The following is a 49,144-nucleotide window of genomic DNA, read 5'->3' as shown; positions in this document are numbered from 1 at the left end:
AGCTAATGAAGAGATTCGATCAGGTGATTATTAACTAAGTTTTAGGGAGTCGGGAGTCGGGAGTCGGGAGTCGGGAGTCGGGAGTCGGGAGTCGAGAGTCGGGAGTCGGGAGTCGGGAGTCGGGAGTCGAGAGTCGGGAGTCGGGAGTCAGGAGTGTCGGAAGTGATAACAATCAATTTCAGTATTGAAAGCTATGCAGTCGTTCATGGGGTTTCCCCCATGAACGACTGCATCAAGAGAGAATCAAATATTATTGCTATTCCCTGTTCCGAGATCCGCTGTTCCCGATTCCCGATTCCCGATTCCCGATTCCCGATTCCCGATTCCCGATTCCCTGTATAGGTGTCAACCAGTAGGCTTAAAATAAATCCTCACTGCCCCATCCTGGTCCTTTCTGTGCGGCTCTGATCACAAATGCCGCTAATTTCTCGATTTCCTCCTGTGGTATCCAACTCTCTCGGACTTTGCGGCACGAGAAGCTATCATCTTTACCATCATAGGTCTTCGGTTGCCTCATAAAAGCAATGAAACCATTGAGATTATCTCGAGGTGGTGTTGCCTTAGCTAGTCTCTTCAGAGATAGAGACACGGTGGGATCAATAAGATTAGTTCCTCCCACATGACACATCTGGCAATTTTGGGAAAACAATTTTATACCAACAGACAAGTCTTCGCCATTAAACAGCTTAGTCTCTCCCTTGCCATCTACAGCAATCGCTACAGGTTCTGCCACATCTAGGTAGCGCCTGACATATTGGTTAACCGCAGCCTCAGCTGGTGAACTAACCGTCCATGTCCCTAGGCAGAACACCAGAACCACTAGCAAATAACGGATTGATACGAATAGACCTCTTGCGAAAGTAGTTTTTTGATACTTTTCCCGTGAATTGTTGTCCACTGTTCCCAACTTCTCAAAGAAGTCTAATAATCTACGGAGCATTGAGTATGTAAAGTGATATGTACTGATTGAGCAACAGGGCAGCGGCTTCTTCTATTAGCGAATCAGGTCTAGTTAAAGAAGCTAGGGTTATTGATTTTGGTTAACCCCTAAGCCCTAAGCCCTAACCCGTAACTGCCAAAAGAAAAAGCCTCTGCCCTTGCTGCTTAAATAAGCATAAAGCCTTTCGCTAGCTGCTTCCTAACCTCTGTACAAACAAACGTAATTAGTTACAGACCTTACCACAACCCCAGGTGTCGGGTCTCTGGTTGATCTCATAGAGAATATAACCAGCCATATTACGGAGGTCATCTTGGGAGACATTCCTCATATACGGAAAAACATCAGCACTCTTAGTGCTTGGATGAAATTCAGCGATCTCTATTTCCCCGTCGTAGGTAGTAGGATTGTTCAGATAGTCTATGATACCATCCAGGTTATCACGGGGTGGTGTTGCCAATTCTAAGTCCTCAGCACCAAGACTAACGTTAGGGTCAGTTTTAGTGTAACCCCCCTTGTGACATTGAGAACATTTAGCGTTAAACAGGCGTAAGCCTTTAACGATTTCTTCGTTACTCATCTCCACCATCTTACCTGCTTCATTGGAAGGTACGGTGCGGAGCTCTTTAGACAGGTCAAGGGCTGCTGAACTGCCCACTGCAATTTGAAAGGCAAAGAATAGGGTTGCCGTGATCAGCAATATAAATCGCTTCATTTTTGATTCTCCTCTAATAAAAATGTGGCTCATATGGGATTTTTTCATGCACAGCATTAACTGATTCCCTGCACATTCTCTCGCTGAGGGGGATCCGAGTCAACCAATCACGACTATCGAACTCAGGTATTACCGATTACCAATTAGCCATTGCCCTTTGTTTGAGACAAAATCTTTAATATAATAGCCTTCGCATCTTCTAGAGGCAGATGGGTGTCTTGATTTTTGTAAGCAATGCCCAACTGCTGGCATAGATCGAATACCTCTTCTACTCGAAGGTCATACTCGGCAGCAATTTCCACAATTGACAGGTCTGCAAAGCCCATGATAATTAAACGCGATCATAACTAAGGAACAGGGGGAGTGTGGGAGTTGTGGGGGCAAGAGGCAAGAGGCAATAGGCATGCTAGCAAGAGGCAAGACGGAATATTATCAAACCATCTGACTCCCCATCTCCCCATCTCCCCATCTCCCCATCTCCCCACACTTCCCACACTCCCTACTCCCTACTCCCTACTCCCAGCTCCGAAGTCACTACTGCTTCTGGCAGGGAAACCGCTACCGGTATAGTAGCCTGGGGTTGATGGAGGCGAATCAGCTGGGCTAGGGTTTTTTTCAACTGGGTGCGAGATACAATGGCATCAACAAAGCCATGCTCTAGCAAATATTCAGAGGTCTGGAAATTATCGGGTAGCTTTTCTCTTAGGGTCTGCTCAATCACTCGTCGTCCAGCAAATCCAATTAATGCCTTCGGTTCCGCTATAATAATATCCCCTAACATGGCAAAACTGGCGGTCACCCCACCAGTGGTAGGATGAGTAAGCACTGGAATGTAGAGTAGTCTGGCTTGACGATGGCGTTCCAAGGCACCAGAGATTTTGGCCATTTGCATCAGGCTTAACATCCCCTCCTGCATTCTGGCTCCACCAGATGCACAAACGATTATAACGGGTACCTGTTGCTTAGTTCCTTGTTCTATCAAACGAGTCAGTTTTTCCCCAACTACCGAACCCATACTACCGCCCATGAACCGGAAGTCCATCACTCCCAAAGCAATCGGCAAATTCTCTAGCTTACCGGTGCCGGTTTGTACGGCATCTGTGAGCTTAGTTTTTTCTTGGCTGTCTCGCAAACGATCACTATAGGATTTGCGATCGCAAAACTTCAGGGGATCCGTCGGATGTAGGTGTTCATCCAGTGAGATCCAGGTTTGGGGGTCAATCAGCTGGCGGATCCGCTCATCACTAGGGACTCGCATATGATGCTCACATTCAGTGCAAACCATTTGATTAGCTTGCAGGTCTCTGGCGTAGGAGAGCACTCCGCAAGCTTCACACTTTTTCCATAGCCCATCAGCAATCTCCCGTTCTTGGGGTTGTTTAGGGCTTGGTTCAATTTTTCGTCTATTTGCAAACCAATCGAATAGAGACATAAAAATTATTAAGTTAACGTACTATCTAAATTTTTTTAGCTATAGTCTGATTTTTATGATTGTCCTGCCTGCTCTTCTTCTGGGGAACTCAACAACAGTAAGGCTGTCCATTGATCTGGTGAGCGAACTTGTAAAGCCGCAGGGCTACCTGCACCTAAATAAGACATGATCCCAATATCAAGAATGCGACTTGGAATATCATGAGCGGCTAGCACCTGCTGCATCAGCTCGGCTTCCCAGCGAAGATTGGTAGTTCTGATTGTTATCCAAGACACAGGCTAATATAGCAAAGGGAACAGGGAACAGCGGATCTGGGAACTTCGGATCAATAATTATCAGAATTCCTACACGGATTGCTATACCAATAGGATTCCAAAGATTTTTCAGAGCCGTTCAATTTCATCTATCTATATAGCATTTATCAAGTGGGTGAGGGACTTTCGTCTTAGGTTTTAGGGAGTCAGGAGTCGGGAGTGGCGTTGATTAAAATTTAATTTACCTCATATAATTTACCTCATAATAATTATAAGTAACGCTATATAGTTCTATTTATATTTGTAGGTTATGCTTTATAATTGATAGTTAGTTATAGTTAAGATTAAGATAGTAAATTAACTGTTATAGGTTTACTGTTATAGGTTTACTGTTATAGGTTTACTGTTATAGGTTTACTGTTATATAGTGTTTCTCATAGCAATGAGGTACAAAGGATTTTTTCCCACTTCCGTTCCCCCCTTATTAAGGGGGGTTAGGGGGGATCCCTTTTCTGACTTCCCTACTCCCTACTCCCTACTCCCTACTCCCTAAAACCTAGATGGAGCATTCTTCAACCGATAATGTTTAACTCAATGGAAAAAATAGTTCTAGGTAAGTGGACACTATTAATTTACCCCACAGTAGAGTCAATCCTGCTCCCAAGGCTAGAAAAGGACCAAATGGCATTGGCTGTTTGCGATTCATCCAACCCAGGGCAATGGCTGCGCCACCAGCAAAAGCCCCTACACCACAAGCGATGAAACTAGCCAAGAGCAAATACTTCCAACCTAACCAAGCTCCCATCATCGCCGCTAGTTTAGCATCTCCTCCCCCCATAGCGGATTGACCAAAGGCAATCGAACCCCCAAAAGCAATCAGGTCAAACAACCAAATCCCTAGCACTGCACCTACCACCCCAGTCATTAATTGAGGAATTATTGCTATGGGTTGAGACCCCTGCAAAAAACCAGTAGTTCCTTGAAATACTAAACCAGCCACTAATCCAGACTGAGTTAGGGAATTCGGTAGGGTCATAGTATCGATATCAATCAGAGCTAGAGTCAACAGCCAGCTCAAAAACGCCCAATACCCTACGGTTTGCCAACCCCAACCATACATCCAGAAAACGAGTAAAAACAGTACACCGGTTATGGCCTCTACTAGGGGATAGCGGCTGGAAATCTTGGTATTACAGTGACGGCAACGTCCTTTTAAGCACAGCCAGCCCATTACCGGCACATTCTCTCCCTTGCCCAGCTTATGCAGACAATGGGGACAGCGGGAGGGGGGCCAAAGGATGGATAAACCAGCAGGTAGTCGGTAAACGACTACATTGAGAAAACTGCCAATAGATGCACCACTAGCGAAAACTATTGCGAAAACTATCGACCTTGTCAAGGCAGTGGATAATCCCACCATATCCTGTGTCACTTCCTAATTGCTATTGGTTCCTACCATAGAACTAAGACCAATGACCGATTTTCTTAATATTTATTAATAAAAGTCTCCTTCTAGTTGACTCAAAGGCACAAAGCATTCAGTTGGTAGAAGGATAGGTTTATCACTAAAGATTAACTTTCCTCTGAGGGTATATTTGTCAATGGCTACACCAGATGGCTGTTCATCTTGGTATGGATGAACTTCGTAGTAAACCTGGTATATATGCTTAGCTGCTCTCAAAACCGTAGGGTCTATCAGCTTCGGTAGCTCAATCCGAGTTTGGTAGTTTTCTTGTCTTTGCTGTGATGTATACACCACACTTTTTACCCTATTATTTCAGTTTGACTTTAATGCAATCACGCCCTTACGGCAAGGGAGTATTTCGGCAAAAGGGCACTGATTAACCAGAGGAAACCAACGGATTTTCCTGAGTTATTCTCACGCTTCAGCAGGTTTACCCGATAAAATCAAGAGTAAGCTATCAGCGGTCAGTAATCAGCGGTCAGTAATCAGCGGTTAGTAATCAGCGGTTAGTAATCAGCCTATGGGCTACCTCCCAGGGTCGAAGCCAAAGGCCAAGCGTGAGCCAAAGGCTCACGGCACCTCAAGCAGCACCTCAAGTAGCGCATAGGCTTACAATCAAGATTGCTCTAAGCACTCAATTAGGGAATCTCCCATAGCCCGACAACCTAAGAGATTCATGCCTTCTGAGATGATATCTCCTGTGCGATCGCCTTTATCTAAAACCTTGACAACTGCTTGTTCAATGCAATCTGCTGCTTCAGGCTGGTCTAAGCCATAACGTAACATCATCGCAGCACTGAGTACCATCGCTAGGGGATTGGCTTTATCTTGACCAGCAATATCTGGAGCTGAGCCATGAACGGGTTCAAAGACTCCAGGGTTAGATTCGCTTAAACTAGCAGAGGGTAACATGCCAATACTACCGGTAAGCATAGCAGCAGCATCGGATAAAATATCCCCGAACATATTACCAGTAACGATGGTATCAAATTGTTTCGGAGCTCTGACCAATTGCATAGCAGCATTATCCACATATAGGTGAGACAGTTCCACATCAGGATATTCCGCTGCTAGGGTTGTAATGCGATCGCGCCACAACTGGGAGACATCCAACACATTAGCTTTATCCACTGAACAAAGTTTACCACCGCGTTTTTTAGCCGTTTCAAACCCTACTCTAGCAATGCGGTCAATTTCGGCTTCGGTGTAAGCCATAGTATTGACTCCCCGTTTCTCGCCAGTTTCCTGAGAAAAAATCCCTTTAGGTTGTCCAAAGTAGATGCCACCAGTGAGTTCTCTAACCACCATAATATCCACCCCTTCAACCACGTTTCGTTTCAAGGTCGAGGCATCAATCAGTTGGGGGAATATTGTCGCTGGTCGTAGATTAGCAAACAACCCTAACCCTGCTCTTAATCCCAACAATCCCGTTTCTGGTCGTTGGTGGCGCGGCAGATTATCCCACTTGTAACCCCCAATGGCAGCGAGTAAAACGGCATCACTATTGCGACATAGTTCTAGCGTATCAGTAGGTAGGGGTTCATTAGTAGCATCAATAGCTACGCCACCGATTAGGGCTTCAGTAAATTTAAAATTAATATCGAATCGCTTGCCAACAAAGTTCAACACATCTACAGCTACTGCCATGATTTCTGGGCCAATCCCGTCACCAGGTAGCAGGGTAATGCGGTAGGAATAAGTCATAGTTAGTTTGGTCGATGCTCAAGTATGAGGTGTCGTGGGTATAAGTTATAGCGTTCGATACTATAGCATCTGGCCGGTATCTCAGGGTAATTTTTTGTTCAGCAGAGCTGGCAAGGGATAGGTTAAGGGATGTCACCGATGTAACTGATAGACTCAGACCTCGCAACAAGGTAACAGTCCGGAACGAATCCCTAAGCTAGCGATAACTGATAAAAATCAATAATTAAAATAATTCTACCCAAGCTCAACCGCCCTAGGTCAACCCATAGATCAACAAGAAAGCGCTAGGCTGGAGAAAAAACCAACATCAGGTGCGACCCGTAGCGAATTTAATTCTTAATGGGTTAAGCGAAACTATGAATTTCCCTTTGTGGTGCGACCCCGCCCTTTTTGAAAGCGCTAGGTAACGCCCACCAAGAGGAGGCTTTGGTCTTGTCCTTTATTGGCTTAGAAAGACCTTAGTCTTAGGCAAATTAAACAGCTAAAACCAGACTCTGATGGTAAAAGAACTGGCTATTGATATCCGTGGACTCACGAAGCAATTCGACCGCCATGTGGCTGTACATGAGGTAGATTTGCAAGTGGAAAGCGGTGAAGTTTACGGCTTAATTGGACCGAATGGTGCTGGGAAAACCACCCTGATCCGGATGTTAGCTGCAGCGGAAGAACCGACTACTGGTGAGATTTACATCAATGGTCAGCGTTTGCTAAGAGATCAAAGCAATCCTAGGCTAAAACAGCGTTTAGGTTATCTACCTGATGATTTTCCCCTCTATGAAGATTTGACGGTTTGGGACTACCTAGACTACTTCGCACGTCTATATAAATTACGAGGCTCAAAACGCCGACAACGCTTATACGATGTTCTGGAACTGATTGAATTAACCAACAAGCGTAATAGTTTGATTTCTACCCTCTCCCGGGGGATGAAACAGCGCCTTAGCCTGGCTCGCACTATCATTCATGAACCGATTTTACTGCTGCTGGATGAGCCAGTCTCTGGTCTTGACCCCATTGCTAGAATGAAGTTTCGGGAAATTATTAAGGTTCTCCAAGAAGCGGGGATGACCATTCTAATTTCCTCCCATGTCTTGAGTGATTTAGCCCAACTGTGTAGCTCAGTAGGCATCATGGAATTAGGGTATCTGGTAGAAAGCGCACCCCTAGATGAGTTTTACCAGCGTCTTGGTCGCCAGCAAATTTTGTTGTCAAGCCTAGGTCAGCTGGATGTAGTTAAAGGGGAATTGAAAAATAATCCCCTTGTAGAAGACTGGGAGATATTACCAGAACCAGGTCGGATGCGGATTCATTTTTCAGGAGGTCAAGAGGATTGTGCACAGCTATTGCGATCGCTGGTTAATGCTGGGATTCCCTTGACAGAATTCCAGTGCTCTCAAGAAGACTTAGAAACAATTTTCCTTAAATTAGGTCATCAGCAAGCATCATAGCTCGATCATAGCTGCCTCATCACATGGCGAGTAAAAGGAGACTAATAGCGATATGGCACTTAATAATTTAGTTAACCAACTTGGGGAATTGAATCCCCAGGTGTTTCGAGAACTCAAAGGGAGTTTCAAACAGCGGAATGTCCTGATTACAGTGGCAATATCCTTGGTTGGTCAGTTGGTGATGCTGATCGGTTTTGGAAGTCAGCTACCAGTGGCTGATGGTGATCGTACCATTTATAACCGATATTGCACTGGTGTCAAAGACTATTCCAACCTTACTTGCCTACCAGATGGCTTCGGAGGTTTTGAGATTAACTGGTCTCTGTGGTGGCAAGATGTATTTGTCTGGCTGAGTATTATCGGTATCTTCAGCTTGTTGGTGGTTGGCACCTATATGCTAATCAGTGACCTCTCTAAAGAAGAAAGTCGTGGCACCTTGAACTTTCTGCGGCTTACACCTCAGTCAAGCCGGAGCATCCTAGGTGGCAAACTACTGGGGGTACCAGCATTGCTTTATCTAGCAGTTGCTTTTGCCCTACCATTGCATTTTTGGGCAGCTGTTGCTGGTCAAATCCATTTGCTTGAGCTTTTAGGATTTTACACCGTTCTCGGTACCAGTTGCCTATTTTGCTATAGTATGGCGCTACTATTTGGCTTAGTTAGCAGATCTCTAGGAGGTTTCCAAGCTTGGTTAGGTTCTGGTGCTGTACTCATCTTTTTGTGGATCACGACCATGGTGATTCATGACAGTGGTGTCAGCCATTACCCAGCCGACTGGCTAACGTTGTTTAATCCCACCATTGTCTTACCGTACCTGATTGATTCTAATTCCTTTGATGGGAGTAGGATTTCTACTTATCACCGTAGTTTCCAAGATTTGCGCTGGTTTGGTATCCATATCGGTGCTAGTTTCTGGACTATGGCTGGTTTTATTATCCTCAACTACGGTGTTGGCAGCTACTGGCTTGGGCAAGGGCTAAATCGTTGCTTCCATAACCCTAAAGCTACCCTGATTAACAAGCAACAGAGTTACTGGCTGACCGCTAGCTTGCAAGCAGTGATTTTAGGATTTGCCCTCAACCCTCAAGTCAAAAACTGGCGTGGTTATACCCATGGCTTGGAGGAGAATTCACAGATGCTGCTGGTGTTCAACCTGGTGCTGTTTTTAGCTCTGATTGCTGCTTTGAGTCCCCATCGACAAAGCTTACAAGATTGGGCTCGTTACCGACATCAGGATCGGACTTTCCGCAAAAAAGGAGGGGTGATAGCTGACTTAATCTGGGGTGACAAAAGTCCAGCTGTGGTGGCAGTGGCAATAAATTGTGCGATCGCATCTGCCATGTTGCTGCCATGGATCCTACTTTGGCCTGCCAATGAGTACAAGATACCTGCCCTGTTCGCACTGTTGCTCAATAGCAGTATTATCATGATTTACGCCACAGTTGCTCAGTTGATGCTGTTGATGAAAGCAAAGAAGCGAGCCGCTGGTGCAGTGATCACAGTAGGAGGATTGATTCTCTTACCCCCCATCCTTTTCTCGATTGGGTCGATGGATCCCTATGAGACTCCTGCTTTATGGCTATTTTCCGCATTCCATTGGACTAGTTTGCAGCATGCTACTGCAAGTAGTGTTTTCTTGGCCATCATTGGTCAGTCCCTAGCCCTAACGTTATTGAACGTACAGCTAGGAAGACAATTGCGACAAGCAGGAGAATCAACCACCAAAGCCTTGCTTTCTGGAAAAACCCAATTACCAGTCACTGCTGATTAAGTTTTTTAGTGTACCTAAGGGTTGTTTCGACCCTTAGGTCGCGCGTCGATAAACTTTCCTACCCTAACCAATGACTGGATTATCAAAAGGTGCGACCCGTGGCGAATTTAATTCGCCAACGGAAAGCGCACCTAGGGGTTTTTTATTCTAATTATCGCGAAACATTTAAACAAAAAATCTAGCTTGGAGTGTTTAGCATTATCCCAATGCTTCGCTCCTATTTTTTTATAATTTAATTTTTTATAATTTAATTAGCGCTAAAATCGACAACAACCAATGGTAAATATTAAAGTCGAATCTCATCTATCCTACCAAAACATCCTGAAACGTGAGAGCCCTGTGTCTAATGACCGGGGGTGAAACGGAGAGACGGGGTTTACCCCCTTAAAGTGTTCCTTTAGTCTTTATTCATTTCAGATATAATCATATTTTATACGAACTCCCCAACGCTGGTATCTGGATCCTTAGCTGATAATTGAAGCCACTTCCACGCAGCCCCGGTCAGCCAAAATGTAGGTTTTTTTTAAGTTCATTATGATGTACGGGAAACCCCCGCATTCTTTTCTTAGTTTTTCGTTTATTTTTTGTTGACATATCTATAATCGGCGTCTATACTAGATATATTCTAAAAAAAGATTGAGTAGGCAACAAGTGTACAAGACTGTCCCAGTTAAAGCTAACTTTTCAGATGAAGAGGAAGTATTCTGGGAATTTCAGTGTCAACAAGCAAATAATCTGTTTAATTCTGCTGTTTACTACTCAAGACAAAAGCATTATGACTGGTTAAGACAGCAACCAGAAGCTTATACAACATATTGGAGAGATGATTTACTGCGACAAGGCTGGAAAACTTATAAATGCAGTATCAAGTATGCTGAACTTTGCAGGGAGTTAAAGGAAAGTCCTAACTATAAGGCAATGGCCGCTCAGTCAGCACAACAGACTCTCAAGACAGTGGCTGAGTCAATCACAAGCTATAACCAATTGGTGGGTTTGTACTACAAGGGTCAAGTTGATAAACCAAGACTTCTTAGGTACAGAAAGAAAGGTGGTCTAGCCGCTGTTACTTTTCCAAGACAAGCTCTTAATTACAAGAATGGATTATTTTATCCGTCAATAAGTAAAGAGAGTAAACCTGAGTTGCTCACTGAAATCACTTTGGAGGCTCCCGAGTTTATAGATCCAGACTGGGTAAAAGAAGTAACAATTCGGCCATGTTATGGACAGCTATGGATTGACTGGGTTATTGAGGATGGTAAGCAGCCAGTCAAAAACAATCCCAACCTAGATTACTCTCAGGCTTGGAGTTTCGATCATGGTGGAACTAATTGGTTGACCGGAGTTTCAACTAAAGGTAAAAGCCTGATAATTGATGGTCGCAAGCTCAAGTCCATGAACCAGGGATACGCCAGGTTAGTATCAAAGCACAAAACAGGAAAGCCTGATTTTTACTGGGATACAAACCTTGATAGAGTTCAACGGAAGCGTAATAATCAAATGCGGGATAGCATCAATAAAGCAGCTAGATTTATTATTAATCGCTGTCTTACTGATGGAATCGGCAATATAGTAATTGGTTGGAATGAAAGACAGAAAAATGGCTCAATAATGGGGAAACGGGGTAACCAAAACTTTGTGGTTATACCCACAAAAAGATTAATCAACAGACTCGAACAACTATGCCCTGAGTACGGCATAAAATTAACGGTAACAGAGGAATCTTATACTAGCAAAGCGTCTTTCTTGGATGAGGATTCATTACCTAAACACGGTGAAAAACCCAGTGGATGGAAACCTTCCGGCAAAAGAGTAAGGCGTGGTTTGTACAAGTCTTCTAAAGGATACCTGGTGAATGCTGATTGTAATGGTGCTGGAAACATTGCCAGGAAAGTAGCTGTACAGTTAGGTCTTGATCTAACCAAGGCAGGTAGGGGAGCTTTGACACTTCCACATCGATATGATATTTTTAATTCTCTTAAAAAATCATATCGAACAAGAAGCGTTCGCGTAGCGTCGGCGAAAGCCGATAGTGGCACGGGAAAACCGCTGCCACGTAGCAACATTGTAGAATCCCCCGTGCTTCAGCCGGGGGAGATGTCAAGAGCAGTTACTTAGAGCTGTTGAACAACTCAGTTTATCTGAACTCGAGAACGTTGGAGCATACATCATATCTCTCCAGGCACAACGCAAAGCCCCCAGTCTTTCTTCAGATCAGGCTAGGTTGCTAATTACTATTAATCAAGGTATACCAGCAAACATTCAAAACCGCTACGATGAACTGATTCAAAAACGAAGAATGGAGATGCTGACACCTGATCAGTATAGCGAACTTTTGGCTTTAAGTGATCAAGTGGAAACCATCGAAGCTAAACGTGTCGAAGCCATGGCAGAATTAGCTCGTTTGCGCCAAATATCCTTAAGCACCTTGATGACAGATTTGGATATTCATCTCCCTGGCAATGTCTGATAAATCAATATCAAAGGGAACAGGGAACAGGGAACAGGGAACAGGGAACAATTCTTATCACAATTTATTTAGGAGTGGTAAAGTATATTCTATTTTTTTTACTATAAAAAAAATTAACTAATGCAATAAACAAGAGGCAATAGTAAAGACAAACAATTTTGATTTTTTTTAGGTTTTTTTGTTTTTAATATGTCATTTTTCAACGAGGTTTACCTGAAACATATTAACATTAAAAAAAATATCGTAATTTATATAAATTAATTTTAAGTGTATTCAAATAATCAAATAGTATTACTATTCCCGATTCCCGATTCCCGATTCCCGATTCCCGATTCCCGATTCCCGATTCCCGATTCCCTCAAATATAAATTTGAAACTTGATGCCAGTTGGAATTATTTAGCACTAAAAAAAAATAATACGATAAATTATAAATTTTTCCTAAAGCATAACTAGTTAGAGTTACCACTGGCCTACAATCGTAGACTGATTTATCTATTTTATTCTTCTAGCTGATAAATAGACCCAGAGTGCTCAAAGGGAAAATCCTGCCAAGTTGTCTGGACACTTCCATATATTAAGAGTAAACTGAAACACAAAACCCATAGTGTAGTACAATTAACAGTTATTCTAAAATTCTGCTCAGCTATTATCAGCAATCTAACACCATTAACAGCATAGGTGTTCTTGACCTTGGCGAATTTAATTGGCCACAGGTCGCACCAAAGGACCTGATCTACCACTAGAGGTGATAAGCGTGCAATCCCAAGTAATCTCAACAACCCCAGCCTCATCAACTACCCCCACTCGCCGCACAGGAGCATTTGCTCTAATGGATAGTCTCCACCGTCACGGTGTGACCCATATCTTCGGCTATCCCGGTGGAGCAATTCTACCTATCTATGACGAACTATACCACTGGGAAGATGCTGGTAAAATACAGCACATCCTAGTCCGACACGAGCAAGGAGCATCCCACGCTGCTGATGGTTATGCCCGTGCTACTGGCAAAGTAGGTGTGTGTTTTGCCACATCTGGTCCGGGAGCCACTAACCTAGTTACCGGTATAGCTACCGCTCACATGGACTCAATTCCCCTAATCTGTGTAACCGGTCAAGTCGCTCGTCCTGCTATTGGTTCTGATGCGTTCCAGGAAACCGACATCTTTGGGATTACCTTGCCGGTTGTCAAACACTCTTATGTGGTGCGTAACCCTGCTGATATGGCGCAGATTGTTGCCGAAGCCTTCCATATCGCTAGCACCGGACGTCCTGGGCCAGTCCTGATTGACGTACCCAAAGACGTGGGTTTAGAGGAATGTGACTATGTACCGGTGGAAGCTAATCAACTCAAGTTGGTGGGCTATCGTCCAACACTAAAGGGCAATCCCCGCCAAATTAACCAAGCCCTAAATTTAATTCGGCAAGCACGACGACCCCTGCTTTACGTTGGTGGCGGAACCATTGCTGCTGGTGCCCATGATGAACTGCGCCAACTAGCAGAAATCTTCCAAATTCCGGTAACTACGACGTTGATGGGTAAGGGAGCATTTGATGAATCCCATCCCCTATCGGTAAAAATGCTGGGGATGCATGGTACCGCCTATGCTAACTTTGCGGTTAGTGAGTGTGACTTACTGATTGCTGTAGGGACACGGTTTGATGACCGGGTGACCGGGAAACTAGATCAGTTTGCCTGTCACGCTCAAGTGATTCACATCGACATTGATCCCGCTGAGGTTGGGAAAAACCGCTCTCCCCAAGTACCGATTGTAGGGGATGTGCGCCGGGTTTTGCAAGATATGTTGCGCCGTTACCAGGAAATGAATATCTCAGCAGAACCTAATCAAACCCAGGAGTGGCTAGCACGGATTAACCGTTGGCGTCAGGACTATCCCTTGCAGGTGCCTCAATATCCCGATAGTCTATCTCCCCAAGAAGTGATTGTAGAGGTAGGACGTCAAGCACCTAAAGCTTACTACACCACGGATGTCGGTCAACATCAGATGTGGGCAGCTCAATTTCTTAATAATGGACCGCGCCAGTGGATTTCTAGTGGGGGATTGGGAACCATGGGCTATGGCATGCCAGCAGCCATGGGAGTCCAGGTAGCATTCCGGGATCAGCAAGTGATTTGTATTGCCGGTGATGCCAGTATTCAGATGAATATCCAGGAACTGGGTACCCTCGCCCAATATGGCATCAATGTTAAGACCGTGATTATTAACAACGGTTGGCAGGGAATGGTACGTCAGTGGCAACAAGCTTTCTATGGGAAGCGTTATTCCTCTTCAAATATGGAAGTTGGGATGCCGGATTTTGTGCAACTGGCTCAGGCCTACGGGGTTAAGGGCATGATAGTTACTAGTCGGGATGAACTACAGGATGCGATCGCACAAATGCTAGCCTACGATGGTCCTGTCTTGTTAGATGTTCATGTAACCAAAGACGAGAATTGTTACCCAATGGTAGCTCCTGGTAAGAGTAATGCCCAAATGATCGGTTTACCAGAAAAACCATTACTCAAGAAAGCTACAGAGCTAATCTATTGCAGTAACTGTGGTGCCAAGAATGTAGCAAGTAACAATTTTTGTCCTGAGTGCGGCACCAAGCTTTAATAGTTGGCCTTGCTGATTAATGGCATGATTTCGGTAAATCGGTAATCGATAATGGATAATTTGTAATTTACTATCCATGTCTAATTTCTATCATTTTTTAGTTCAGCAAAGCTGATAATTTCTCATTTAACCTTACTTACTTCGCTCACCAGCGGAGTATTTTTTTTTGGAAGTATCGTAAGTTAAATAGTAATTATTCTTAGTTAGTTTTATCACTTATATACCGTTTGGTTCTGGGTTGTGAACACACCTATTGCAGGAAAAGGCTTGCATACAAGAGGCATACATACCAGAGCTGTAAGATATCCGGAGTTTTATTGTCCAATAAAAAAAGACCATACAGGTTTACATCTCAAATACAAAAGCTATAGGTGATAGCTGTTCGCTTAGCGTGCGCGTAGCACATAAGCTGATAGCTAATCCTAAATTACTTGCCAGATTGGTAATACTTGAGGAGTAATCATACATAAGTTATACATTCGTATACCTTATCCCATACATTAGTCTCCGATAATCAGAACATAAGCAACCTATTATCAATTACCAAACGGTAAGATTTATTGCTTTCAGGCATTGCCATTGCTAAGAAGTGATCTAACTAAAAATTACTCTTAAGTCAACATTAATTAATTCAAGCGCTTATTGCTATTGTATATGATTAATACTAAGATAGTTCGGAATGGCCTAGCTCTCCTAGCTAGTAGCTTACTATTCACCCCCACTGCTGGTTTGGCTAGCTCTCCTCGTCAGGGGCAAGTTGAAAATAAATTAATCGCAGCAGCACAGTATTTAAGAAACAGCGAGTATATGCCAACTCATCGACCAGTAGTAAATAGACTTTCCCGGAACCAAGTCGATGCATTTACCCTGGAGCTAGAAGCTGGTAAATCTTATACCTTAGTAAGTTTTTGTGATGATGCTTGTCTCGATATTGACCTAGGTCTGTATGATAACAATGGCCAAACCGTTGACTATGATACTGACTATGGTCAATATCCGATTGTTCAAGTTACTCCTCGCGGCAGTGGGAAATTTATGGTTAAAGTGGGTATGCCCCACTGTATAAGCTCTTCATGCTATTACGGGGTGGGGATATTCGCGAAATAGATCAAGACGATTGATCTTCTTTCCCATTTTGAAAAATTCATGCTATTATAATATGTGGTTCGGATCGACGCGATCGCAACGCCCAAACCTTGTCAGGACCGGAAGGTAGCAGCAATAAGGGATGCTTACGATAGGCGTGGACTCCGAGCCATTCTCGTAGCCACCACAAATATCGACAACACATAGCCACAAAACCATACACTTCGCTCCAGTTGTCGGTAAATTCAGGTTTTTTAGCTTCTGGTATCACAAGAATTGAGAGAAGTAGTGGGAGAAAACACTACTCGAAAGCGATGCATCCCTCTTTTATCTTGTGTTACCCCTTCCCTGTTCTCTGCTCCCTGCTCCGAAGTCCCTGCTCCCTGTGCCAAACTTTTGATCTAGCATAACCAGTACGGAATATCCTCTAATTATTCGAGATCACCTCGATAATTTCAGTATCTGAAATCATTTCCCCATTATGAACTAAATCCTGATGGTTGTTGGAATTTAAGCTAACCGTGATTTCATTTATACCAGGTTCAAGCTTGCCAATATAATACCAATTGCTATAAATCCTGGTAATTTTTTTGCCATTGATGTATAGATGGCCATGTCCTTCTCCTGGTTGATGGGCTTTGCTAGCATTCTTGGGAGAAAATTGGAAGTTAGAAACCTTTATTTCTAAATTCCATCCTGTCATCGGATCTGGAGACACCACTATGTCAACATCTGGAACAGGTTGACCAGAAGGGATTTCCATTGTGCCATGATGATGACCCATTCCTTCACCATGGTCACTACTGCTGCCGACCTTGTGATTATGGTGATTATGCTCCATCTCTTTACTATGGTGATTACCGGTTTCGGTTTTATGACTATGGAGCTGAGCATGGGTCTTTTCAGAATCATGATCTTCATGGCTAGCCATTCCACAACCACTACCTAGTAAGCTAATAGTTAGTAAACTGGCTGATGCTAATCTAAAAATAGTTCTAAGTGCTGACAATAGTGCTAAGTGCTGACGGGTAAGTAGGATTTCTTTGGGTCGGTAACTTAATAATATCTTGCTCATCCGATCGACAATTGTTGTTTCTACCATGGACTTTTAGAAATTGCCCATGGTATCCTAAATCAGGTCAGGTAAATTGTCAAAAGACAAGCTGTCAAACCTAGTAATTAGTTAGGTAAGCTAATAGCGTTCAGCGGTTAGCGGTGAGCAGTCAGCTTAAAATAAACCTCTTTCCGGAGAATTTAATATTGATAGATTAATTAGAAGTGAAAGTATGGATAAAAGTTCTTGGCCTATGGCCACGCTAGGGCAACAGCGCTAATAGCTGATCGCTGATCGCTGATCGCTATTAGCTTACCATTACCAACCCACTTCTTGAGCTACTCCATACAATTCTTCTAAATGTCGGCAAAATTCACTGTAGGTTCCAAGTTGCCGTGCGTCTAATCCAGTTAAATCTAAATTTTCTTCAGTACTTTTCTGTTGGAGGTCTACTCCTTCCTGTTTGTTCCGCATATTTAATCGATAAGCATTTTGGTCTGGATAAATTTCAAAAATTATCTCGATCGCGTCTTCATAGGTGTCTAAGGAAAGACTGAGATCGAAGGGCTTCCCAGGTAAAACCAAGCTTATGCTGTCATAGCCTGTTACTTCTTCTGTGTAAAAAACTTGGGATTCGGACATGGTGACAATGATTTGAGTCCAGGCAGGAAAGCTAGTCATGTTTCTTCTCCTTTAGATAGTGATGGTAGGTAGTAATAGCAATGCCCTTGGGCTTAACCTGGAACTAGTATCGAACCGACTGAACACACGGATGCACTGAACACACGAATGCTACAGTTGAGCAATAGGTGATTCACCACGGCACTAGGGAGGCTATCCCAATAAACAATACTAAGAGCTAATTCGTAAAGTAAATCTTAAGAAGTATGAAAGCCTTGCTATGATTGTCTTTTAGCTATTAAATAGTTCAATTGTTCTATGTTGACGCAAGCCTTATCCTACAAGGTTTAGTACGAGTTGACGAATCAGCTCTAAAAATAAAAATAGTAGGGTAACCATGATACCAGTAATGACGAAGGATGTGATTGCCCAACCCCGTTGATGGCGCTTAAAGGCTTTGATACTCTTCCAACGGCGACTTTTCCATGCCCACTCATTGCCTTTAATGCCCAGAATAATCCCCATCACTGGCCAAGCCAGAAATCCAGTCACTAACGATAGATCACTCCAGGCAATCAGTCCAATCCATACTTGATTGGTGACACACCACAAACCTGGTAAACAAAAGGCACCCCAGTTCCAGCCTTGAATCTCTGCTGGCACTGGAACAGATTCGTCAAACACTTGCTTGCAACCGGAATTATTAATGGGAGTTGGTGGCGGGTAGGATTTAGACTGGGGAGTTACAGCTACAGTACCCTTGATTTCTGTTTCTCTAACCTTAGAATCATCAGACTCATCAGTTTGAATCAGCTCTAGAACCTCTTGAGCAGATTGGAATCGCTCAGAGGGTTGGGATGCTAGCAAACGAGAGAGGATAGGATTAAACTCTGGAGAGAGGGTTAGTTCTTCTTCAGTTCGCCAGTTGAGGGTATAAGGGTCAACCAGTTCCTGGGGCTGTTTACCAGTCATCAGTACTAGCGCTGTTACTCCCAAAGCATACAGGTCACTATGGGGAGCAGCAATCCCTAAGCGTAGCTGTTCATCAGGGGCATAGCCAACTTTACCTAGGCAAGTCCCACCAGCGTAAATGGCAGAGTTTTGCCCACTGGTTACAGGAGTATTGACTTCTAGAGCAATTTGTTTGACACCACCCAAGTCAATTAATACTGGCACTCCATCGGAACCCCGACGGATAATATTGTCTGGAGCAATATCCCGGTGAATTATGCCTAATTGGTGTAGGTAGCTTAAGACCGGGAGCAATTGCCGAAACAGTTGGAGAATCTCGGTTTCGCTGAACCGTTCCCCTTTGCTTACTCGTTCTTCGAGTAAGGTTTGATAGGTTTTTCCTTCAATGTAGTCTTGGACGAGAAACAACCGTTTGCCATCCCGAAAAAATTCCCAGAATCTCGGAATTTGGGGGGATGAAAGCTTGTGCAGCATGGTTGCTTCCCGTTGAAATAGTTCTTCGGCTTTTTCTAGGGTATGGGTGCCCTGGTTTCTTGGAGTCAGCTCTTTTAGGGTTACTAGTTCATTAAAGCGTCCAGTGTCTTTGGCTAGGTAGGTTTTGCCAAATCCCCCTTGTCCTAAGGTACGTTGAATAATGTAGCGATCGCGTAATCGGCTTCCAGTCTCTAATCTATGGTCTAGATTAGTATTGTCCAGATTAGTATGGTCTAGATTAGTATTATTTAGATTAGTTTCTAGGGGACTGCTACTGGGAGGAGATAGAGAGGCACCACAACGAGAGCAAAAACTTGCCCGACTGGGATTGGTTTGCTCACATATCATACAAGTGATTGAATTCATGGCTCCACTCTTTTGAATACCAGTTGGGTTCATGCCGTTGCTGCCTAGTTAATTGGTATTATATTTGGCACTATAATTGGCTCGATATGATCTATTTTAGCCACCATGAGAAAAATGATAGTTCATTCAAATGCGCGGCTTGGAGTAAGTATTGTGGACGGTTGATGGTGAATTGTCAACAAATTGTTAACCGAAGGCAGCAATCATAATCAGAAATATTTAATAAGAAATATTAATGTCGCAATTATTAACTATTTCAGGCTTAAAATTAAAATTTATAGCACTACGCATTCAGGTGTTTGACATTGATACAAGCAGCAAAAGCTGTCGCAGTTAACTTTTAGGTGCGACCCGTGGCGAATTTAATTCTTAATGGGTTAAGCGCACCTTTGCCTCTTGCCTTCCCCTCCTGGGAGGGGTTAGGGGTGGGTTCCTCTTGCCTCTTGCCTCTTGCCTCTTGCCAATGCCATGGGCGTAGCGCTTTATGTGCTCGAAGTAGGGTGATGGTGCAAATAACAGGAACAACAAAGTTACTGGGTGTGATTGGTGATCCAGTGGAACATTCGTTATCACCACTGATGCATAACCGAGCGATCGCATCCTTGGATGTGGATTATGTCTACCTAGCTTTACCGGTAAAATCAGCAGATTTGAAAAATGCGATCGCTGGTTTTGAGGCGATTGGTCTAGTGGGCTTCAGTATCACTATTCCTCACAAACAGAGTATCATCCCCTTGTTATCGGAAATTTCAACAGTGGCTCAAGGGGTGGGAGCAGTGAATACTGTTTATCGCACCGATCAGGGTTGGATTGGTACGAATACCGATATCGAAGGATTTATCTCCCCGTTGAAACGGTATAACCGGGATTGGAGTCAAACTACTGTAGTCATTTTGGGGTGTGGTGGTGCCGCACGAGCTGTAGTAGTGGGTTGTGCTCAACTCGGTTGTACTGAGATTCATGTGCTTGGTCGCAATCAGGACAAGTTAGGTCAATTTAAGCAAAGCTGGATCAAGTCTGACCTTGCTATTACTATTCATACTCATCCTTGGGAACAACTACCGGAACTCCTGCCCCAAGCCAATTTGTTGGTTAATGCTACTCCAGTGGGCATGTATCCCAAGGTCGAGCAGTCTCCTGTGGATGAGCTAGCTATGGCCAGGTTGCCGGAAAATGCGATCACTTATGACTTGATATATACTCCTAATCCCACTCAGTTTTTACGACAAGCCCAGGAACAGGGCGCGATCGCCATTGATGGATTGGAAATGCTGGTGCAACAGGGAGCAGCAGCTTTCAAAATTTGGTTAGGACAAACTCCACCAGTGGATATTATGCGTCACGCTCTGCAGGAGAAATTGGGATTATTGAAAAGTTAGTTACTTTTTGCGAAAATGCAGAATTCCCCAACTGAGGTAACCGTTCTTGCCAGCATCAATCCAATGATTAAGACCTACTTTCATGGCGTCAATGTAATCCTTGCCACTATCGGCAACGGCTTGCTGATAATTGGCATCTACCGTTTCGAGGACTCGCCGATAATGGTTCACCAGTTGCGCCGTTAGATCAATCACCTGGATTTCTTCTAAACCTGTAACCTTAGCAGCCTTGCGATAGAACTCAATAGAACCAAGGGAGTCGAGGTGAATGCGGTCTAAAACCGGTTGCAGCAATCCTTCGGGACAGTCATCACTCTGCATGGGATCAGTGAAGATGAATTCACCTCCCGGTTTCATCACCCGCTGAACCTCTTTAATCAACTGAATCCGGTTACCACTGTGCAAAATTGCATCCTGAGACCACACCACATCAAACTGTTCATCCTCGTAGGGAATGTCTTCAAAACTACCCTCGATTACTTCAATCAAAGACCCAAGTCCCTGTTCTTGGTTCATTTGAGAATTCCGTTGATTCTGAACTTTGCTTACATTCAAACAAGTGACATGACAACCGAAGGTTTTAGCCAAATAACGGGCTGCTCCACCATAGCCCGAGCCAATATCGAGAACGGAGCTATTTTCATTCAAGTTCAGTAATGAGGCGACCCGTTCAACCGTGCGGCGACTGGCATCAAAAACAGGTTCATCTTCCCGTTCATAGATACCAACATGAATATCTTCTCCGCCCCAAACAGTGGCATAGAATTGATCAGCACTATCACTGTTGTAATAAGTTCGAGCGGTATCAACGGTTGTGGAATAGTTCACTTGGTTTTGTCCTTTCAACTTCTTTTTGTATTCTTTTTCGGCAACATGAACAAAGAAATCTTGTTCATCATTATGATAGCTTTCTTGGAAATACCCATAAGTTTTAATTCCTTGAAACCCTACTTCTTGCATTAAATTTATGGTGTAATCCTTCCGCAGGGGAAACATATTAAGATGGTAAACCGATTGATCGGGGAATTCATATTTAAATCTAGCTAAACCTTCATCCAAATATTCAGGTTCGGCTTTGACATCTTCACCACAATAGTAGTAAATATGTTTTGAATAAAAGCCATGATCTAAAATGCTGTCATAATTCCGTTGATCTAGAATTAAAATGCCATCATAGCGAAGTGCAGCATAGAATTCTGCCAAAGCTTTACGGCGATCGCCCTCACTAAACAGATGAGTAAAGGAATTTACTAGACAAATTACAGCATCAAATTTACTATGAATATCGCGATTTAACCACCGCCAATCCGCTTGCACTGTTCGCAGAATTAAACCATGACGACGGCCATTTTCAAATGCTTTGGCGAGCATTTGCTGACTCCCATCTGCACTCACCACTTCAAATCCTGCTTTTAACAGACGAATGGAGTGAAATCCAGTTCCTGTTGCTACATCTAGGACTTTTTTGACACCGTGTTGTTTTAATATATCGATGAAAAAACTACCTTCACTTTTGGCACGGGTTTCCCAGCTAATCAACTCGTCCCATTTTTCTACAAAGCTTTGGATGTATTCTGCTTGATATTGAGATGTTTGTCGAACAGCAGTTGGATTTTCGCCGTAATCCTGTTGCTCCTTGTCAACTATAGATGTTGAATTTTTGCGGTTATTTTTCATCTTGCTGTTCTGTGTAACTAAATTTTTGGATATTTTCAATCAAAAGCCCATTAAGCACTGATCGCAGAATTAATTACCTATTCGCAATCTCTGTAACCTTGACATTGTCAGGTTTTTTTTTAATCTGTAATTAATTTTGTGCACTTGCTTATTCCTTAATATTGATTGATCAAAAATCTTGAAGTTGACCAAATTATTAAATTTGCCATTGGAGGCCGGATGCTGACTGCGTGACACATCTGTGTGAAAACTAGGCTGATCAGATTCTACACTGTAATCACCTTACCCTAAAAACAGCTTAATTTAAATCCCGACAAGACAAATAGTGATACCAAGGCTTGGGTGGGCTAGTGGTATCGGTAGGGAAAGAGGTCAGAATGATCGTACCATCGGGACCTGTCATCCAGCCTTGAGCTTCCACAATTCGTTTTGGCTTAGAATTCTTTTCGGTCGATGGCGCTAAGGTCTGATTGTTATCAAGATTGTGATCAGTTTCACTGAGAGTTTGATCATCTAGAGTCACCCAATCAGCAATGATGGTTTGACCAATAATCGGGTCGAGGGGACTAGCCGGAATGCCACCGCGTCCAGTAACAATAAATTCACCGAGTTCATCGACTGAGATTTTCCCACTTCTCGGACAGCTAGCAACAATGAGTGATGATGGGTCAGTTAAATTAATTGGTAGTTGATCTAATCCCCGAGATGGGTCAATATTGCCCGTATTGATGGTCACTATTCCTTGTGGACCAGAGTCAGAACTAGCATCGATATCATTAGTGCCATTGCCTCGGATGGCTCTGCGCTCCTCAATCAGACGGACATCTTCCGCATCAATGGTGATCTCACCGCCTTGACCCTGGTCAGCTTTGGCAATGATATCGCTACCATTAGGACCAGTTGGGGGAAAGGCAATTAAGAGGTTGGTATCAATAGTAATGTTGCCACCTGTAGCTTCATCTAAAGCCTCTGCGGAGATTAGGCTTTCGTTAAGCATCACTATCCAGTCTGATACGTCTAGTGTGATATTCGCTCCTGATTCCCCAGTCTCGGGAATGCCAGCAGTTTTAGCTTCTAGTCTTCCGTTGTTAAGCAGCAGGGAATTAGCCGTAATGTCCAGATTTCCTGCTATCCCGTTGTCACTGGTTACGGTTATTATTCCTCCATCTTCAACTTTCAGGGAATCAGTATTGATGGTGATATCCCTGGCTTGACCACTTAACTCGCCGGAGCTGTCAGAGAGTAAACCACTGGAAATATTATTATTAGTGGGACTAACTCCAGAGATAGTAATCGAATTAGCATGGATGTTAATTTTCCCAGCATTGGCTCCACTCTCACCAATGTCAATTGGTGCGCCGAGGCTACGCTGACCGATCAGGTAGTGCTGGGCAACAGTTTCAGGAGATAGGGCTGTGTTGTAGACTGCTACTTCATCAATTACACCATTGAAGGATTGGTCACCAATGTTTGGCCAAGTCCCGATCAAGATACGGGGGTCTTCCCCATTAAAAAACCCTTGATTATTGCGATTAATTTCTCTGCCATTGACAAAAATAGTGTTAGTATCTGAATCTTTGTCGTAACTAGCTACAACATGATACCAAGTATCTACTTCAATGATGTTATCTGGTGTTTCCAAATCATTGGGAAAATCACCGAAAGCAACAGAAGCGTTCTCGTTCAATCTGAAATATAGACTTTCACTTTTGTCATTGTCACTCTTTATCCGTTTATGTATCCCGAAATAGGCTTGCCTTTCTCCAATTTCGTTTGGCTTTATCCAAGCTTCTACAGTAAAGGATTGATTCGAGATATCTAAATCTGAACCTGATTGAACAGTACCTATATCCACAGCAGTATCATTATTGCCATTAAATTCTCCTGCTGTACCGGATATCCCTGGAACACCCTGAGTTACACCCCCTTCATAGGTACCGTTGAAGCCATTGCCAGTAGCATTAAAAGCGGTTGAGCCACTAGTTTCATCAAGACTCCAGTAGACGATTGGGTTATCACCCAGCACTGCTTGGTTATAGGTTGTGTTAGGCTCCTGCAACACTTGCTCCACTACCTTGACTGGGTTAAATCCTTGGGTACGGGTTGCAATAGTGCTACCGTTGGTGAGGGATAGGGAGTCAGTCCAAATCTCAATCTTGCCACCATTACCACTACTTGTAGGCTCTACTTTACTCAAGATATTACTGTCATTGGTGAGAACAACTGAGTCAGCTTCTGTCACAGATATGTTTCCAGCATTTCCTGGGCCGGAAGTAGCAGCAGAAATCTCACCCCGGTCTCGGAGGGTGAGCTGATTTGTTGAGATAGTTATCGGTCCCGCATTACCTACCCCAGCAGTACTCGAATCCAATTTTGCCCTATTGGTGATGGAAATAGAGTTAGCCTCAATCTCAACTTTACCGCCATTTCCTATAGCACCTTGCTTTACCTCACTTAAAACACCGCTGGCTATCGTCTGATCTTTATTATTTACCCCATCAAAAACTATGTCCTCTGCTACTTTAATTGTTACGTTACCTGCGTTTCCTTTTCCGAATGTAGAGGCAACTATTCGAGCACCGTTAGTTAGATAAAGTGACCGAGTTTCAATATCGACATTTCCACCACCGTTCTTGCCATCATCAGCTTTACCACTTCGATTAACCCGAGTCAGGATAGAGTTTTGGCCTCCATCCAAGATTACTGAATCACTAGCGCGAATGTTGACACTGCCACCACTTCCCCGTCCGATTAGGTTGGACTGTAGGGAGGTATTGGTTACAGAAACTGACCTAGCCTGGATATTAATATCACCAGCAGTACCAGTACCTTGTCCCTCGACACTAGTGACGGCACCACGACCCCTAAAGGAAACTGTATCCCTCGCAAAAATATTGATATCGCCCGAGTCCCCCTTAGACTTTTTTAACCTACCTGTCCCCTGTAGATCTATGTCTCCAACTCTGGCTTGCAGTTGAGCGCCACCGTTAACAAATAAAGAACCTGTGGTAATGGAAATGCCACCGCTATTACCGGTAGCCCTTTCTCTGATAATGTTGAGTATGCCAGTGCGATTATTTACTCTCTCCTTTTCGCCTTCAGATTTACCTTTAAACCCTTCAAAGGTGACTGTGTCATCAGCAACAATGGTAATTTTCCCGGCATCTGCTTTACCAAAGGTACTGGTTTCGATCTGAGCACCGTCAGTGGCCAAGAGTGAGCCAGTATCGATAGTGATATCCCCACCTTTTTCTGTGCCGAAGGTGTTGCTAATAATGAAACTTCCGTCAAGGGATAGTTGATCATTGGTAAGCACAGTAATATCCCCTGCTTTACCAGAAGCGGAAGAGGCATCAATGCGTTCCCTGATGTCAATCCCGCCTCGATAATCAATCAAGACCTCGCCACCATTTCCTGAAAACCTCTGGTTAGTCTTATCTACAGTACCGTTATCGTTGGCTATGGTGCCGTCACCAGTTAGAAGTGAACTAATTTTAAGGGTTTCACTCACTAACGATGGGTTAGCTTGATACTGATTGGTTAACAATACCAGTCCATTGGGAGCATTAATCTCAATTTCGCCAATTTCGATATCCGCACTAGTCGCAGCCGTCCCAAGGTTAGATCCTAAGTTACTACTATCGGTATTTCCTGGCAAACCCCCCAGTAATGTCCAATCTATGCCAGCACGGATATCTAAAGTAGGTTGACTACTACCATCAATTACGAAAGATGTTCGAGCTTGATCCGACAAGGTGACATTAGCCAGACTAGCCAAGAAGGGATTGGAGTTATTAGGACTAATGGCATTATCTGTTGTATCGGTAGAGTTAATCTCGATGTCTCCAACGGTAACACTCCCTCCTGCCAAAATATGTAGTGACGCTCCGGTATAGTTTCCTAAACTGACATCCCCATTAGTCAGAATAATCGGATCATCGGTACTAACTAAATTTCCCGGTAACCCATCCAACTGCTCGATGCTGATATTTCCGCCAGCGGTATAGTGAGCATCCCCTGCTATGGGATTAGCAGAGCGCAACCGTAAATCAGCACCAGCGAATAAACCACTATCGGTATGGTTATGAGCTGCAATATCAATGGACTGATTACCCTGAATTAGCAGCAAGCCACCAGAGTACGCTCTAAACGGTTGCGCTACACTATCTCTAATCGTGACTGTATCTTCTCCGAACAGAGTCAAATTCTTACCAGCATCCAGTTGACCCTGTAAATCCAGATTGCCAGCGGCTAGAGTTAAATCTTGTCCTACTGCTAAATTCCCAGCATTTTTAATTGTGCTCCTGGGGTCATATTTGCCATACTGCAATCCTGGGGTGATATTAATCGTTAACAGTGGCGGTGCTTGTGGGGATGTGGCACTAAACTCTTGCCCATCACCAAACACCAAACTATTAGCAGTAGAGGCGAAAAACGAACCAGCGACATCTAAGCTGGCATTTGGTCCAAACACAATACCATTGGGATTGAGCAAAAACAGATTTGCTGCACCATCTACTCCCAAAGTCCCTTGAATATTCGATAGATTACTGCCGGTTACCCGTGTTAAAATCCTCTGAATTCCAGAGGGATTAGCAAAATAAACCCGTTGTAGTTCTCCTACATTAAAGTCAGCAAAACTATGGAACAAATTCTCCCCGCGAGTTGCTCCCCCTTCAATTAAATCCGCCAGCGCCCCCTTGACCTCTACATTAGGAGTTACCTTTGACGCTTCATTTCGCAAACTTCCATCGGGGATAATCTCAGCTAAAACTGGAGCAGAAAAACCCCAAGCCAAACATGTGGTTAGGCAAATTATCAATTCACAAGATGCACCCATAGCCATAAGCATCCTAACCAATCAAATCCTATTTATTTAAAATTATATACCATATATTACTTTAGGCTCATCAAAACACTTTCTACTTAACTAATCTTAATTAGTAAGTGAATGATTAAGTAAATGATTAGGTGAATGATTAGCTAAATAATGATTAGGGTAATTATTAGATTTGAAGGCAACAGGACTTAAGCCGCCAAGCCGTTTTATTAAGGAATAAGATAAGTAAGTACTACCATTAGAGCACTACTAGAGCACGAACTATGGGCAATACCTTTGGACATCTGTTTCGCATCACTACATTTGGAGAATCCCACGGGGGTGGGGTTGGGGTAGTCATTGATGGCTGTCCACCGCGATTGGAAATTTCTGCGGCAGAAATTCAGGTAGATTTAGACCGCAGGCGTCCGGGTCAGAGTAAGATTACTACTCCTCGTAAAGAAACTGATACTTGTGAAATTGTTTCAGGAGTATTTCAGGGCAAAACCCTAGGCACACCAATTATGATTATGGTGCGCAATAAAGACACTAGGCCCCAAGACTATAGCGAGATGCAAAAGACGTATCGGCCTTCCCATGCTGATGCTACCTATGATGCTAAGTATGGCATTCGGAACTGGCAGGGGGGAGGACGTTCTTCAGCCCGGGAAACCATCGGGCGAGTGGCAGCGGGTGCGATCGCAAAAAAAATTCTCCAGCAAGCTGCTGGTGTAGAAATCATTGGCTACGTCAAGCGTATCAAAACCTTAGAAGGTATCGTAGACTCCAACACCGTTACTCAAGACCAGGTAGAAAGTAATATTGTTCGTTGCCCTGATTCAGAATGTGCTGAACGGATGATTGAACTGATTGAAGAAACTGGACGTAGCGGTGATTCCGTTGGGGGTGTAGTAGAATGTGTGGCTCGCCATATACCCAAAGGCTTGGGAGAGCCAGTCTTTGATAAGCTAGAAGCGGATTTAGCCAAAGGGGTGATGTCCCTACCAGCTAGTAAAGGTTTCGAGATTGGCTCTGGCTTTGGGGGCACTCTACTTACCGGCAGTGAGCATAATGATGAATTTTACACAGACGAAACCGGTGCAGTGCGCACTGTTACAAATCGCTCCGGTGGCATTCAAGGTGGCATTAGTAATGGCGAGACTATTATTATTAGAGTAGCGTTTAAACCCACTGCTACCATCCGCAAAGAACAACGTACTGTCACCACTACTGGTGAAGAAACCATTCTAGCTGCTAAAGGACGTCACGACCCTTGTGTTTTACCCAGGGCCGTACCTATGGTAGAAGCAATGGTTGCTTTGGTATTGTGCGATCACCTGTTGCGTCATCAGGGTCAGTGCGGTACTTTGAAGCATTAACTTACCAATGAAGATAAGCACTTCCTCCGAGTTTTCGGTTAAATTTTGGGGAGTCCGAGGCAGTATACCTAGCCCTGGACAGGACACAATTCAATATGGCGGCAATACGTCTTGTGTAGAGATGCAAGTGGCTGGGTTACGCCTGATTTTCGATGGTGGTACTGGCTTGCGGTTGCTGGGAAAAAGCCTTAAGCAGCAGTTACCCATTGAAGCTTATTGGTTTTTTACTCACTACCACTGGGATCATATTCAAGGCGTGCCATTTTTCATTCCAGTCTTTGTGGAAGGGAACATTTTACATATTTATGGCGCAGCTCCCCCAGGGGAGTGCATGGAGAAACACTTCAAGGAGCGGGTGTTACACTTGAATGCTCCAGTTCCTACTAGGAGAGTAGAGGCAGAATTGAAGTTTTATGACTTAGAATTAGGTCACAATACTGTCGCCATAGATGATATTACCATAGAAACTGCTCCTTTGAATCATCCTAATGGTGCTATTGGCTATCGCGTAAGCTGGCAAGGGCATTCCGTGTGCTACTGCACCGATACAGAACATTTTACCGACCGCCTTGATCAAAATGTGGTGTATCTAGCCCGTGATGCTGATATGTTAATCTACGATGCTATGTATACCGATGAAGAATACCACAACCCCAAATCTCCCAAAGTAGGTTGGGGCCATTCCACCTGGCAGGAAGGGGTCAAGCTGGTAAAAGCTGCTGGTGTTAAGAAACTGGCTATCTTCCACCACGAACCGAATCACTGTGATGATTTTCTCGATAACCTAGCGGTGGAAGTCAAAGAAGTGTTTGATGGCGCGTTTATAGTCAAAGAAGGGATGAGTGTTACGGTCAAGTAATGGTGAAGGGTGTAGGTTGAAGGTTGAAGTGTTGAAGGTTGTTCGCGTAGCGTGGCCTATTGGCCAAGGGTGAAGGGTGAAGGTTGTTCGCGTAGCGTGGCCTATTGGCCAAGGGTGAAAGTTGTTCGCCTTTGGCCTTCGGTGAAGGGTAGGTTGTTTCGGTAGCGTGGCCGAAAAGCCAAGGTTGAGTGTTGATAATATGTTCATAGTCAACATTATTGATGATTAAACCTCTCCACACCTAAATTCTTAACCCTTCACCCTGCGTCGATACCCTTTGACCTTAATTCAAGTCCAGACTTTCCAACTCCGACTGGAAGTCTGCTACAAAGGCTTCAGTATCATCCAATTTCATATCGTTCAAAGCTTCCCACTCTGCATCGGTATAGTTGGCATCGCTCCCAATAACATCCATGGTCCAAGAGTAAATGTTGCTAGGATCTTCGAGAAGTTCTACAGCAAATTCACGGGCACTTTTGCTGATACTCGGATCTGCCTTAGCTGGTGACAGCTCCTACACTGACCTTACAGGTTCAGTGTAGGCTTCCCAGTCAATCCAGCCATCGCTTCGGAGGCACTGGGCTTTAAGAACGGACTGCCCTGCCGCTCTGTTTTTGATATTTATGGCAGCATTGTGATCGCGGTCAAGATTGCATCCACAATGGGGACAATCATGCCAACGAACATGCAGCTTTTTAGGGACTTTTTTTCCACAACCGGAGCAATTCTGCGAAGTATTTTGGGCGCTTACTGGAACTGCCAACAAGCCAGCATTCTCGGCTTTGCTTGTCAGAATTGTCAGAAAGCTTGACCACCCAGCATCCAAAACAGATTTAGCCAATCGGGATTTAGCAAGCCCTTTGACGTTCAACTTCTCATGAGCGACTACGTCGTATTTTGACAATAAGTAATTGGCGGTTTTAAAGTGGAAATCTTTCCGTTTATCCGCCACTTTTTTATGTTGTCTCCCAAGTTGCTTGATAGCCTTGAGTCGGTTAACCCCTCCTTTCTTCCGCCGAGACACCCGTTTTTGGATGACTTTTAACCTTTTTTGAGCCTTTCGGTAATACTGCGGAACTTGAATGGTTTCCCCTTCTGAAGTGGTTAAAAACTCCTTAAGGCCAACGTCAATACCAATAATTGAGTCAGGATTAATGTCAGGTTTTACTTCAGGAACTGTTTTGTCTTCCAGAGATAAGATTAGATAATACTTATCGCATTTTTTAGTGATAGTAGCCGTCTTGATTTTGAACCCGTCAGGGATAGGACGATGCAAAACAACTTTTACTTTTCCTATTTTTGGAAGGGTAATCAGATTGTCTTCTAGGCAACCTTCCTTCATTTGAGGATAAGTGAAAGTACGGTAACGGTGAGTCTTTTTGAACCTCGGTCTGCCACTCCGCTTACCTTTGCTATCCCCTTTAATGAATTTATCAAAAGCTAATTTAACCCTTTTGACTACATCCTGAAGCACCTGGGAATGGATATCTTTGTACCAGGGATGAGTCTTCTTTAAGTTTGGTAAACTCTTTTTCTGACTGTAATAATTTGGATTATTCCTTAACTCTGGAAGGTAACAAACAAGTGGGCAAGCATTAACAGAACAACGATTTTGCTCATACCAGCGAAACCTATCTGCCAGCAAATAATTATATTGCGCGCAAAGCATTGATAGCCAATTGTCTATCTGTGCTTTCTGCTCTTTTGTTGGCTTTAATCGGTACTGGTAAGCAATGATCATCGTTTGTTGTCTCCCTGTTTTCGACCTGTTACTACAATAGCAAATTGTGTATCCAAGTGTCAATCCAAAATGAAAGACAAAAAACTGATAGTTAGAATCACCGATTTTGAAAAAAGGCAGTTACAACAAGAGGCTGAATGTCGTGGGATGACTCCATCCGAGTTGATAAGAAGTTTGATAAGCACCTAAACACAATTAATTTCCTACTATGAATCTCTGTAACCCTTACATTGTAAGGCTTTGAGTTTTGCAAAATGTGTAATTAATTTTGTGCACCTGCTTAGCACGTTTTTCTGAACCAAAAGACCCTGTCTACCATTCATCCCACACTTATACTTCGTATTAAGATGTGGGGCTTCTGGGGGGTTCCGCTAAAATCTTTTTTTTGTATACCATGCTTGAGTAATCGTGAGAGTTTATTTCCGAGTTAGATATTATAGTAATTTGCTGGAAAGCCGTTGATCAGGATAAACATTTTTTTTGTTTTGTTTATGCTACATCCACCTATTCCCTGTTCAACACATCTATCGGCAAAGCATAGATGCCCAAATGGTTAGCAATTGCCCGTTGGCGCGTAGGAATACGGGTCTGAATCGGTGAATTTAATACTCTTAGCTTATTTGTATTATTTGCTACTACCAGAGTGGTGGAACCACCCCCATCCAAATTGAGGGCGCTATCGGCTCCTAATTCTTGAATAATACTAGTTAATTCAGCCAAAGTAACCCCTTCACTGTAAAAGCGCTGGCGACCATCAACAATAATTAACCACAAAGTTTTGCCTGATTTATCAATAGCCACAGCAGTGCGGGGATACAATAGTTTTTCATCTGTACTATCTCCCAATACTGCTGGCTTCCCTTCCTTTAGTAAAATTTCTCTACCCGCCAATCCCTCAGATGTGCCTAGAGGGCAACGGTTTTGATAGATTTGAACTTGGAGAAGCTTTGAAATACACAGCACTGAATAATTTTTTGATTTTGGAGGAGCATAGGATTTCCCCTCAGAGATAACTTGCCCTTCTACTTTGACCGGATCACCAGGTTTAGGATAGGAGTCCGGTGGATACTCCCGAAAAGGATAAAAGAAACTACCGTTGATAGCTAACTGTAAGTTAAATTCCCGCACAAATTCCGAAGTAGTGCGGGCAGCAAATTCGTTTTTATTGATGGTATTTCCTGGTGTTACTAATAGTTTAATTCCTGGTGCGGTTAGGTCTATGGTAACAATATGTACCACCAGCGGACGGGGAGATTTGCGAGCATCTCTTTGATACACAATGCCTGGGAAAAGTTGTTGCTGCTTGTCGGTAGGAAGTGGACGCTTGAGCAGCAATGCGCCATAGATCAAAACTGGCACGCTCACAATGCTGACAATACTGATGCTGGTGGTAAGCAGAATTCGCTTAACTCTAGTTATATTTAATTTTTTCATGCTCTAAGCTATACCAAAGGGAACAGGGAACAGGGAACAGGGAACAAAAATTATCACAATTCCTACACGGATTGGTATATTGTGCATTTAAACTGTATTATATTAAGGGGGTTTATTAACTACTAGTTTTTGGTATAAAATAGCTATAATAATCATCAATTAATGGTGATATTTTTTACCCTAATCCCTACTCCCTACTCCCTATTCCCTAATCCCTACTCCCTACTCCCTGTTTTCTACCGGCAAAGCATAAATTCCCAGATGGTTAGCAATTGCCCGTTGGCGCGTTGGAATACGGGTCTGAATCGGTGAATTTAACACCCGTAACTTATTATTATTTGCTACTACCAGAGTGCTTGAACCACCCCCATCCAAATTGAGGGCGCTATCGGCTCCTAATTCTTGAATAATCTTAGTCAACTCAGCCAAGCTAACCCCCTCGCTGTAAAATTGCTGGCGACCATCAACAATAATTAACCACAAGGTTTTGCCTGATTTATCAATAGCGACAGCAGTGCGGGGAGAGAATAGGTTCTCACCTCCACGACCTCCCAATACTTCTGGCTTTCCTTCTTTTAGTAAAATTTCTCTACCGGCTAGTCCCTCAGATGTACCTATAGGACAACGGTTTTGATAAATTTGAGCGCGGAAAAACTTTGAAATACAAAGCACTGAGGAAGTTGCTTTTGGAGGAGCATAGGATTTCCCCTCAGAGATAACTTGCCCTTGTACTATTACCGGATCACCACGTCTAGGATAGGAGTTCGGTGGATACTGCCGAAAAGGATAAAAGAAACTACCATTAATAGCTAATTGTAAGTTAAACTCCCGCACAAATTCCGAAGTAGTCCGGGCAGCAAATTCATTTTTATCGACTTTATTTCCTGGTGTTACTAACAGTTTAATTCCTGGTGCGGTTAGGTCTATGGTAACAGTATGTACCATCAGCGGACGGGGTGAGTTGCGAGCATCTCTTTGATATACGATGCCTTGGAACAGTTGTTGCTGCTTGTCGGTGGGAAGCGGACGCTTGACCAGCAATCCGCCATAGATCAACAGTGGCACGCTCACAATACTGATGCTGGTGGTAAGCAGAATTCGCTTCAGTCTAGTTATAAATATTTTTTTCATGGTATAATTAAGGGTTAGCCATTATCTATAAAACCAATCCACCAACTTAACCTACTCCCCTGTCAATGGCAAATTGTCGTGACATTGGTTTAATTGCTGACTTACCTTGGTCGTGTAGGTATCTACCAGATCAGAAATCGACTATGACAGAATCAATTCGCTTCCTCATGTGTCCCCCTGACCACTACGATGTGGATTATGTGATTAATCCTTGGATGGAAGGAAATATTCACAAGTCATCAAGGGATCGCGCTGTAGAACAGTGGCAAAAACTGCACTATGTCATCAAAGAGCATGCCCTAGTCGATTTAGTTTCTCCTCAATCCGGTTGGCCAGATATGGTATTTGCAGCCAATGCCGGATTAGTCTTGGGCAAGAATGTAGTGCTTAGCCGCTTCCTCCACAAAGAGCGCCAGGGAGAAGAACCTTATTTCAAGCAATGGTTTAATGACAATGGCTACACTGTCTATGAACTTCCTCAAGACTTACCTTTTGAAGGAGCTGGGGATGCTCTGCTAGACCGGGAAGGGCGTTGGCTATGGGCTGGCTATGGCTTCCGCTCAGAACTTGATTCCCATCCATACCTTGCTAAATGGCTAGATATTGAAGTTGTGTCCCTGCGCCTAATGGATCAACGTTTCTATCACTTGGACACTTGCTTCTGTCCCCTGAGTGGTGGCTATTTACTTTACTATCCCCCAGCATTTGATGCCTATTCCAACCGCTTAATCGAAATGCGGGTAGCACCGGAAAAACGAATCGCCATAGAGGAAGCTGATGCAGTGAACTTTGCTTGCAATGCGGTCAATATTGATCAACTTGTAGTGATGAACAAAGTTAGCGATCGCTTGAAAGATCGGCTCGGTCAAGCTGGGTTTGAGGTGATTGAAACCCCCTTGACGGAATTTCTCAAAGCTGGTGGTGCTGCTAAATGCCTAACCTTACGGGTAACTGAACCAGTCCGCAGTGAAATCCATGGCAATCAACCGGTTGAAAGTCGCATTATTCGTTTGGAAGGTCATTTGCTTGATTCTGGTATCATCAGCCGTGCCTTGGATTTAATTGTAGGAGGTGGGGGTAGCTTCCAGGTACTTAACTTCGACCTAGGAACACAGCGGCAAAGCACCTCTAATGCTGAACTGAAAGTCTCTGCACCAGATCATGAGGTGATGGCAGAGATTATGACTAAGCTGATTGATCTAGGAGCTGTCACTCCTGCCCAAGAGGTGTGTGATGCTAACTTGGAACCTGTTACTCAAGCAGGGGTTGCTCCTGATGACTTTTATGTTACTACCATTTATCCGACGGAAGTACGGGTAAATTGTGAGTGGGTGAAGGTACAACATCAACGCATGGATGGTGCGATCGCAATAACTGAAACCCCAGACGGTGTAATCGCTCGTTGTAAAGTGCTGCGGGATTTGGAAGTTGGAGAGCAGGTGATCGTGGGAGTAGAAGGAATCCGCACGGTGCGCAAAACTCAATCCCGTGAACAACGCAATCAGCAAGAATTTAGTTTTATGGCATCTGGGGTCTCTAGTGAGCGCCGGGTAGAATTAGTAGTCGAACAAATTGCTTGGGAGCTGCGCCAAATTCGGGACCAAGGGGGCAGAGTTGTAGTGACAGCAGGACCTGTGGTAATTCACACTGGCGGTAGTGAACATTTATCCAGTTTGATTCGACTTGGGTATGTTCAGGCGCTGTTAGGGGGAAATGCGATCGCAGTTCATGACATCGAGCAATCCCTGATGGGAACCTCTTTGGGTGTGGATATGAAACGAGGAGTAGTTGTCCATGGTGGACACCGACACCATCTCAAGGTAATCAATACTATCCGTCGCTGCGGTAGTATTGCCCAAGCTGTAGAACAGGGTGTATTAACTAAAGGGGTGATGTATGAATGCGTCCGCAATAACGTACCATTTGTCCTAGCCGGTTCCATCCGAGATGATGGTCCTCTGCCAGATACCCAGATGGATTTGATTAAAGCACAGCAAGACTATGCCAAGTTATTGGAAGGGACAGATATGATCTTGATGCTGTCTACTATGCTCCATTCTATTGGCGTCGGCAATATGACTCCAGCCGGAGTGAAGATGGTCTGTGTGGATATTAACCCCGCCGTAGTGACAAAATTAAGCGATCGCGGTTCAGTAGAATCTGTTGGTGTTGTCACTGATGTCGGTTTATTCCTTAGCTTGTTAGTGCAACAGTTAGATAAGTTAACCAGTCCTTATCTAGTCAAGTAATTAGTTTAACTGTTTAAGGTTAAAGGTTATTGGGTTCAAGGTTGAAGGTTATTGGGTTGAAGGTTATAGCAGTCGAAGTAAAGCTTAAGACATATTTCTGCTCCAAAGCTTCCGATTCCCGATTCCCGATTCCCGATTCCCGATTCCCGATTGCCTGTTACCTTTGCTAAAGATTGACTGTTGACAATTATCCGTCAACAGTCAACCAATATTACTAAATTATTAACTTGCTTTATAATCCATATTTTCATTGTCACTAGGAACCAAAACCCAGTCTGAGAGTCTTAGTTTCTGATAGGTTGCCCAGCCTTTAGAACCGCCAGGTACTGGATAATCTGGGACAGCATATTGGGGAAAAGCTGTGTACGGACGCCAAGCCTCATAAGGGGAAGTCCGCAAGTGCAACATTTTTGGTTCATTGCTACCAAAGCTCGATAACCAGCACATTTGTTTTACCATGGGATACTCCTTGATTGTGAATTAAAGCTAGAGAGCCTTGGTTAACTGACCCTGTGAACAGTAAGTAGGTGATAAATTACTCTGAATTGCTGAGTTACTGAATTCATCGATAATTTAGCAATTCAGTTTAAATGTATTTATAGCTACCTACATGATGCACTTAATAATGTTATTCTGTCTCAGTCGCCTTGACTCTAATTGCTGTGTTTATTGTTTCTTCAGTAATTTAGCTGTGGATTCCGGAGAATTGGGTTAAGCTAATCAGAATTTAATTTGCAAATTTACCGTATTAGACAAAAGTAAGCATTTAGCCGTCAGTGGTCACCGGTCAGTGGTCAGCGGTCAGCTATCATGCTTAACATAAACCCAGGGTAGCTGCGCCTATTCGCAATAAATTAAACGAATGCTTAGCTATACAAGCTGATAGCTGATAGCTGAACGCGCACGGGTGTGCGTAGCACATAAGCTTATAGCTTACTTTCATCCCTTGCCCCCTGAGCTTACTCACTCCAAGGTGGAGGATCTCCGATTAAACTGTGCTTAACGAAATTCCTGAAATAAATTTCACGAATTGACATCTGTCTATAGAGCTCGCACAGAAGATTCTTGGCTTGGTCAAGGTCGATGTTTTGAATTTGCGTCTCAAACACCTTAAGATTGAATTCTTGTTCTAGGGAAAATTCTATTGGTTGATGTTTTTCCATGATGATTTGACTCCTATAAGTTTTCAGAAATTACCGATTCGTTAGAACCTTTTATCAAGTTAATTAGGAGTGGGTAACTTTACTCCTTAATTACTTATCACCTTGAGTTGGGATTTTTATGCAAGGATTACTCTAAATAGGCTTTATACTAGTTATGATGGCAAATTTTAGGAAACTTTACAGTACCCTTGCGGGTACTTTGTATCCGACCAAAACCCATCCTTAACTATCACATCGGCAAAGCAACCAGAAAACGCCTCCGCGCTTCAGGGGATATCCAGAGAAACCAGAGCCCCCAATCTGGTAGCGTAAGTAAAAATACTTATCTGTATCTAAGTTCTGATTGCTATATCGATAGTTTCAGAATAATTGGCAGACAAGACTAGAATGCCTCAGTATTTATCTCAGTTTTTTGTTCCAGTTGTTTCAGTTATATGATCTCAATAGATATATTCAAGGTAAATTGATCCCAGTTATAGAAGTTAAAACCTATGTAGAGTATCGGGACAATGGTTACTGGATTGCAGGCACACGAATTTCTCTCAACTCCGTTGTGTATACTTTCCGCAACGGATTATCACCGGAAAGTATTGTTCAATCTTTCCCACTGTTGACCCTTGAACAAGTTTACGGAGCGATCGCTTTCTACTTAGCTAATCGTGAGCAGATTGATACTTACCTCGCTTTGGAAGAGGAAGAGTTTAATGCCATGGCTCAACCATTACAAACCACTGATCCGTCTCTGTATAACAAACTTATCTCACGATTAGCCAAAAAACAGAGGCTAGGAGTATGTCACTTTTTCCTTAAGCATATGCGCTACGCGCACGCTGCGCGAACAGCAGTCAGCGGTCAGCCGTGAGCCAAGGCCAATGGCCTTGGCCATTGGCTGATAGCAGCTGAATGATTACTGATAGTTAGGTTTTGTTAAAAAAACTATCAGTAAACTGTCGCAACCCGAAATACCATTTAACGACCGGGTCCTTTAAGTAAGGCTGTAGAAGTCTCATCTTCGTAGATTCTTCGTAGTATGCGGTCGATGCAGCAGATTCAGAGGCAAGTAAACGCTCAATTACTTCTAGTATTTCTGGGGCTTGAGAATGCTCTGCCTGGAGATAATCGATAATATTGTAACGATACCAAGGAGCTACATTAGGTATTTGTCTAAGTTTCTCGCGAATACGATCCGCGACGACAAAATTATGCTTAGTGAATAAACGGTGCCAGTAATCTCTGGAATGAAGATTGATATGTCCATGGCCGCTCTGACTAGGAACTGCTGCTGAAAATACCACGATTGGCGCAACACTAGTCATCCAGCTGATTAGTATTGGAGATGTTTCAGGTTCTAGGTGTTCAGCAACTTCCAGAGAAATAGCAAGATCGAAATTCTGGTTGGAGAAACGATTAGCAATGGCTACTTCGTCATTTAGATCAAGTTTGTGAAATTCAATAGATGATTCTGAGAAATCAGGTTCCGAATAACCATCTACAGCTGTTACCTCTACACCCAATCTGGCCAGCTCTCTAGTAAGATGCCCAGGACCACACCCAAATTCTGCCACACGTTTTGGTTGATAAGTTTTAACGATTGTTGACGCTATAGCTTGATAATTGGTATCGAATATTTCACTAGTAAAATATTCTGAATTGTAATCAAATGCAGCCTGAGTCATAGAATTTATTTCAAAGTTATACGTGAGGTGAAACCGAGACATATCTTACATCAAACAAGTGATACTAGATAGCTCTGAAAATGGTTTTGAATTTACAGGCACTCAGTTGAGAAATTAAACAAGTTAGGGTAGCCCATATATCTATCAAGCAAATTGGCGAAGTTTATTTTACCATCAAAGCCAAAAGTCTTGAGTCCAGTAATAAAAGTTTACATTGTTATCCTATCGTTGTTGTCAACGGATGCAGTCGGCCAAAGGAGGTTTCCCTGATGAGCAACTACCAGTGCGGTCTTGGGGGTTTCCACGCCAGTAGCTCATCTGACTCCCCATCTCCCCATCTCCCCATCTCCCCTCTGTTTCCCTATTCCCTGTTACCTATTCAACAAAGCTTGCATTACTCCACAGTAGCTATCCATTCAGTAATCCCATCTGCGATCGCATTAGCCAATTGCCTTTGTTCTCGGGGATTGCTAATCCATTCAAACTCTACCGGATTAATCATAAATCCCAATTCCAATAGCACCGAAGGAGCTTTGTGAGGACGGGTTAGGGCGAGATTATTCCAAAATACTCCGTAGGATGGACGCCGGAGCTTTTGGACTAAATAATTATGCAAAAACACTGATAAATCGTGGGCTTGGGTATGATACCAAAACATTCCGATCCCAGCAGTATTAATAGCATCACCATAATCTGGTAGCGCATTGTAATGGATAGAAAGGGCAATCGTTGGTTCTAGTTCGTGAATCATATCCATCCGGTCTCGTAATGACACATCCTTGTCAGTTTCCCGTGTCATATATACCGTTGCTCCCCGTTGTACCAATTCCTTTTGCAACAGTTTCGAGACTACTAAATTAACATCCTTTTCTGGATACCCATTCGGTCCGCTAGCTCCTGTTTCGGCTCCCCCATGTCCGGGATCGAGCAGTATCTTAATTCCTGCTAACCGCTGAGTCGATAGACCCAGTATTCCTCTACTGCTCAAGTTTGGTGGATGTCTCAAAGACAGAATGAGAGTAGTGCCTTCATACCTCAAGTCATACCCCCACTGCTGCTCAGATTTGAGTCTAAAATTATACTCCACCCGGTCTGGAGTCACTTGGTACCAGTCTAGGCGCTTAATCACTGGGTCATCATTTAGGAAAATTGTATCCGTTTGAGCGGTTAGATTATGTAGCGTTAGGGTAAAGGTTTTATCGGACTGCTGCACACTCACTGGTACTGGTATCTCTAGGGGAAAGAGAATTTCTGTTGCTCCAGGTACCTGTCGGGAAGTAATACTGCGAATAATCGACTTCGGGGGAGTTGCACCAGGAATTACTTTGGTTTCCTTCTGGCGAATCCAAGCACCATAATCAAGACGTAACCAGTCTCCCTCTTTGCCCGTGACGGCTGCTCTAGTTCCCTTTGGTAAAGGCGTTAAGCGAGAATAGTTAGTACTCGGTCCAGTGCGGGCAACCCCAGCCTCTTCTATTACCTCTATTACCTCTAAGCGGTTACGAGAGAGAATTTCCACTGTACCTGTACCCCGCTGACTGACTCTCTCGCCATTGAGATTTAGTTGAAACACAGGGTTGCCAAAATTACCAGCTTGTGATACTTCAGCGCATCCCTGGTAGTTATTAATGACTGCACGAGGTGTAGGTTGGTTTTGACCAGTCAATACGGCAAAATTGGAGGGAAGTTGGGCATCTTGGGATTGAGGGAGTAAGGAAATCTGTTGATTGCCCAGGGTGACAGAAACCCTAGCACGAGGGGATGCGATCGCACCAAAACAAATCTGTTCTCCGGGTAATCTAGCAATATCTGCTGCTGGGGTCAGGGAATCTTTCGCAAATCCCAAACCTTGTGGTAACTGTGGTTCAGTAGACAGCCGGGTTACGGTAACTTGAATTTCCTGGTTTAGATAGCGCAAGGTAAACCGATTTTCTCCCAGCTGCAGAGGGAAACTAGGAGCAAAATTCCCACTTTGGCTACGGGGGATAGGTCTACCATTGACCAACACCTCTGAAGTAGGGGCTGCAGTACCAATCAAGAAAATTTTCTCTGCAGTAGTTTTATGCTCACGAGGGGGATAGGCCAGGAAAAGGGGTTGCTCAGCCGAAACAGGTAAAACAGGTAATGTAATCACAGAAGCTAGTATTGCCCAACTCAGGATTTTTTGCATGCTTTCTCGTCAACAGCAGGATAGGTTACCAGTAATTAGCCCAATCTTACCAGGAGTATCCCAATCTGATTTAACTGAGATCTTGCACCATTGTCATTAATCGTAGGGTGGGCAGTGCGTACCAAACCGCTTTGCAAGCTTCATTATCTGTCTGATGCACTGCCCACCCTACATGAACTGTCTAATCTCTAGTCTCTAATCTCTAGTGAGAGTAATTGATTTTCCCGGAATTTTTAACCAGAATTTGCGAAATAATCCACCAATCCTTCTGTGTACTCCCACTAACCTTGCTCAATTATTCTTTGGGGAGATGACTAGGGTAAACCTATGTTATTTTGAAGTGCCTAGTGGATATAATCTTGATAAGATAAGTATTTTTGCTTATTAATTGTTAAATTCTTATTAATTGTTAAATTCTTATTAATTCTTAAATCTTTGTTAGGTGCGCTTTCCGCATCTAATTATTAAATTCGCCACGGTTCGCACCTCTGCATCGCTTCTGAGTAAGGTTTCTATAATTTAGCTCCGTTTGCCCTGGGGGGATTAGAGTCTCTGGTGCTAGTCATCCATTGATTTAATGCTAAAACTCTATCGATTAACCAAAACTCTAAACAGTTTCACCTCTGGCAGTGTAAAATTCTAGTGTAAAATTCTATGGCATCTTATATAGCAATTATTGCTATAAGCAACTCTAGCTTCCATATACTTTAGTGTTGCCCAGGTAAATCTCGGTTTCTATATTTGGATGGCTCTACCCCTTAGATTTTCCTATACCATCATGGTAGGAATTCCAAGTGATATGGAAAGAATCAATTAGATGTGGGCCACTTTGCAAGTATTATTCTTTCACTAAATTACCCACTCATGCAATTTGTTAATGGTTTACATTTCCGTAATTTGCGCGGTGATGTCTTTGGCGGCCTGACTGCTGCCATTGTTGCACTACCATTAGCCCTAGCCTTTGGAGTATCCTCCGGTGCTGGGGCAATTCATGGTCTTTACGGCGCTATTTTTGTTGGTCTGTTTGCCGCTCTGTTTGGCGGTACTCCCTCTCAGATTTCTGGTCCCACTGGCCCGATGACCGTAGTGATGACAACGGTGTTTACGGCGCTAGTTGCTAAAAACCCAGAGAATGGTCTAGCGATGGCATTTACTGTTGTCATGCTAGGGGGGATATTTCAAATCTTATTTGGGGTGTTGCGGCTGGGTAAATATATTACCCTGATGCCCTACACAGTTATATCTGGCTTTATGTCAGGGATTGGTGTGATCATTCTGTTGTTACAGATTGGTCCATTTTTCGGGCATCCTAGTTCTGGGAATGTGGTGGAATCTGTCAGCAATTTTCCTACCTTTGTGGCTAATCCCCATTTTGCCGCTACCGGTCTAGCAATCCTGACTCTGGTGATTATGTTTGGATCACCTAGGAAGCTGAGTCGATTAATTCCATCCCCCTTGCTAGCACTGATAGTCTGTACGTTGATATCGGTTGTCTTTTTCCCAGACCTGCCAGACAGCGAGCTCAGACGGATTGGAGAAATCCCCACAGGCTTACCCAAGCTACAGTTGCCAGTGTTTGATTTCAGGCAGCTCAAAGAGATGCTTGGCTATGGTCTAATGTTAGCCACCTTGGGAGCTATCGACTCTCTGTTAACGTCCATGGTTGCTGATAATATTACCCGTACCCAGCACGACTCTGACCGAGAATTAATTGGTCAGGGTATCGGTAATACGATTGCTGGCTTGTTTGGTGGGCTACCTGGTGCTGGTGCTACCATGCGGACGGTAATCAATGTTAAGGCTGGTGGTCAAACCCCCCTTTCAGGCATGATTCATGCCCTAGTGCTGCTAGAAGTTGTTTTGGGGGCAGGAAGCCTGACTGAAAAAATTCCCCATGCTGTACTGGCGGGCATCTTGATTAAAGTAGGCATCGATATTATTGACTGGAGCTTCCTCAAACGAGCCCATCAAGTCTCCCTCAAGGCAGCAGCATTAATGTATTTAGTGTTATTCATGACTGTATTTGTTGACCTAATTACAGCCGTTGCCGTTGGGGTGTTCATTGCCAACCTGTTGACTGTCAAAAACCTCAGTGAGCTACAAATTAATCAAATCAAGGAAATTACTGCTCCTGATGATGCTGAAAAGAGTTTGAGCTATGAAGAAAAACAACTTCTGAAACAAGCTCGTGGTCGAATTTTCCTATTCCGTCTCGGCGGACCAATGAGCTTTGGTGCAGCCAAGGGTATCTCTCAGCGGATGGGGATGGTAGAAAAGTATGATGTCCTGATTTTAGATCTCAGTGATGTTCCCTTGTTGGGAGTGACCGCTTCTTTAGCGATAGAGACTATGGTTAAGGAGGCTCGTGGCAAACGTCGTGATGTGTTTATCGTAGGTGCGACTGGTAGGGTTAATCAAAGGCTGGAAAAGTTGAAAATCCTGCAACTATTACCAGAAAGAAACCGAGTTAGCGATCGCATCGAGGCATTAGAGCAAGCAACTGCCTTGATTACGGGAGAGCAATCACATATCAATAGTGCTTTAGCCCAGGAAAATCCCATAGAGGTCAATAGCGCTGCCGCTAGTCTAGACCAAACTAAAAGATAAGTGAGTTTGGTTCTTTGTCAGAATGGTGAAGGCAGAATTAATAATGTAGAATGTAGAATGGTGAAGGCAGAATTCTTAATTCTTAATTCTTAATTCTTAATTCTTAATTCTTAATTCTTAATTCTTAATTCTTAATTCTTAATTCTTAATTCTTAATTCACCATTCTGGTTAATCTTCTAAAAGATTAGTCGGTAACCCATCTATACTCTCAATATTTTTGGCTTGCCAATAGTCGTGAATTCCCTGTTTTCCCTTCTTATTCGCCCACTTGAGCAGAGTTTCCCTCTCTCCTTTTAAGTCATACAAAGGTACACCATAACCACAGGAGGTTTGGGCAGATTCTACATTTAATACAATAATCTGTCTTTCCCCTGGTAGGCTATTGAATAGGGAGTAGACTGTTTCCCATTCCTTATCCCTAGGTCGAATTACCTGACCATGACCATAAAGGCGGAGAATTAATGGCTTTTCAGTGAAGCTACAAAACATAATTGTCATTCTGCCATTTTCTAGCAAATGAGCAGATGTCTCGTTACCGCTACCGGTTAAATCTAGATAAGCCACTGTTTTACTATCAATACACCGAAAGGTGTTTATCCCTTTGGGGGATAGGTTAATACGACCTTGATGGGGAGCTGTGGCTGTAAAAAATATTTTTTGCTCCTCAATAAACTCTCTTAAATCTTGATTGATTTCTGAGTAAAACTTAGCCATAGATTACACCAGATTACTCTAGTAATATTATACCATAAAAATAACCAATATAATAGCAAAGGGAGTAGGGAATAGGGAGTAGGGAGTAGGGAATAGGGAGTAGGGAGTAGGGAATAGGGAGTAGGGAGTAGGGAATAGGGCATCAAAAATTATTACAATTCCTACACGAATTGCTCAATAACCAATACAATAACCTCAAAAAACACGTTCGCGTAGCGTGGCCTACGGCCAATCGCGTAGCGGCTCTGAAAGAGCATCGCAGTTATCTGATAGCTGATAGCTGTAAGATAACTGCTGAACTATCTATAATAAGTTATCTGCAAATAACTATAAATTAAATTTTATTACCCCGATTCCCGACTCCCGACTCCCGATTCCCGATTCCCGATTCCCGATTCCCGATTCCCGATTCCCGACTCCCGACTCCCTATTCCCTATTCCCTCTTCCCTTTGGTATATTAACCTTGACACCTTTGGACTCAAACTAGTGTCTAACGAAATAGAAGATATTCAGCCTGACCAGCACAACAGTTCTGAAGCTCAACTCTCCCGACAAGAACAGGGGCAACGACTCAAAGAATTAGCGCTAGTCTTTTTTAAATTGGGGACAATTGCCTTTGGTGGCCCAGCTGCTCACATTGCCATGATGGATGATGAAGTAGTAAAGCGACGACAGTGGATGAGTCATGAGAAGCTGCTGGATCTACTGGGCGTTACCAATCTTCTTCCAGGTCCTAACTCTACAGAATTAGCCATTCACATCGGTTATGAGCGAGCAGGATGGCGAGGACTGTTTGTTGCTGGTTCTTGTTTTATCTTGCCAGCAATGGTGATTGTCTGGATAATGGCAGCAATTTATGCCCGTTACCAGAGTGTGCCCCAGGTAGAGTGGCTCCTCTATGGTATCAAACCAGTTATCATCGCTATTGTTTTACAAGCGTTATGGAAGTTGGGGAAAAAAGCAGCAAAAGATATTCCCACTACAGTAGCAGGAGTTGCAGCTACTATCGCTTTCTTCTTAGGTACCCATGAAATTCTCTTACTGCTGTTGGTGGGAGCTGCGGTAATGCTAGTCAAAACCCTGTGGCGTAGAGGAAATAACATCACAGGTGCTTTACTTGTGCCTTTCTCTAGTCTTTTAGCCCAGACCGGTGTACCATCCGCCGCTTCTATATCTTCTGCTAGTGTCTTCCTATTCTTCCTAAAAATTGGCTCCGTTCTATATGGTAGTGGTTATGTGCTGCTGGCGTTTCTACAGCAAGATTTAGTAGAGCGTCACCAATGGCTTACTTCCCAACAACTGCTTGATGCGATCGCAATCGGTCAAGTCACTCCCGGTCCTGTGTTTACCACTGCTACCTTCATTGGCTATCTCCTGAATGGAAATGTTGGCGCAATCGCTGCCACCGTTGGAATCTTTTTGCCTGCCTTTGTGTTAGTCGGAATCCTCAATCCTTGGGTGCCTAAGCTACGCCAATCCCCCTGGGCAAGTGGATTCCTCGACGGTGTTAATGCCGCTTCCTTAGGACTGATGACAGGAGTAACTTATATTTTAGCACGTACTGCTTTAGTAGATTGGTTAACCGTTATGGTAGCAATAGCTAGTGCAGTGCTGGTATTTCGCTTTAAGGTAAATTCCCTATGGTTAGTGTTAATCGGCGGAATTATAGGATTAGTTTCACAATTATTGCAGTTGTCGATTGGGTTTTAGGGAGTAGGGAGTCGGGAGTAGGGAATCGGGAATCGGGAATCGGGAATCGGGAGTAGGGAATCGGGAATCGGGAATCGGGAATCGGGAGAATGAGGTAGACAGAATTTTTTCTATTTCTCCTGTTATATCATGTCAGGATAATTACCCTTAATAAAAATCTCCCCCATCTCCCCATCTCCCCATCTCCCCATCTCCCCATCTCCCCACACTTTTATTATGGGTATTCAACTATTATGGGTATTCAACCGAACTTGATATTACCTTTCCTAATAGTATTAGGCTTCTCCTTTAACCATGTTCACTAGAATCCCAATAATTTTATTAATGTTGTTAATATAATAGTTGTCATTATCTATATAAGCAACATTTTTTTCAAGCTTAATAAATCTCCATTCATCCCCTGTTGTTACTGCACCATATACACAGGGTAACTCATAACTTGCTTCTTGATTAAAGAGTTGAGCGGCATACATTTCCGCAATACATTGACCTAAGCCAGAAATAATATTTTCATTCTTAGCTTCAACTATTGTAATTACGGGTAACTCTAAATATAACTGTTCTTCTGAACCGCTAATGATATAATCGCAAAATCCAGTTAAGCCTTTTTCCTTATCGACATTAAAATCAATCCCTGAGAATAGACTAATTTTTTGATCATAGGATTTTTCTTTAACTTCCAGTAAAATATTAATAATGATGAGTTCTGATCTAGCTTTTTCCGTATTAATGGCTAACGCTAAAGGAACATTTCTTTTTAAGGTCTGTGCGAGATAATCACTGATTTTAATTTCTTCACTATTGGAAAATAGTGACTGATCCTCCACAGTCTGGATATTGAAGTCAAGCTTGACTTTCTTGAGAGTAAAGTCACTGTATGCCACGTAAGTCTCCTGATTTTGAGCCTAATGCTAAGGCGCTCGGGTGCATGGGTGTTGTTATGCGGCGGATTGGTGCTTTCGATTATACCAAGCATTAACGTCTGCGATTATCTGGCTAACCTGCTCCTGATCCAGGGAACGCCATTGATTGTTTTCAAGAGTATGAAGGCTCTGGTTGGATTCACTTGGATACTTCAACCATAGGTAATAGCCCCTGTCATCGTCCATAGTGAAAAACAATACACATACCGGGAAGGGCAAATCTTGAAAGTACTTCTTTTCTTGGTCAGATAAAACTAATGAAGCTTCTTGCTGTATGTCATTAAAAGCTTTGTCTCGACCTTTGATGTGAACACCAAAAACCCTTCCTGTCGGTAATTTATCCTGTAGTATTGTTACCAACATATCTAGCCCATAATCAGCCTTCATCCTTTCCACAACTAGATCTTGGCTACGTGTCAAATATACTATTGCCAGATGTTCAGCACGCTCACCAATGAAATAATCTAAATCTCGCTTCATTACTGCCTCCACTTCGGATCACAAAAGGCTGACCGGAATGCTGGGTAGGTGGGAGAAGTCCAGTAGGCTGCCACCTCATCCCATAGTAGCGCTAATGCATCTGGATTGAGAGGATAGTCAGTACATAGACTTGAAAGTCCTGTTTGACATTCCCCATTAGCTGACACAATGTAACCTCGCTCTCTTGATTCATCGATACCAACAATATAGGTTGGAGCAGGGTAAGCAGCAAGACGCTTGATATCAGTGGCTGTAACTTGAACTTTTAGCCGATGCTCTTTTACAGTGTAACCCTCATATGTTGACTTAACTTGCACAAAGAAAAAAGGTATCAAAGACTCATCATGAAAGAGTTCTACATAAAAGTCTATAGTCCGCTTCTTTTCCCCAAGAAATCGTGGATGATCGAATAGGTAACCGCGCGTTGGATGCTTACGTGTTATGATAACTATAAAAATCGATTCGCCTCGTTGTCCAATAACTTCTCTTTTGTCCACTAATCGTTGGCATCAGAATACTTCCCTAAAAGTATAACTCCAGAGCGTTTCTAAATTAAATGTAAACCTAGACTGTTTTTTGACTTCCAATAACACTTCATATATCTTTCCCCTTTTGCCTTTTTAAACAATTCGTGTATTTACAACCCGGAGACAAATACTATATAAGCCAATGACTCAACTTGAGCTATTTAATACTGCCTCTCTCACCAGTCATAAAAAAGTCATAAATGTAGCTAGTGTGCCGCAACGTAGCCCATTTCGCTATGCTGGTGGTAAAACTTGGCTAATACCCCAAATTCGCCAATGGTTGTATAATAAAGGTGGTACAGATAAGGAACTTTTTGAACCTTTTGCTGGTGGAGCTATAGTCAGTCTTACTGCTGCTTTCGAGAATTTAGTAGGTAGAGTGACTATGGTAGAAAAAGATGAAGGGGTTGCTGCTGTGTGGCAGGTCATTTTAGGTGGTGGTGCCGAATGGCTAGCCGAAACTATTGTCAATTTTCATCTAACTGCAAAGAGTGCTAAGCAAGCTATTGATTCTGCAAATGAATCTCTTGAATCTCTCGCTTTCGCAACAGTAGTTAAAAATCGCGTTAATCGTGGTGGAATTCTGGCTGATGGTGCTAGTTTTATGAAAAATGGGGAAAATGGCAAAGGAATCACGTCACGCTGGTATCCTCAAACCCTTAAAAAGCGCATACTTTCTATTGCTGAAATCAAGACAAAAATTAAATTTATTGCTGGGGATGGGTTTGAGGTTTGTGAGCAAAATTATCACCGCAACGATGCTATTTATTTTATTGATCCACCTTATTTAAAAGCTGGGCGCAGGCTCTATCGATATTCAGCAGTTGATCATGAAGCTCTATTTAAACTTGCTAGCAAATTAGAAGGCGATTTTCTGATGAGCTATGACAATACAGAAGAAACAAGGGATCTAGCAAGTCGCTATGAATTTGCTATACAACCTATTGCGATGAAAAACACTCACCATGCCAAGAAGACAGAATTGTTGATTAGCCGAAATTTCGATTGGTTTTCAGCTTAGTTATTCAGCTATCAGCCATTGGCGGTAGCTTCTTTCAATACAATTTGATACTCAGCTCTGAGTTCAGCACGATTGGTCTTAATGTAGGCCAGAGCAGCATTA

At 43.3% G+C, this 49,144-nt stretch carries 47 protein-coding genes and 1 other RNA gene (1 of these 48 running past the window's edge); 17 read left to right on the top strand and 31 right to left on the bottom strand.

Annotation, left to right across the window (positions count from 1 at the left end):
* Positions 1-34: 34 nt before the first annotated feature.
* A complete protein-coding gene (locus F6K46_RS13010; RefSeq protein ID WP_293052972.1) occupies positions 35-172 on the bottom strand; it encodes a hypothetical protein in 138 nt (45 codons plus the stop codon).
* Here F6K46_RS13010 and F6K46_RS13005 point away from each other — a divergent pair.
* Positions 163-342 (top strand): hypothetical protein, encoded by a 180-nt coding sequence (locus F6K46_RS13005; protein WP_293052969.1) that lies wholly within the window; start codon positions 163-165, stop codon positions 340-342. The genes F6K46_RS13010 and F6K46_RS13005 overlap by 10 nt on opposite strands.
* Before the next feature lie 16 nt (positions 343-358).
* Here F6K46_RS13005 and psbV2 read toward each other — a convergent pair whose 3' ends face one another.
* From psbV2 to leuB, 9 genes are all read right to left on the bottom strand, one after another.
* Positions 359-940 (bottom strand): photosystem II cytochrome PsbV2, encoded by a 582-nt coding sequence (gene psbV2, locus F6K46_RS13000; protein ID WP_293052966.1) that lies wholly within the window; start codon positions 938-940, stop codon positions 359-361.
* A 223-nt stretch (positions 941-1,163) separates the two neighbouring features.
* The gene (gene psbV, locus F6K46_RS12995) at positions 1,164-1,652 is read right to left on the bottom strand and encodes a photosystem II cytochrome c-550 (RefSeq protein WP_293052963.1); all 489 of its coding nucleotides are present in this window, start codon (positions 1,650-1,652) and stop codon (positions 1,164-1,166) included.
* A gap of 143 nt (positions 1,653-1,795) precedes the next feature.
* On the bottom strand, positions 1,796-1,978 hold the full coding sequence (locus F6K46_RS12990) for a translation initiation factor IF-2 (RefSeq protein ID WP_293052960.1): 183 nt from the start codon (positions 1,976-1,978) through the stop codon (positions 1,796-1,798).
* A 21-nt stretch (positions 1,979-1,999) separates the two neighbouring features.
* Positions 2,000-2,137, bottom strand: coding sequence for a hypothetical protein (locus F6K46_RS12985; protein WP_293052957.1), 138 nt, complete (start codon positions 2,135-2,137; stop codon positions 2,000-2,002).
* A 14-nt stretch (positions 2,138-2,151) separates the two neighbouring features.
* The gene (accD, locus tag F6K46_RS12980; RefSeq protein ID WP_293052954.1) at positions 2,152-3,084 is read right to left on the bottom strand and encodes an acetyl-CoA carboxylase, carboxyltransferase subunit beta; all 933 of its coding nucleotides are present in this window, start codon (positions 3,082-3,084) and stop codon (positions 2,152-2,154) included.
* Positions 3,085-3,137: 53 nt separating this feature from the next.
* On the bottom strand, positions 3,138-3,359 hold the full coding sequence (locus F6K46_RS12975) for a hypothetical protein (RefSeq protein WP_009149933.1): 222 nt from the start codon (positions 3,357-3,359) through the stop codon (positions 3,138-3,140).
* A 565-nt stretch (positions 3,360-3,924) separates the two neighbouring features.
* On the bottom strand, positions 3,925-4,758 hold the full coding sequence (locus F6K46_RS12970; RefSeq protein ID WP_293053107.1) for an A24 family peptidase: 834 nt from the start codon (positions 4,756-4,758) through the stop codon (positions 3,925-3,927).
* 75 nt (positions 4,759-4,833) lie between these two features.
* Positions 4,834-5,097, bottom strand: coding sequence for a hypothetical protein (locus F6K46_RS12965; RefSeq protein ID WP_365974096.1), 264 nt, complete (start codon positions 5,095-5,097; stop codon positions 4,834-4,836).
* Positions 5,098-5,418: 321 nt separating this feature from the next.
* Entirely contained in the window at positions 5,419-6,507 is a 1,089-nt protein-coding gene (gene leuB, locus F6K46_RS12960; protein WP_293019303.1) for a 3-isopropylmalate dehydrogenase, read from the bottom strand.
* A 497-nt stretch (positions 6,508-7,004) separates the two neighbouring features.
* On the opposite strand from leuB, the gene F6K46_RS12955 reads away from it, so the two are divergent.
* The 7 genes from F6K46_RS12955 (at position 7,005) to ffs (ending at position 16,068) form a co-directional block, all read left to right on the top strand.
* Positions 7,005-7,955: an ABC transporter ATP-binding protein gene (locus F6K46_RS12955; RefSeq protein WP_293052946.1), complete on the top strand. Its 951-nt coding sequence runs from the start codon at positions 7,005-7,007 to the stop codon at positions 7,953-7,955.
* 52 nt (positions 7,956-8,007) lie between these two features.
* Positions 8,008-9,726 carry an ABC transporter permease subunit gene (locus F6K46_RS12950; protein ID WP_293052944.1) on the top strand — a complete coding sequence of 573 codons (1,719 nt, stop codon included), beginning with the start codon at positions 8,008-8,010 and terminating at the stop codon, positions 9,724-9,726.
* A gap of 651 nt (positions 9,727-10,377) precedes the next feature.
* A complete protein-coding gene (locus F6K46_RS12945) occupies positions 10,378-11,841 on the top strand; it encodes a transposase (RefSeq protein ID WP_293052941.1) in 1,464 nt (487 codons plus the stop codon).
* Between the two features lie 106 nt (positions 11,842-11,947).
* Positions 11,948-12,193 carry a hypothetical protein gene (locus F6K46_RS12940; RefSeq protein ID WP_293052938.1) on the top strand — a complete coding sequence of 82 codons (246 nt, stop codon included), beginning with the start codon at positions 11,948-11,950 and terminating at the stop codon, positions 12,191-12,193.
* Between the two features lie 755 nt (positions 12,194-12,948).
* Positions 12,949-14,808: a biosynthetic-type acetolactate synthase large subunit gene (ilvB, locus tag F6K46_RS12935; protein ID WP_293052935.1), complete on the top strand. Its 1,860-nt coding sequence runs from the start codon at positions 12,949-12,951 to the stop codon at positions 14,806-14,808.
* Positions 14,809-15,462: 654 nt separating this feature from the next.
* Entirely contained in the window at positions 15,463-15,915 is a 453-nt protein-coding gene (locus F6K46_RS12930; RefSeq protein WP_293052932.1) for a hypothetical protein, read from the top strand.
* 56 nt (positions 15,916-15,971) lie between these two features.
* Positions 15,972-16,068, top strand: an RNA gene (gene ffs / locus F6K46_RS12925) — signal recognition particle sRNA small type.
* Positions 16,069-16,321: 253 nt separating this feature from the next.
* Here ffs and F6K46_RS12920 read toward each other — a convergent pair.
* The 3 genes from F6K46_RS12920 to F6K46_RS12910 form a co-directional block, all read right to left on the bottom strand.
* Entirely contained in the window at positions 16,322-16,996 is a 675-nt protein-coding gene (locus F6K46_RS12920; protein ID WP_293052928.1) for a hypothetical protein, read from the bottom strand.
* Between the two features lie 270 nt (positions 16,997-17,266).
* On the bottom strand, positions 17,267-17,629 hold the full coding sequence (locus F6K46_RS12915; RefSeq protein WP_293052926.1) for a hypothetical protein: 363 nt from the start codon (positions 17,627-17,629) through the stop codon (positions 17,267-17,269).
* Between the two features lie 273 nt (positions 17,630-17,902).
* Positions 17,903-19,381 (bottom strand): serine/threonine-protein kinase, encoded by a 1,479-nt coding sequence (locus F6K46_RS12910; protein WP_293052923.1) that lies wholly within the window; start codon positions 19,379-19,381, stop codon positions 17,903-17,905.
* Between the two features lie 503 nt (positions 19,382-19,884).
* Here F6K46_RS12910 and F6K46_RS12905 point away from each other — a divergent pair.
* Positions 19,885-20,760: a shikimate dehydrogenase gene (locus tag F6K46_RS12905; protein WP_293053101.1), complete on the top strand. Its 876-nt coding sequence runs from the start codon at positions 19,885-19,887 to the stop codon at positions 20,758-20,760.
* Here the strand turns inward: F6K46_RS12905 and F6K46_RS12900 are convergent, their stop codons facing one another.
* Both F6K46_RS12900 and F6K46_RS12895 read right to left on the bottom strand, forming a co-directional pair.
* Positions 20,761-22,437, bottom strand: a complete 1,677-nt coding sequence (locus F6K46_RS12900) for a class I SAM-dependent methyltransferase (protein WP_293052920.1) — start codon at positions 22,435-22,437, stop codon at positions 20,761-20,763. It abuts the gene before it with no gap.
* A 298-nt stretch (positions 22,438-22,735) separates the two neighbouring features.
* Positions 22,736-27,289 (bottom strand): filamentous hemagglutinin N-terminal domain-containing protein, encoded by a 4,554-nt coding sequence (locus tag F6K46_RS12895; RefSeq protein ID WP_293052917.1) that lies wholly within the window; start codon positions 27,287-27,289, stop codon positions 22,736-22,738.
* A 251-nt stretch (positions 27,290-27,540) separates the two neighbouring features.
* On the opposite strand from F6K46_RS12895, the gene aroC reads away from it, so the two are divergent.
* Both aroC and F6K46_RS12885 read left to right on the top strand, forming a co-directional pair.
* The gene (gene aroC / locus F6K46_RS12890; RefSeq protein ID WP_293052914.1) at positions 27,541-28,635 is read left to right on the top strand and encodes a chorismate synthase; all 1,095 of its coding nucleotides are present in this window, start codon (positions 27,541-27,543) and stop codon (positions 28,633-28,635) included.
* A 7-nt stretch (positions 28,636-28,642) separates the two neighbouring features.
* The gene (locus F6K46_RS12885; RefSeq protein WP_293052910.1) at positions 28,643-29,494 is read left to right on the top strand and encodes an MBL fold metallo-hydrolase; all 852 of its coding nucleotides are present in this window, start codon (positions 28,643-28,645) and stop codon (positions 29,492-29,494) included.
* On the opposite strand, the gene F6K46_RS12880 is transcribed toward F6K46_RS12885, so the two are convergent.
* From F6K46_RS12880 to F6K46_RS12860, 5 genes are all read right to left on the bottom strand, one after another.
* Positions 29,487-29,735, bottom strand: a complete 249-nt coding sequence (locus F6K46_RS12880; protein ID WP_293052907.1) for a hypothetical protein — start codon at positions 29,733-29,735, stop codon at positions 29,487-29,489. The two genes, F6K46_RS12885 and F6K46_RS12880, sit on opposite strands and share 8 nt — an antisense overlap.
* Before the next feature lie 42 nt (positions 29,736-29,777).
* The gene (locus tag F6K46_RS12875) at positions 29,778-29,909 is read right to left on the bottom strand and encodes a hypothetical protein (RefSeq protein WP_293052904.1); all 132 of its coding nucleotides are present in this window, start codon (positions 29,907-29,909) and stop codon (positions 29,778-29,780) included.
* A gap of 99 nt (positions 29,910-30,008) precedes the next feature.
* A complete protein-coding gene (locus F6K46_RS12870; RefSeq protein ID WP_293052901.1) occupies positions 30,009-31,235 on the bottom strand; it encodes a transposase in 1,227 nt (408 codons plus the stop codon).
* A 504-nt stretch (positions 31,236-31,739) separates the two neighbouring features.
* A complete protein-coding gene (locus tag F6K46_RS12865; RefSeq protein ID WP_293052898.1) occupies positions 31,740-32,669 on the bottom strand; it encodes a phosphodiester glycosidase family protein in 930 nt (309 codons plus the stop codon).
* 222 nt (positions 32,670-32,891) lie between these two features.
* Positions 32,892-33,800: a phosphodiester glycosidase family protein gene (locus F6K46_RS12860; protein ID WP_293052895.1), complete on the bottom strand. Its 909-nt coding sequence runs from the start codon at positions 33,798-33,800 to the stop codon at positions 32,892-32,894.
* A gap of 143 nt (positions 33,801-33,943) precedes the next feature.
* Here F6K46_RS12860 and F6K46_RS12855 point away from each other — a divergent pair, with 143 nt between their 5' ends.
* Positions 33,944-36,049, top strand: coding sequence for a TIGR00300 family protein (locus tag F6K46_RS12855; RefSeq protein WP_293019306.1), 2,106 nt, complete (start codon positions 33,944-33,946; stop codon positions 36,047-36,049).
* A 29-nt stretch (positions 36,050-36,078) separates the two neighbouring features.
* The gene (locus F6K46_RS12850) at positions 36,079-36,219 is read left to right on the top strand and encodes a hypothetical protein (RefSeq protein WP_293117073.1); all 141 of its coding nucleotides are present in this window, start codon (positions 36,079-36,081) and stop codon (positions 36,217-36,219) included.
* 52 nt (positions 36,220-36,271) lie between these two features.
* Here F6K46_RS12850 and F6K46_RS12845 read toward each other — a convergent pair whose 3' ends face one another.
* Both F6K46_RS12845 and F6K46_RS12840 read right to left on the bottom strand, forming a co-directional pair.
* Entirely contained in the window at positions 36,272-36,508 is a 237-nt protein-coding gene (locus F6K46_RS12845; RefSeq protein WP_293019275.1) for a hypothetical protein, read from the bottom strand.
* A gap of 500 nt (positions 36,509-37,008) precedes the next feature.
* The gene (locus tag F6K46_RS12840; protein WP_070395823.1) at positions 37,009-37,212 is read right to left on the bottom strand and encodes an NblA/ycf18 family protein; all 204 of its coding nucleotides are present in this window, start codon (positions 37,210-37,212) and stop codon (positions 37,009-37,011) included.
* A 463-nt stretch (positions 37,213-37,675) separates the two neighbouring features.
* On the opposite strand from F6K46_RS12840, the gene F6K46_RS12835 reads away from it, so the two are divergent.
* Entirely contained in the window at positions 37,676-38,074 is a 399-nt protein-coding gene (locus F6K46_RS12835; RefSeq protein ID WP_293052892.1) for a DUF433 domain-containing protein, read from the top strand.
* A 55-nt stretch (positions 38,075-38,129) separates the two neighbouring features.
* Here the strand turns inward: F6K46_RS12835 and F6K46_RS12830 are convergent, their stop codons facing one another.
* Positions 38,130-38,888, bottom strand: a complete 759-nt coding sequence (locus tag F6K46_RS12830; RefSeq protein ID WP_293052889.1) for a class I SAM-dependent methyltransferase — start codon at positions 38,886-38,888, stop codon at positions 38,130-38,132.
* Positions 38,889-39,282: 394 nt separating this feature from the next.
* Positions 39,283-41,058: an N-acetylmuramoyl-L-alanine amidase gene (locus tag F6K46_RS12825; protein ID WP_293052886.1), complete on the bottom strand. Its 1,776-nt coding sequence runs from the start codon at positions 41,056-41,058 to the stop codon at positions 39,283-39,285.
* Between the two features lie 864 nt (positions 41,059-41,922).
* On the opposite strand from F6K46_RS12825, the gene F6K46_RS12820 reads away from it, so the two are divergent.
* Positions 41,923-43,665, top strand: coding sequence for a SulP family inorganic anion transporter (locus F6K46_RS12820; RefSeq protein WP_293052883.1), 1,743 nt, complete (start codon positions 41,923-41,925; stop codon positions 43,663-43,665).
* 169 nt (positions 43,666-43,834) lie between these two features.
* Here the strand turns inward: F6K46_RS12820 and F6K46_RS12815 are convergent, their stop codons facing one another.
* From F6K46_RS12815 to F6K46_RS12805, 3 genes are all read right to left on the bottom strand, one after another.
* A complete protein-coding gene (locus tag F6K46_RS12815) occupies positions 43,835-44,380 on the bottom strand; it encodes a pyridoxamine 5'-phosphate oxidase family protein (protein ID WP_293019268.1) in 546 nt (181 codons plus the stop codon).
* A complete protein-coding gene (locus F6K46_RS12810) occupies positions 44,344-44,523 on the bottom strand; it encodes a hypothetical protein (protein WP_293052882.1) in 180 nt (59 codons plus the stop codon). Before F6K46_RS12810 ends, F6K46_RS12815 begins: the two co-directional genes overlap by 37 nt.
* 184 nt (positions 44,524-44,707) lie before the next feature.
* Positions 44,708-44,851, bottom strand: a complete 144-nt coding sequence (locus tag F6K46_RS12805; RefSeq protein WP_293052880.1) for a hypothetical protein — start codon at positions 44,849-44,851, stop codon at positions 44,708-44,710.
* Positions 44,852-44,867: 16 nt separating this feature from the next.
* Between F6K46_RS12805 and F6K46_RS12800 the strand changes: the two genes are divergently transcribed.
* A complete protein-coding gene (locus tag F6K46_RS12800) occupies positions 44,868-46,091 on the top strand; it encodes a chromate transporter (protein ID WP_293052878.1) in 1,224 nt (407 codons plus the stop codon).
* Between the two features lie 275 nt (positions 46,092-46,366).
* Here F6K46_RS12800 and F6K46_RS12795 read toward each other — a convergent pair whose 3' ends face one another.
* Genes F6K46_RS12795 through F6K46_RS12785 form a run of 3 tightly spaced genes read right to left on the bottom strand, consistent with a single transcriptional unit; the run spans position 46,367 to position 47,991 of the window.
* Entirely contained in the window at positions 46,367-46,975 is a 609-nt protein-coding gene (locus tag F6K46_RS12795) for a hypothetical protein (RefSeq protein WP_293052875.1), read from the bottom strand.
* A 54-nt stretch (positions 46,976-47,029) separates the two neighbouring features.
* The gene (locus F6K46_RS12790) at positions 47,030-47,494 is read right to left on the bottom strand and encodes a DUF4365 domain-containing protein (protein WP_293052872.1); all 465 of its coding nucleotides are present in this window, start codon (positions 47,492-47,494) and stop codon (positions 47,030-47,032) included.
* Complete coding sequence (locus F6K46_RS12785; RefSeq protein ID WP_293047346.1) at positions 47,494-47,991, bottom strand: DUF4365 domain-containing protein; 498 nt, start codon at positions 47,989-47,991, stop codon at positions 47,494-47,496. Before F6K46_RS12785 ends, F6K46_RS12790 begins: the two co-directional genes overlap by 1 nt.
* Positions 47,992-48,163: 172 nt before the next feature.
* On the opposite strand from F6K46_RS12785, the gene F6K46_RS12780 reads away from it, so the two are divergent.
* Complete coding sequence (locus tag F6K46_RS12780; protein ID WP_293052869.1) at positions 48,164-49,042, top strand: DNA adenine methylase; 879 nt, start codon at positions 48,164-48,166, stop codon at positions 49,040-49,042.
* A gap of 11 nt (positions 49,043-49,053) precedes the next feature.
* Here F6K46_RS12780 and F6K46_RS12775 read toward each other — a convergent pair whose 3' ends face one another.
* Positions 49,054-49,144, bottom strand: partial view of a hypothetical protein gene (locus F6K46_RS12775; RefSeq protein WP_293019258.1) — the 3' portion only. It continues 41 nt past the right edge of the window; only the last 91 of its 132 coding nucleotides appear in the window; its start codon lies off the right edge, out of view — the gene reads right to left on this strand; it ends in the stop codon at positions 49,054-49,056.

The sequence above is a fragment of the Moorena sp. SIO3E8 genome, assembly GCF_010692445.1.
Lineage (GTDB): Bacteria > Cyanobacteriota > Cyanobacteriia > Cyanobacteriales > Coleofasciculaceae > Moorena > Moorena bouillonii.
This window is presented reverse-complemented; position numbering and strand designations above follow the sequence as displayed.

What these genes read in the sequence shown, in the direction of transcription:
- psbV2 (WP_293052966.1), bottom strand. Translation starts at nt 940, where the DNA reads ATGCTCCGTAGATTATTAGACTTCTTTGAGAAGTTGGGAACAGTGGAC.
- psbV (WP_293052963.1), bottom strand. Translation starts at nt 1,652, where the DNA reads ATGAAGCGATTTATATTGCTGATCACGGCAACCCTATTCTTTGCCTTT.
- F6K46_RS12990 (WP_293052960.1), bottom strand. Translation starts at nt 1,978, where the DNA reads ATGGGCTTTGCAGACCTGTCAATTGTGGAAATTGCTGCCGAGTATGAC.
- accD (WP_293052954.1), bottom strand. Translation starts at nt 3,084, where the DNA reads ATGTCTCTATTCGATTGGTTTGCAAATAGACGAAAAATTGAACCAAGC.
- F6K46_RS12970 (WP_293053107.1), bottom strand. Translation starts at nt 4,758, where the DNA reads ATGGTGGGATTATCCACTGCCTTGACAAGGTCGATAGTTTTCGCAATA.
- leuB (WP_293019303.1), bottom strand. Translation starts at nt 6,507, where the DNA reads ATGACTTATTCCTACCGCATTACCCTGCTACCTGGTGACGGGATTGGC.
- F6K46_RS12955 (WP_293052946.1), top strand. Translation starts at nt 7,005, where the DNA reads ATGGTAAAAGAACTGGCTATTGATATCCGTGGACTCACGAAGCAATTC.
- F6K46_RS12950 (WP_293052944.1), top strand. Translation starts at nt 8,008, where the DNA reads ATGGCACTTAATAATTTAGTTAACCAACTTGGGGAATTGAATCCCCAG.
- F6K46_RS12930 (WP_293052932.1), top strand. Translation starts at nt 15,463, where the DNA reads ATGATTAATACTAAGATAGTTCGGAATGGCCTAGCTCTCCTAGCTAGT.
- F6K46_RS12920 (WP_293052928.1), bottom strand. Translation starts at nt 16,996, where the DNA reads ATGGTAGAAACAACAATTGTCGATCGGATGAGCAAGATATTATTAAGT.
- F6K46_RS12915 (WP_293052926.1), bottom strand. Translation starts at nt 17,629, where the DNA reads ATGACTAGCTTTCCTGCCTGGACTCAAATCATTGTCACCATGTCCGAA.
- F6K46_RS12910 (WP_293052923.1), bottom strand. Translation starts at nt 19,381, where the DNA reads ATGAATTCAATCACTTGTATGATATGTGAGCAAACCAATCCCAGTCGG.
- F6K46_RS12905 (WP_293053101.1), top strand. Translation starts at nt 19,885, where the DNA reads ATGGTGCAAATAACAGGAACAACAAAGTTACTGGGTGTGATTGGTGAT.
- F6K46_RS12900 (WP_293052920.1), bottom strand. Translation starts at nt 22,437, where the DNA reads ATGAAAAATAACCGCAAAAATTCAACATCTATAGTTGACAAGGAGCAA.
- F6K46_RS12895 (WP_293052917.1), bottom strand. Translation starts at nt 27,289, where the DNA reads ATGCTTATGGCTATGGGTGCATCTTGTGAATTGATAATTTGCCTAACC.
- aroC (WP_293052914.1), top strand. Translation starts at nt 27,541, where the DNA reads ATGGGCAATACCTTTGGACATCTGTTTCGCATCACTACATTTGGAGAA.
- F6K46_RS12885 (WP_293052910.1), top strand. Translation starts at nt 28,643, where the DNA reads ATGAAGATAAGCACTTCCTCCGAGTTTTCGGTTAAATTTTGGGGAGTC.
- F6K46_RS12875 (WP_293052904.1), bottom strand. Translation starts at nt 29,909, where the DNA reads ATGGATGTTATTGGGAGCGATGCCAACTATACCGATGCAGAGTGGGAA.
- F6K46_RS12870 (WP_293052901.1), bottom strand. Translation starts at nt 31,235, where the DNA reads ATGATCATTGCTTACCAGTACCGATTAAAGCCAACAAAAGAGCAGAAA.
- F6K46_RS12865 (WP_293052898.1), bottom strand. Translation starts at nt 32,669, where the DNA reads ATGAAAAAATTAAATATAACTAGAGTTAAGCGAATTCTGCTTACCACC.
- F6K46_RS12860 (WP_293052895.1), bottom strand. Translation starts at nt 33,800, where the DNA reads ATGAAAAAAATATTTATAACTAGACTGAAGCGAATTCTGCTTACCACC.
- F6K46_RS12855 (WP_293019306.1), top strand. Translation starts at nt 33,944, where the DNA reads ATGACAGAATCAATTCGCTTCCTCATGTGTCCCCCTGACCACTACGAT.
- F6K46_RS12845 (WP_293019275.1), bottom strand. Translation starts at nt 36,508, where the DNA reads ATGGTAAAACAAATGTGCTGGTTATCGAGCTTTGGTAGCAATGAACCA.
- F6K46_RS12840 (WP_070395823.1), bottom strand. Translation starts at nt 37,212, where the DNA reads ATGGAAAAACATCAACCAATAGAATTTTCCCTAGAACAAGAATTCAAT.
- F6K46_RS12830 (WP_293052889.1), bottom strand. Translation starts at nt 38,888, where the DNA reads ATGACTCAGGCTGCATTTGATTACAATTCAGAATATTTTACTAGTGAA.
- F6K46_RS12825 (WP_293052886.1), bottom strand. Translation starts at nt 41,058, where the DNA reads ATGCAAAAAATCCTGAGTTGGGCAATACTAGCTTCTGTGATTACATTA.
- F6K46_RS12820 (WP_293052883.1), top strand. Translation starts at nt 41,923, where the DNA reads ATGCAATTTGTTAATGGTTTACATTTCCGTAATTTGCGCGGTGATGTC.
- F6K46_RS12815 (WP_293019268.1), bottom strand. Translation starts at nt 44,380, where the DNA reads ATGGCTAAGTTTTACTCAGAAATCAATCAAGATTTAAGAGAGTTTATT.
- F6K46_RS12810 (WP_293052882.1), bottom strand. Translation starts at nt 44,523, where the DNA reads ATGCCCTATTCCCTACTCCCTACTCCCTATTCCCTACTCCCTACTCCC.
- F6K46_RS12790 (WP_293052872.1), bottom strand. Translation starts at nt 47,494, where the DNA reads ATGAAGCGAGATTTAGATTATTTCATTGGTGAGCGTGCTGAACATCTG.
- F6K46_RS12780 (WP_293052869.1), top strand. Translation starts at nt 48,164, where the DNA reads ATGACTCAACTTGAGCTATTTAATACTGCCTCTCTCACCAGTCATAAA.